This is a genomic window from Natronorubrum halophilum, assembly GCF_003670115.1.
Lineage (GTDB): Archaea > Halobacteriota > Halobacteria > Halobacteriales > Natrialbaceae > Natronorubrum > Natronorubrum halophilum.
Genome location: NZ_QQTY01000007.1, coordinates 57,672 through 112,635 on the forward strand (window position 1 = coordinate 57,672; position 54,964 = coordinate 112,635).

Here is a 54,964-nt window from a genome sequence, read left to right on the forward strand (position 1 = left end):
ATACAGCAAGACGCCGGACGGCGGATCGACCCCGAGTCGCTGGAACAGTTCGGGTTCCGAGAGCGGGAGTTCGATCATCTCCCGAACCAGCTCGAGTTCCTCGTCCAACCCGCCGATGTCCTCGTAGGTGACGCCGGAGGTGGGTTCGACATCAGCGCTGGCGGACGCCCGTGCGTCCGCTACGTCGTTCGCGTCGTCGCCGTCGCGGGACGCGCTCCCGTCTCGGCCGGCGCTCGAGGTGCTGACACGTCCCGTCTCCGCGCCGTTTCCGACGATCCGTATCGTGGTCGTACTCGTGATTCGGACGTCGCCTGCGGGGTCGGTATCGGTGACTTTGAACGGCTCCTGATCGAGGCCTTCTATCCGTATCTGCTCGCCGGCCCGTACCGGCCGATTTCGGAGCGTCTTGGCCGCCTCGCGCTCGCCCGTCCCCTGCTGGCTATCGGCGAACGTCGGTGGCGGTGCGAGCGTCACTCGCTTCGCCTCGGCGATCGTCGACGTGTCTTTCGTTCCGACGGCGACCGTATCGCCGACGTGGACGCCGGCGTTTGCGCGCGTGTCTCCGTCGATCTGGATAACGTTCTCCGGGACCGACGGATCCGCCGGCCACATCTTCGCGACGGTCGTCTTTTTGCCCTCGATAACGACGGTGTCGCCGCTTAAAACGCCGAGCTGGCGACGTGCCAACTCCGGGATCCGTGCGACACCCCGCCCTGCGTCCCGCTTTTCGGCGGCGCGAACCGTCAGCGAGACGCCGTCCGAATCCGACTGACTCATACCCGTTCCTTTCGCGCCCGCCGTCTTGAGAATTGTCCTCGAACGTCGGTTCCTCCTCGCGGTGTCCGCGGTACCCGCGGTGAGTACGGTCGCGATCAATGACCGAACCCGGACGGGGCCGGAGAAACGCCTTTTGTCGTTCGTGATGACAGTAGAGTATGGTCGTCCAGACTGAGCGAGACGACGCCACGTGGTGGGAGTGTGAGACCTGCGGGCTACTCTTCGACGAGAAATCGGACGCGGCGGAACACGAAAAACGGTGTGACGACACCGACCCGTCTTACATCCAGTAGAACGGCGGTAGTCGGTCGGCCGGTCGTCACTCGAGTCGCTCGCGGTGGTCCGCGGCGAGTTCGCGGGCCTGCTCGAGGGTGTGCGTCTCCGTCCAGCGAACCCGGTCGCCGTCGCCGTAGGCCAGCGCCGTTTTGAGGTCGTCGCGAAGGACTCCGTGGTCGACCGTGTGCACGTCTCCCGTTGTGCCGCCGAGTTCGTAGACGCCCGGACGATCCGGTGCGGTAGCGACCGTCTTCCGATCGAGGTCCCGCCACGGCTTCTGTAGCGGCACGGCTACTCCCCGCCGATGTCGCCGGTATCGTTCTCGTCGTCCGTGCCGTCGTCCTCCTCGACGAGTTCGTAGGCGTGTTCGCTCATCTCGTCTTCGGCGAAGACGAACAGTCGACCGTCGATCAGCGAGAGGTCGGCGTCGACGCGAATCGAGTACGCTTCCGTCGTGACGGTTACGCCCGGGAACAGTATCTCCTCGTCGTCGCCCTCGAGCATGACGCGACCGACGCCGGTCGACTCAAGGATGTCGTCGTGTGTGTTGCGGTCGTTGACGTACGTCATGACGCCCTCGACCCCGTCGGGGTCGGTGACGAGGACGTGGACCTCCTTTCCCGGTGGCGTCGTAATCGCGCCCTCGACGGGTTTCGGCGGGCCGTGATAGAAGACGTCCCGACCGTCGAGGTACTCGACGACGACGCCGCCGTCGATGAGGTCGACGCCGATCGTGCTCGGTGCGACGTTGTTGCGCGCGCTCATTGAGCGGGCATTCGGGCGGATCCGGGAAAAGCGGTCGGTTCCGACGCCAGTTGCTGTCGGTGGGCCGTTCGCCGGCGAACGTGACGACTGACCGATCGATCGTAACTGGTCAAACGGGTTTGTCGAGACCGTCAGCCGTAAATATACTGTCTGAGAGAGTGATCGTATGGACGGCCGCGCCGTCGCCCCGGCAGCCGGTACGGTTCTCAACGCGCTCGCGACCGGAACCGGCTCTGCCTTCGCGATCGACCTCGAGACGACAGCCACCGTCGAACTCACCAGTGACGGACGCGTCGACGCCGAGATTGTCGGCCAGCCCGACGCCGATACGACGCTCGTCGAGCGCTGTGCTACACTGACGATCGCCGAACACGCTTCACCCGCTGGGCTGAACGAGTCGACCGTCGGTGCTCGAGTCCGAACGGAGAGCGAGGTTCCGATGGCTTCGGGGCTGAAGAGTTCGAGCGCCGCCGCGAACGCGACCGTGCTCGCAACGCTCGACGCGCTCGAGATCGCCGACGCAGTTGATCGGATCGACGCCTGCCGACTGGGTGTGCGAGCCGCTCGCGACGCGGGCGTGACGGTTACGGGTGCGTTCGACGACGCCAGCGCGAGCATGCTCGGCGGTGTGACGGTGACGGATAACGCGACCGATGAACTGCTTGCCCGCGAGGAAATCGATTGGCACGCGCTCGTCTACACCCCGCCCGAGCAGTCGTTCAGCGCCGACGCCGACGTCTCCGCTTGCGAGCGGATCGCCCCCATGGCCGACCTCGTCGCTGAGCTGGCACTGGACGGCCGCTACGGCGAGGCCATGACCGTCAACGGCTTCGCGTTCTGCGGTGCCCTCGAGTTCTCGACCGGTCCGATGATCGACGCGTTGCCCGACGCCGCCGGCGTCTCCCTGTCGGGGACGGGACCGAGTTACGTCGCCGTCGGCGATCAATCGACGCTCGAGACGGTTCGAGACCGGTGGGACGAACGCGACGGAACGACACGATTACTGCGGACGCGAACGGACGGAACAGAACTAGCATGACTCGAGAAGCCGACACAGCCACGGACGGCGGCGAGGAGAACCGAACACCGGACGAGATGAGCCTCGACGAACTGCGCGAGGAGATCCAGACGATCGATCGCGAGATCGTCGAACTGATCGCCCAGCGAACCTACGTCGCGGACACGATCGCACAGGTCAAAGACGAGCAGGGGCTGCCGACAACCGACGAGAAACAGGAGCAACAGGTCATGGACCGGGCCGGAGCCAACGCAAAACAGTTCGACGTCGACGACAATCTCGTAAAAGCGATCTTTCGGCTGTTGATCGAACTGAACAAGGTGGAACAAAGGGAGAACCGGTAGTCGAAATCAGCGTTTTCAGGCATCGTCTCCGGTGATCGGCCACTGGAAATCTTCTGGTTGCCGTTCAGTCGGTTCGTCGCCAGTTTCGACATCCGGTCGGAAGCGCCCGATTTCTCTGGAAACAGTATGCACGAATCAGTCTAGTCCGAGACTCAGTTTCAACGCTTCGTCCACCGCCTCCATCGTCTCGGCGTCGAGACTTCCGACTACCGAGTGAATCCGCTTTTCGATGGACACGACACGAACTTGGTCGAGACGAACGGACGAATCCTTCTCGAACGGCGACTCCGCCGCTTCAACGAGTACCTCGAAGGGATAGCCTCGATATGTTCCCGTTGCGGGCGCGACGATGGTCGTACTAGAATTTTCGTTTCCGATATCGTTCTGTAAGACCACCGCTGGTCGTGTCTTCTTCATTTCGTGGCCCTTGGCGGGGTCCAGTCGGACGACAACGACGTCTCCGCGCCGAACTTCCGATTCCTCGCTCATTCATTCAGTCCGTCCCATACCTCATCCGACACTCCGTTCCATTCTTCGGCCAGTTCCTCTGCGCCCTCTGAAGCCTCGCGGTACGCAGCGGCGAGTTCGTCCTCGTCAGGGTGGTCGGATTCCACGTCGACGACGGCGACGGTCACACGCTTGTTCGCGTACTCCGTTCCGAGATAGATTCGACCTCGGTCATCGGTCTCGTTGGTCTGTAGGTCCCGAGCATCGACTTTCGTCATGTTGTCGACTTGGAGCTATTGCTGAATAAGTGTTACCCACTATTACCCACGATAAATCTGTTCCGTGACTTGTACCATGGGTTCCATCTACCTGAACACGGTCGATCTGCTCGAGAGCAGATATGCCCTAAAGCACACGTATTAGGCCTTCTACCCCCGAAGTAGTACTCTACAATTCGTTCTGAGTGATTCGTTGTCTTCGGTCGGAGCCGATGAGCAGCGTTTCAGTTGTTACTTTAGTGGTCAGTTCTTGCTGCTGTGCCCCCATCCAAAGACACAAGATTCTGTGTGTACATAGTTTTCTGTATGCCCAGTATCACCGTTAATGTCGATGACGACCTCAAAGACCGAATGGAGCAACATCCGGAGATCAACTGGAGCGAGGTCACCCGCCAGGCTATCCAGGAGAAGATCGAGACGCTCGACGTGATGGACGAACTCACGTCTGGAAGCCAACTCACTGAAAGCGACGTCACGGAGATCGCCAACAAGATCAACGAGAGCGCACACGACCGCGTCGAAGAGAAGTTGGAGTAGTCCAGACGATGAAGTTGGTCGTCGACGCTAACGTCGTCATCTCCGCGCTCATCGCCGACTCGAAAACCCGCGAACTCATCGTTACGCTCGAACCGGAGCTCCTGACACCCGAGTTCGTCCACGACGAAATCGAGAACTACACCGGTTTGATCGTCGAGAAATCCGGTATGAATCCGGAACGGGTCTTGCAGTTCGTCGACCTTCTGTTCCAGTATATCGAGACCGTTCCCGCCGAGGAGTTCTACCCACACATCGAGGAGGCCGAAGCAGCGATCGGTGAGACCGATCCCGACGACGTGCTGTACGTCGCGTGTGCGCTCGCCGGTGGCGCGAACATTTGGAGCGACGACACAGATTTCGATGAGCAAGATGTCGTCGAGACGCATTCGATGACCGACGTGATCGACTCGTTCGACACGCGCTAACTGACCGGTACTTTACTAACGTGTACGGGGTCGTGGTTGTCGTACCGTTGGTGTAGTCGGGTAACTATTCTGTTCCGATCTCTCACTCGAGGAAGGGGTGGATATGAAGGGGTATCCTGTGGAAGTCGTACTATCGGAAAGATTAACTAACGACGGACGTATCGGTTACGGTGAGAATAGACCTAAAGAACGTGACAGTACGCTATGAACGATCACATCTCACGCCGCCGGTTTCTTGGAGCCAGTGCAGCAGTTACAGGAATTTCTCTAACAAGTCTCGGGAGTTTTTATTCGGCGGCCGCCGCAAGCGATGAGGTCCACGGCTTCGAAGCGAGCGGGATAGCGGGCGAAACCGCGATACTTCCCTACCGACTATTCAAGCCCGACGACTATCGAGATGGCCGGCAGTTCCCGCTCGTACTTACTCTCCATGGAGCCGGGAAGCGCGGAACCAACAACAAAATCCAGGTCTATAACAACGCGCTGATCTACTCTGATAGCCGAGTTCAATCGTTCCAGCCGACGTTCGTCGTCTCGCCACAGTGTCCCGACGGGAAGTCGTGGGTCGACGTCACTGGTTGGAATGAAGGAGCTCGCCCGCTTCGAGAGATGACGGACCCGATGGCGACGGTAGTCGAATTGCTCGATGATCTCATCGAGACCTATCCGATTGACCCGGACCGGCAACATGTGGCTGGCTATTCGATGGGTGGGTACGGCACGTGGGATCTCATTTCGCGGTTCCCGGACCGGTTCGAGGCCGCAACGCCAATGTCGGGCGGTGGCGTCCCAGAACGCGCCGCAGAACTCGATGATGTCCGCGTGTGGGCGTTCCACGGCGAAGACGACCCGATAGTCCCCGTGAGAGGCACGCGAGAGAAGATCCGGGCCATGCAAGATGCCGGCCTCGAGCCCAAGTACACCGAGTTCACGGGTGTCGGACATACGGCGGATCCGGCACTCCGGACGGATGGACTCGCGGAATGGATGCTCCGAGATCCGGAAACGCCGCCAATCGCTCCACAGACGGGCATTGATAGCTAGCTTTCGCCGTGGTGACGTCTACAGCCGGCGCGACAGGTTCGTGCTTCACTGACGATGTACCGCGATCCGTGTTGGACGACTATACCAGCTACTGTCCTCCCTGGTACTGCTCTCTGGATATCGTATACCGGTGATGATCGACGACGTCTCCACCGAGACGAACTGTCGAGTTCCGAATGATCCCGTCGTATTGGCCGCCGTTCGTTTCGACGTACGTTTCGACGGCGCGCCGTGATTTCTCGTTCCCGTCTTCTACGGGTACCGCGACGAGATCGAGCGAGAGTCGCTCGAATGCGAGTCGACCATCGCGTGCGCGCTCCGCGGAGTATCCTCGGCCACAGAACTGTTTCCGTAGCCAGATCGCGGGTTTCCCGGTCATCGTCTCCTAATCGACGATGAGTCCTCCCGACCCAGCAATCTTGCCGCCCCCGTCCTCGCCTTCCTTCGGTCGAATTACGTATTCGGCTCTGGTTCCCGCTTCCCACTGTTCTTCGAGTGAGTCGATGTACTCTTTCGTTTCTGTTACCGTCTCGTGAGCGTCCCAGGGTAGATATCGCGTCACTTCGGCGATCGAGTCTTGGTGGTGTGAACAATGGTGGTAGTACTCGAGTGCGTCGACGTTTTCGTGGCATAGCTGTTCCAAGTCGAGACGGTCCGTCTCTATTGTTTCGGGAAAGAGTGGCATGAACGAACGCGTGTCGTTCGGGACTTAGTTTCAACGCTTCACCCCGCTTCCGTCCGTTCGTGTCGAGAGAACCGGCCACCGAACGAATCCGATCCGGATCGTTGTACGGGCGGCTGTGGGTTAGTTGGGCGTCAGCGACTCGAGTTCCGGTTCCGGAGTGGTCGCGTCGAACTGTTGGTGGAGTATGCTGACGATCCGTTGGCCGGCTGAGCCATCTCCGTAGGGATAGGGGTTAGAATTCGGCTCCTGATCGGTCTGTAGAGCGTTCCGAATGCGATCGGTGTTCGGGCCGACGAGTTCGTTCCAGCCGCAGTCGACGGTCTCCGTCCACTCGGTCTCCTCCCGAAGCGTAACACAGGGCGTCTCGAGGAAGAACGCCTCCTTTTGCACGCCGCCGGAATCCGTGACGACGCGTTCGGCGGTATCGAGTAGCCGAACGAAGTCGAGATATCCCTGCGGCTCGATGATCTCGAGGTCGTCGGCCGCCCGCTCCCAGAGTCCGTACTCCTCGAGTTTGGCAACGGTTCGTGGATGAGCGGGGAACACCACCGGAAGCGATGCGCTCGAAAGTCCGTCGAGAATCGCCTCGAGGTTCGCTCGCTGATCGGTGTTGCTCTGTCGGTGGACGGTGGCGAGGATGAACTCGTCCGCGGAAATCCCAAGATCCTCGAGGACCGTTGACTGCGTTGCGACCCGCTCTCGGACCGCCAGAATGTTGTCGTACATCACGTCGCCGGTCCAGTAAACGCCGTCCGTGATCCCCTCGCCTGCGAGGGTTTCGACCGCGCGCTCGCTCGGGGCGAAACAGAGATCCGACGCGTGATCCGTCAGCACGCGGTTGATCTCTTCCGGCATCTCGCGGTTGTAACTCCGGAGACCCGCCTCGACGTGTGCGACGCAGACGTCACACTTCGAGCCGACGATTGCCCCTGCCAGCGTCGAGTTCGTGTCGCCGTAGAGCAACAGCACGTCCGGGTCGGTGTCCTCGACGATGGGTTCGATCGCCGCGATCATCTTCGCCGTCTGGCGGCCGTGAGTGTCCGATTTGACGCCGAGATTGTGGTCGGGTTCGGGAATGCCGAGTTCCTCGAAGAAGACGTCCGACAGTTCCTCGTCGTAGTGTTGGCCGGTGTGGATCAGAATCTCTTCCCCGACCGATCTGAGCTCCCGCGAAACGACCGCAGCCTTGATGAACTGCGGTCGAGCGCCGACGATGGAACAGACCCGCATCAGCGCACCTCCGTGGCGGCACCGGCGACTGGTTTCGTCTGTGTTCCACCGCAGGAGACGGCGATGTTACAGAGCAGTTCCGTCAGGTTATCCATATCCTCGACGTACGCGTTGCGACGCTGTTCCCACGTTTCAGCGGTCGAATCGTCCGCGAGGAGCGTTTGGGATTGTTCGAGCACCTCGTCGAACGTTCGCAGATTCTTGATGAGCCCCTGTTCTTCGAGCTCCAGGAAGTTCCCCATATCCGACTCACCGACGAACGAGTTCGACCGAATCGCGGGCGTGCCAAGTAACGCGGCTTCCGTTACCATCGTCTGCGTATCCGCAACCAGCAACTTGGCCTCCGCCAGCGCGTCGTGCATTCTTGCGGGGTGGAGATCGAACGACCGTGCCGCCGTTTCGTCGAGTGATAGCTTTCCGCCTTCGTCGGAGACGAAGACGGTGGCATACTCCGACAGCGTCGAGAGGAGTTGACGACGCTCCTCGAGCGAGAAGCCCTTTCTCCCGACGTCGTGATGGCCGTTAAACGCGTTAAACCGGACGATGACGTACGGCTCGTCCTGATCGACACCGAGTGCGTCGCGAACTGACGGATCGGGTTCGAATATGTCCGGGTGAAGATACGCGGATTCCGTGACGCCGTCGAACCGGTAGTGTTTATCGCCGAGGTCTTTCCGAAAGGCGTTCGGCGTGAGAATCGCCCGAACGAACGGTCGAGCGATACGGTGGTCGAGCGAAGGCTCCGAATCCAGCACGGCGATCGCAGGCGTCTGCGAGAAGAGACCCGCAGCCGCTGCATACGGTCCTTTCCCGAAAATGACGTCGGGATCGAACTGCCGGGCTCGACGAGCGATTCTGTAGAGATGCGAGGGTAGCTCCCACGCCAGGGAGTGAAGCGACTCGCTGCGATCGCCATAGGTTTCGTAGGGCAGGCCGTAGTAAGAGAGGAGGGTTTCGGTGAACTCGTCGCTTCTGGCGAACACGAGAACCTCGTGGCCTTGCTCCTCGAGGTGATTGGCCGCATGCTTGTACAGATGGACGTGAGCGGGTGTATTATTGAATATTAAACATTTCATTGATAACACCTGATATGACGACTATTTTTTTACTGGTAGATCATATTGTTATAGCTGTCATAAAAAATGGATCTTCTGTTCGTCGGAGATACTGTACTCTGTACGTGAACATAACCGGGATGGACGGAAACGCTGCTACTTCAGCGGCCCCGACTACCGTCACCTGTGGAATAACGGGCAAAAATCGAAATAACATACCTATACCTGTAGAAAATCTGCAGAATGATTGAGGTACAGTCAAGTATCGTCGAAATATTGGACCCCTCGAGACGAAGCTTTTAACCGAAAATCGGTCCGCTTGCTCTCCGAAATCCGGATTTTCATTCCTCGTTATTCTACTGCACTATACACTCACGAACCAACTATTATCAGAAATAGTATAGGGATCTTCTAGGTAATTATCTATAGAAAGACAGTAATTGAATAGGGATAGTTGCTCGCAGACACCCAGTCAAAAGCCGTTTACTTCGTTTCGGGAGAGCGATATCGGTCGAGGAACCACTAACCGAGAGCGTCCGAAAACAGTCTACTGCTCGAATCGATTACGCATAGACGCTTCCGCCGATAGACCGACGCCGAGCCCGGATGGTAGCGAGAACGCGACGAGACCGCGTTCACCGGATACCTATTATCTCTCGTGGACCCTCGCTTACTCGATCGATTCGGGCAGTTCCCGACAAGAGGATTCGCCCCCAAATTTCGGGACGAACCGTCGAAAGTCGCCGACTACGACCCACACTCTCGAGAAGGGACTATCGTCCGGCGGTGGGTTTCGTTCGGTCGTCGAAATTCACGTCGTGGCTCGAGCAAAGATGTTCGTGGACTACACTCCGCCTGGGTGGAGTTTCTCTTGTGAGTGCTCGGGCGTCGTCTCGCACGTTTCGAGGACGGTAGTCGTGTTTTCGAAGCTCGGTGCCTGCTCGAGGGTCTCGTAGTTGTTGTACCTGGTTGCGGTGACGTCGCCGTAGCGATCGGATTCGAAGGCCTCTCGCAACTCGAGACAGTGGTCGCGAACCGTTCGTTCGGGTTCGAAGCCGAGCTCCGTTCGGATCTTCTCGAACTCGACGCGATAGCTCCGTTCGTCGGTGAGTTCGTCGCGGTACTCGATCGACGCCTCGGGAAAACAGTCAGCGACGATGGTTGCGAGTTCGTCGATTCGGTAGTTCTGCCGGTTCGAGCCGACGTTGAAGACGGTATCGGCGACGTCTTCTATCGGGGCGGTCAGACACTCGACGTACGCCCGGGCAGCGTCGGCGACGTGCACGTTCGGTCGGTACTGGTCGCCACCAAAGACCGGAATGACGTCTTTCGAGTGTGCTTTGACGGGGAGGATGTTGCCGACGAGATCGAACCGCATCCGCGGTGAATGACCATAGATCGTCGCCATTCGAAGGATCGTAGGCGAGAAGTGATCGTCGGCGAGGTCATGGAGCACGCGTTCGGATTGAATCTTCAGACGAGCGTACAGCGAAACGGGATTACGCTGGGCCTCCTCCGAAAGCCGCTTCGATTCGGCTACCGATCGGCCGTAGACACTACACGTCGAGGCGAAGACGAAGCGATTGATCTGGTGGTACTTGCAGATCGAAGCCAACAACCGTGTCGAATGAAGGTTGTACTCGAGGGTTTTCTCCGCGTCGATTTCGGAGGCCGGATCGCCGACGATTCCGCCGAGGTGAACCACGGCGTCGACGCCGTCGATCGCATGGAGGATTGTGCTGGCGGATCGGGCATCCCCCTCGATGAGCGTGAATCGATCGGTACTCGCGAGATCGGTGATTCCCGTCTCGCCATACAACAGCGGATCGAGAACACGGACATCGAAACCGTCGTCGAGGAGCTGACGGCACAACACCGAGCCGAGATATCCCGCACCGCCGACGACGAGAACCGTCTCGGCGCTGGCCGAATCCCGCTCGGTCCCGCGTGACGCGGTATCGGATAGGTCGACGCCCGTAACGTCGATGACACGGTTATCCTCGTCGATCACCGGTGCGACGATTGTCTCATCGTCTCGAGTGCTACTGTGGTCGTCTGCTGTCCCGTCGACCGTCCGAACGGCACCGTTCGCATCGACGATAATCGGATTCTCGTCGACGACGGCTGATACCGACGTATCGGGCGTGACACCGTCAAGCAACTTCCGTCTGAGTCGTTCGTCCGTTGTAGTTCCAACGAGTCGGTTCTCGTCGTCGACGATAACGATTCCACTCGACTCGGATCGATCGATCCGCGTTATCGCGTCACGAATCGTCATCCGCGAATCGGCTGTGGCTGGCCATCTCATGATTATCAATCGACGTCAACTGCAACACTGCTCTCAGAGTTGACGCTCGACGATCTATTCACCCAATCTGGACGGTCCCCCTTTGTTATGGGTCGGTTGGTGACAGTCGCCTGAATATTCACACGCTGCGGTGACCGTCACGAACGGGATCCGTGTTCGAATAACCCTCCGAACGAATCCGCAACACCGATCGACAGAAACTGTTACACCTCCGAGAGCTCCGAGTCGATCGCACTCCTCGGACGGCCGCGTTCGACGCCAGCACTGACGCCGGCTGTGATTCGATCGATCTCGTCCCCGGTCAGGTTCGGATGGATCGGAAGCGAGAGTACTCGACCCATGACCGCTTCCGTTACGGGGAACGCTCCGGGCTCGTAACCGTACTCCTCGCGGTAGGCGCGCGTAAGGTGCACGCACGGGTCCCAGTACACTTTCGATGCGATTCCCCGCTGCGATAGGGTGTCGATAACGGTCTCTCTGTCGACTGTTTCACTGAGAGTAACCGTATAGAGCTGGTACACGTGATTTCCGCGACCGGCTGCAGTATGCGGTGTGACCCCTTCGACGTCGGCGAATCCGTCGGAGAGTTGCGTTGCAACGCGTCGACGACGTTCGATATGGTCGTCGACCTTCGTTAGCTGAGCACAGCCGATGCTGGCGACGAGATCCGACATTCGGACGTTCGTCCCGAGGCCGACGTACTCTCCGCTGTCGCTCGAGACGAAGTACTCGGACGAGGTACGGCCGTGCGACCGAAACTGCTCGACCCGGCGTGCGATGTCGTCGTCGTCGGTAACGATCGCGCCGCCTTCGCCGGTCGGCAGGATCTTGTTCTGGCAGAAACTGAGCGCGGCAGCGTCGCCGAAGGTCCCCAGCGCCTGACCGCGATACTCTGCTCCAAAGGCCTCGGCAGCGTCCTCGATCAACGGGACACCAGCGTCGGCAGCGATCTCGACGAGCGCGTCGATCTGACACGCGCAGCCGTAAGGGTGGATCGGCAGGATCGCCGCCGTCTCGTCGCTTACCTTCGCTGTGACGCACTCGGGGTCGAGCCCGTACGTTTCGCGTTCGATATCCGCAAACACCGGTCGTGCCCCGACGAGTCGAACGGCGTTCGCTGTTGCGATGAACGTAAATGAGGGGACGATTACCTCGTCACCCTCACCGACGCCGTGGGCCGTCAACGCAGCGACCAGTGCGGTCGTACCCGAGTTGACGGTGATCGCGTGGTCGACGCCCAGGTACGACTCGAGCCCGCTCTCGAATCGGTCGATGTACGGCCCGTTTGCCCAGTAGGAACCCCGCGTGATCGAATCGACGGCGTTCGCGACGTCGTCTTCATCCCACGGAATCTCGAACAATGGGATCTCAGTACTCATCGAGAAGGGGGTTTGCGGGGCAGCCGATTAAGTAGCCGTCTGTTACCTTCAAGAAGGGGGTGATTTCCTCGATGACTGTACTTCAGTATGATTGACGTCTCGACCGCGACGAACGGTACTCGACGACGGATAACTCCGGAGCCCAGCGCGATCAGCCGGTCTCATCGTCGTTTCGACTGGAATCGCCTCTCCACCGCGAACTGCGATCACAGGTCGGGACCCGGAACGACGACGACCGGCAGCGGTGCGTTCTCGAGCAGTTTTCGTGCGGTGGAACCGACAGTTTTCGGTGTGTTGGAGGTGCCGCTGTACGGGGTGATAACGATTTCGTCGGCATCGACCGCGCTTGCGGCCTCGAGGAGTTCCGCGGCCGGATCACCGGCGTCCGTTCGACGTTCCGTGTCCACGGTGCCGACGGTCGTGAGTCTGACGGGGGCGACGTTTAGCGCCTCCTGTGCATCCCGCCGTGCGGTGGCATCCGCGGTCGGCGTGACGGCCACGACGGTTACGGTATCGTCGCTCGTCGCTCGTTCGTCGAGATAGTCACAGATTGCCGCCGTCGTGTGAACGGATACCGTACCTACAAGATAGTGCATATCGGCCCCTCGAACGGCGTCACGAAGAAGCTGTGGGTGCTTACTGAGGTCGGTGGTGCGCGAATTCGTCGACCCCGAACCGATCGCCGCCGGTGGCAGCTAAATCAGTGGCTCTCACGTGGATTTTCCGAACCAGAAAACACGCTCGCAACACTATTAGGTACGGGTCAGAACCAACGGCGTGGGGAGGACCACTCCAATCCGTACGGCGTGTCCTGCCGGATTCGATTCCCCCACCGATCTCCGTTGCACGCACCTTCCGACTCGGAACGCGGCCGCGATTTCCCACCCGCGGCTGTTTCGCTCGGATCCCGTGTCAGTAGTCCCCGTAACTCCGCTTCGGCCCTCAAGAAGTCGATTTCAGGTACCAGAATTTGTCGGTCAGTTCTCGAACGAAAGCTAGTGGCGGCCGTACAGTGAGTACATTATCGCAACTAACCCGAGTAGCCGGCTCACGTTCTCGAGAAATACCGTGACGATCTGTCTGAAGTCGAGGAACGTTGTGATCGTCACGTTGATCAGGAACGGACAGAGCGTGAGCAAGAGCAAGCCAACTGCCAGGTAGAGCATCGATGACGCATCGTTTCGGCGATACCCTCGGTAGGCCTGGTACGCGATAATCGTCCCGATCAGTGCGACCAGAAAGAGACTCGCGACTGTCAGGAGTTCGAACAGGGGCGCTTCGTCGATTCGGACGACATCGCTCATCGCATCCCCTCCCAAATGCGAGTGAACTTGTCGGCGACGTCTTCGTCGCGATACGTCAACTCGAGGGCGAACGAGCCGTCCTCGAGGGATAGCTCGAGCCGGTCGAGGTTCGCGCTGTAGACGCTGAAATGGTTTCCGTCGGGTGCGAGCTCCGTTTCTTCGGTGACCAGATGGCACTCCTTGAGACGATCGAGCCGTCGATAAATCGTGGGGAGGGAGGCATCACACCGATCACTCAGGGTACTGGCAGACATGGGTTCGACGCTCGTATGGGTGAGGATCTCGCGTGCGTACTCGTCGTCGAGTACTGCGAGCACAGTCGATAGATCAGTATCCTCACTCACTGGTACGTGTTCGTTCTGGCATTGCTATGAAAAACGGTCCGGTTTTTCTGAACGAGATAATTCGGTTCGGACGTAGCCGCGTCCGCCAGCCATATTGTTCAGTTGATACATAGAGGAAAACTCAAAGTTCCGAATAGATGTGCGTTCTAACGTCCTCGTTCAGCATGTCGCTGGAATGGTTCGTCTCGAACAGTGCGTACGCCTGTGCATCCTCCTTATTTGAGTTAGAATAGTCGAGATGTACGAAATCGTCATTCAAACTGTACAGGGTCTGGAAGTGACCGTAACTCCGGCATCGTCCCTGATTTCTCGATTGACTGAATTTCTGTATCGTTCACGTAGACCAATAGTGTCTCCCAACCATTAGGTACGTCTGCTCCACCGACAAGATGGGTCACAGAATCACACGTTGATTCACCAGTTGAGTCATCAGATAAGGATTTTCCACTGAGTTCAGCACTAACAGTGAATCTCAGACTATATTCGTTTCCGATAGAATTGTTCAGTTCGGGTTCAACATTTCCTAATGAACTACATAACCGGACATCAAACGTAAGGTCGGCTGACTCCCCGTCACCAACGATATGAACCCATCCACTATGAGACACCTCCTCACTTGGAAATGACGAATCTGGGCTTTTTGAGTAGGCAATCCCGGGAGTCTCGTTATTTTTTCCTTCTTTCTCTTGTGGGTCCGCTGCATCTCGGCTAAAAGGCGCGGTTAGACTTTGGCACCCAACAAGAAAACCGATGCTTGTAGTAGAAACGAGAGCAAGCATCTTGCGGCGGGAGAGCAGAGGCCTCATTAGGTTATTATCTGGTTTAGTTCCTTATAGTATGTCGGCCATTTAGAATGTGTTGCTCAACGAGATATATTCCCCGTCTCCACATGGTAACTACTGGATTTCTAACCTTCGCTTTCAAGCAATTATTCTTGACGTGCCTGCCTTCTGGCCCTCAATATCATATAGCCACATAGAGTTTACTGAGGTCACGTCCTTGCGATTGCCGTCATCTCGAGCCCCAGATGTCATCACTTGCACACCGCTTAACCACGATCGCCGATACTACTCCGGTATGAGCCGTACGACCTACCGGTGTACCTGCGGCGCGCTCCTCGAATTCAAACAGGACCTCGAGAAGGAGTCGAAGGTCACGACGCCGAGTTGGAAATGCACGGACTGCGGGACGCCAGTTCCCGGGAAAATCGCCGAGAAGGTCAGACACCAGCATCCGTCCCGAGCGCGACGTCCCCGGTAGAACGTTAGTCTCGGTCACTCGTTTTCGAACACTACGGATGTCTCCTCGGCCAGTTCGCTGGCTTCGATGTGCGCGTACATCTGCGAGGTCGTCCGCGGGTCGGCGTGTCGGAGCACCCGTTGTGCTGCCGCCGCACCGTGCTCGCGGTAGACGGCTTCACCGACGCCGCGCCTCGCACCGTGGGGCTTCAGGTACGCTCCGTCGACGTCGATCTCCGCGTCTTCGCACAGCCGCTTCAGGACAGATCGACCGCCGTTCGTCGAGAGAGACGGTGGAACCACACCGTGTTGCCGGTGTAACTCAAGGGGTTCACCCGCCGATGGGTCGGCTTCGTCCGGCAGGTTGCTGTACAGCGACGGTGCGTGACTCGTCGCGAACACCGGCCACTCTGAGGACGGCGGCTTCAGTGCGTGCTCGAGGCGCTCGAGTGGCGGGTGTGCCTGTCTCGGAAGCTGGACCTCTTCGTCCTCCTGTTGACTCTTCCCCAGGACGTGTAGCTGGTTGTTTTCAAGGTCGACGTCGCCCCATCGCAGGCCGTTCCTGCGGTCGTCTCGTGGATCGCTCAGGATTTCCCCACCTCGAACTCCGGAGTACGCGAGGACGTACACGAGCGCGCGATCGCGCAGTTCCTCGAATGCGTCGAGTCCGTCCTCGTCGACGGCCCGGTGTGCCCGCCGATCGACGTACCGAACCAGCGCCTTCCGATCCTTCGGCGACCAGAACTGCTGGTCGCCGCTCGTCTTCGTCGGTCGCGGCGGCAGCTCGTCGAGCGCGATTCCTTTCTGTGCAGGGTTCTCCTCGAGCCATTCCCAACGTACGCAGTACGAGAGGAACGCAGAGACGTAGTCGTAGTATGTCCACGCGGTCGAGGCTGAGATGTCATCCTCGTCACCCGGTTTCTTCCCGGCGTCGACGCGGCGGGAGAGGTACTTCGCGTACCGGGCCGTGTTCCGCTTGCTGATCTGCTCAACAGTCTCGACGTCGCGACCTTCGAGGTGCTGTCGCCAATGTGTCAGTACGCGCTCGAGGGCGTCACGATAGTTCCCGGATTTGCTTCCCGACTCGAGGAAATCGCCGATGGCGGTCTCGAGGGCGTGTCCCTCGGGATTAGGTCCTGGATCAGTGGGCACCATTCGTTCGGATTACCGTACAGTGTCGACCCGCATAAATTCACTGTGCGTTACTACACTAATGCACAGTGAATTTCTCGATCGTTTAGAATGGTCGATTTCAGACCCTCGAGTGCTGTACCGCAGTAATAGAGGAAAATCCCCACATTGATAAATCGCATATCGGTATACGAAATCGGGGCGGTCCTCGAGACCGTCAGAATCGACGAACGCGTTTTGGCGACCGGTTTTTCGACGGTTTCTTTCCGGAATCGAAATACCGAAACACAGATTTAGGGTGGTAGAGCAGTACCGTACGAGTAGATGATTCGCGGCGTCGACCACACCGACCGTTCTCGTCGTTCCATCGCCGACCGCGAGTGGACAGCGCGCATCAGAATTGGAGCGGGACAACGAGCCCGTGGCGTCAATCTGAATCCGATTGACACGGTGATCGAGCCGTGACCGAATCCGACACGGATGTCGCCGTTGTCGACGCCGTCGACGCCTATCTTCAGCGGAAAGCTGTCGGCGATCCCGACGGGGCGGGAGCGGGCACCTACGCATCGAACGCCGAGTCGATCCTCCGGCGCTGGGCCGACTGGCTCGAGCGCGAACACGGGATCAGTTCGCTGTTTTCGCTTCGCGTCGAGCACATGCGCGCCTACGCCACCGAACTACGAGCACGGTCCGACCGCGGCGAGTACACGGCCTCGACCGCTGGGACGTACTACGCGGTTGTCCGAGCGTTTTGCTCGTGGTGCGTCCGCGGCGGCATTCTCGAGTCGAACCCGGCCGCGACCGACGAAGCCGAATCGGCGCTTCCGGCCGCCGAGAAACGCCCCGAAAGCGAGTTCTGGACGGCGACCCAGCGGCGACGCCTCGAGACGGCCGTTCGCGAGCATGCACTCGAAGCCGCGACCGACCTTCGCGACCGCGACGAACGGTGTAATCGCCTGCGGGAGTACGCCATGGTCGCGTTGCTCGCCCACTCGAGCGTTCGGGGCTCCGAACTGTTTCGGGTCCCTGACGACGAGCGACGGGCGGGAGCGACGTGGGAGGACGTCGACTTTTACACGGGAACGATCCGCGTCCTGGGGAAATCCCAGCGCCTCGAGGACGTACCGCTTCCGGCCCCGGCCCGGACGCCGCTGCGACGCTACCGGGTCGTTCTCGATCCGCCGTCGAACGACTGGCCGCTGTTTCCGACGCGACACGCCCCCTCGATCGCACGCCGCGTAAAGACCGTGCTGGCGGATCGCGGTCACACTGATAGGGAGATCGACGCGCTGTTCGCGGATGCGACGGCGAGCCAACTCGCCCGCGAACGATCGATCGCCCCGCCGACGATCACCACCGAAGGGGCCCGGTCGGTACTGAAACGACTCTGTAAGGAAGCGGACATCGACGTCGACGGCGACTACCTGACGCCGCGTGGCGTCCGCGGTGACCACGACGAGACGGATCGCTACCGGCGCGAAGCGACGGCCTCGAAACCGGTACTCCGCGCATCGGTGCTCGAGCAGGCGCTCGCGGTTCGAGAACCCCATCCGTCGATTATCGACGTCGGCTCGAGCGGATCCGACGACGGGTCGGAGGACGGCTGAGGCTGTCTCGGTTCTTGTCGGCGGTAGCTATCGCGACCTCACTCGAGTGCTAGCGAAAGGGAGCGAAAGAACGAGCCGAGCCCGCTCAGTTGATGAGCACCCAGAGGACGATCGTTAGCAGGATCGTCAACAGGAGGACGCTGGTGCCGATCCCCGTTCTGAGGTGGATCGTCGACGGACGACCGCCGTCCGCGGGACGGCGTTCCTCGACTTCGACCAGCGGAAGTCGGCGGGCGGCGGCGTCGACGGCCAGCACGGGGTTGTTACCGATCCAGTAGCAGCCTTTGACGAAGCCGACGGCGGCGGCGTCGACGGCGGCGAAGATCCCGGTGACCGCCAGCATCGACCAGCGGCCGAGATAGTAGCCCGCCGGGAAGACGATCGTCGCCGGATCGGAGAGGTCGAGCTTCGAGAGGGGTTTGCGGACGACGACGAAGGTAACGAGCCCGATCGCCGTCAGGATCCCCGCGGTCTCGAGGTGGCTCGTACTGTAGGGATGCAGTTCGCTCTCGCCGCCGGGATAGGTGAATCCGAAATGGCCTCCTTGGGCGTCAATGGTCGGCGCGAGGTCGGCCAATCCCTGCCACCAGACGCCGAAGAGGAGACAGGCTCCGCCGAGTCCGAGCATGGCGACCAGCTGACCGGGCCTGGCGTCGGGGACCGAGATGTCGCTCTCGCCGTGGAAGAAGACGTAATAGCCGAGTTTGATGAACGAGAGGAGCGTCCCGATCGCGCCGAGCCAGAGGAGGTAGTACAGCGCCTCGAACTCCGCGACGCCGTAGTAGTGGGGGTCCGGATTAGCCGCGTCGAAGAGCATTCCCTTGCTGACGTACCCGTTGAAGCCCGGAATCGCGGTGATCGAGAGCGCGCCGAGACCGAAGGCGATGGCGGTCAAGGGCATCTCGCGCCAGAGTCCGCCCAGCTTGTAGAGGTCGTTCTCGCCCGTTCGGAAGATGACGACGCCGACGGCCATGAACAACAGGCTCTTGAACAGGATATTATTGAACAGATGGGTCACCGCACCTGCGACGGCAATTTCGCTGGTCACCGTCCAGGCGCCCATCCCGATTCCGGCGACGATGTAGCCCAGTTGGGCCTGGATGTGGTAGGAGAGCAACGCCCGCATGTCGTGTTGCAGCAGGGCGAACGTCGCCCCGTAGACGGCCATCACGCCGCCCATGTACGCAATGTAAATTCCCAGATCGCTCTGAGCCTCGATGGGGAACGCCCGGTAGAGGACGAACGCGCTCGTCTTCGTCGTGTAGACCGAGAGGAACACCGACGCCACGAAGTGCGGTCGGGGGTAGGTGTCGGGCAGCCAGGTGTGGAGACCGATGAAGCCGACGTTGACGCCCATTCCCAGCACGGCGAGGGCGGCCGGGAGCCCGGCACCGATTCCGGTCCCGTCGTAGACGAACGTGCCGGCCTGAACGTAGTGAGCGACGACGGCCAGCAACACGATCACGCCGCCGGTGCCGTGGAAAAGCGCGTAGCGGAAGCCGGCCCGAACGGCGTCGCCACCGTAGTGCCAGACGACCAGCGTGCTCGTCACCGCCATCAGCTCCCACATGAACACGAGCACGAGCCAGTCGCCCGCGAAGGCCGCCCCCAGCGAGGAGGCGACGTACGCCAGCGCGATCGCGACCAGTTCGCGACTCGCCCCGCTCGAGTACGCGTAGATGACCGTACAGACCCCGAGGAAGCCGAGGCCGATGCCGATCAGCTGCGAGAAGCCGTCGACGTAGAACGGGACGACGTCGAATCCGAGGAAGGTTCCGGCGAGGTAGCTGCCCTCGGGGGCGACAAGCGAGATCGCCAGGACGGCCGCGAGGCTGAGCGCCCCCGCGGCGAAGCCGACGATCCGGGGCAGGACGAGCACGAGCAGCGCCGCCGCGAAGACCAGAAGCGGCGGGTAGGCCATCGTCAGGAGTTCAGCGTCGATCATTCGTCGACCACCTCCAGGGCCTCCTCGAGCGAGAGCCCCTGTAGTTGATCGAACGAGTCGACCCCGAAGACGCCTTCGACGATGGTCGTCGCCAGATCGAGGAAGACGGCGTAGTCGGGGACGATACCGAGGACGACCGCACCCGTGACGATGATGGTGATCGGCACCAGCATGAGCCAGGTGCTCTCGTCGAACGGGGAGTGCCGCTGCCAGCCACCCGTCGGCGGACCACCGGTGAGGTGGTCGTCGTGATCGCCGTGGTGGTCGACGGCTCTGACGGAATCGCCGGTGTCGCTACGTCCGGGCTCGACGCCGTCTGGAACCGTGTGATCGCTCGGATACCTATCGACCGCGTACTCGTGGTCGTCGGACCCGTTATCCGTCGACCCGCCGTCGGGTCGCTCACCACCATCGGCGGCGACGGATTCTCCACTCGTGACGCCGTAGGACTCGAGGATCCCGCCCCGCGGGAACTCGAGGACCGGTTTGGCGTCGTGGCGGTCCTCGCTCTCGAAGAAGGCGGTGTAGACGACCGGCCAGAAGTACGCGATGTTGAGCACGCCCGAGAGGAGGAGCACGGCGGCGAACAGCCAGTACTCGCCGCCGACGTAGCCGGAGCCGATCAGCATGTAGAACTTGCTGACGAAGCCGGCGACCGGTGGCAGTCCGGCCATTCCGGCCGCACCGACGGTAAAGGCGGCCATGGTTAACGGCATCCGTTTCCCGATGCCGGCCATGTCGCTGATGTAGTCGGTGTGGGTCTCGACGTGGATCGAGCCCGCACAGAAGAACAGGGTGAGTTTCGCGAACGCGTGTGCGGGAATGTGAAAGAGGGCACCGATTATCGCGTAGGGATGGAGTATCGACAGCCCGAGCACGATGTAGGACAGCTGTGCGGTCGTCGAGTACGCGAGCCGCCGCTTGAGGTGGTCTTTTCGCATCGCGATGATGCTCGCGGCGGTGAGCGTGAACGCGGCGACGACGGCGACCGGAATATTGAGCCCGACCTCGCCGATCCCCGGGACCTCGAGCGGCAAGTCGTGAATCAGACCGGGGCCGTAGACGTCGAGGATGACGCGTGCGACGCCGAAGGCACCGGACTTGACGACCGCGACCGCGTGCAACAGCCCGGAGACCGGCGTCGGCGCGACCATCGCGTCGGCCAGCCAGGAGTGAACCGGCATCAGAGCCGCCTTGACGCCGAAGCCGGCGATGAGCAGGAAGAAGGCCGCCTGCGCGTAGACCGGTTCCGCCTGGGCTGCCGTCGCGAGCGCCTCTATGCCACCCGACTCGAACGCCATCGTCGGATTCCCACCGTTGACGGTGGCGGTGAGCCAGTAGATCAGGACGGTGCCCGCGAGCAGGAGGACTCCGCCGCCGAAGAAGGTGTAGGCGAGGTACTTCCGGCCGGCGATGCGCGCCTCGCTATCCTCGTTGTGTGCGACCAGCGGATAGGTGACCAGCGACAGCAACTCGTAGAAGATGAAGATGGTCACCAGGTTCGCGGCGAAGGCGATCCCGACCGCAGTCGAGAGGCTGGCCGCGAACGAGGCGAAAAATCGGGTCTGGTTGTGCTCGTCGAGTCCGCGCATGTAGCCGATCGCGTAAAACGACGTGAAGATCCAGAGGAAGCTCGCGAGCAGCGCGAAAAAGATACCCAGCGGGTCCGCGCGCAGGGCGAAGTCGATCCCCATGAGGAACTCGACGCCGAGGGAGTCGCTCAGGCTCCACGTGTAGACGGTCCCGGACAGCACCGCGGGGAGCATACTGACGACGATGCCGAACTTGGCGAGGGCGGCCAGAACGGACCACCCGTCCCGCACGTTCGGACGGCGGCGCGACGCGACGATCAGAACGATCGCGAGCGCCGAGACCAACACGGCGACCAGCGGACGGACGCTCTCGACCATCAGCCGAGCACCTCCGTGAGGAACGGCTCGAGCAACTCGGCGAACGCACCGCCCGCGAAGCCGAGTACGACCACGACGACGGTGACGACGACGACTATCGCAACCATTCCGAACGAAACGTCGTCAGGGGATCCCCTTCCGACGCGATTTCGAGCGGGAGAGCCCGACGGATCACCGTTGCGCTCGAGGGCACCCTCGAGCGCCGTGTCGTCGGCGACGCCGTCCGGGACATCGTCGCCGCCGTCGGCGACGATCGCTCCCGACCGGTGGGGCGACTCGAGCGACGATGCGGGCGTGAAGTACATTTTCTCGAGCAGGCGGGCGACGTAGGCGAGTGTAAGCATGGTACTGAGGAAGATCACGGCTGCAACGGGCCACAGCTGGGATTGGACGGCACCGAGGGCGATGTACCACTTGCCGACGAAGCCGACGCTGGGCGGGACGCCGACCAGCGAGATGAGCAGGACGGCCATCGCCCCCGCGAGAACGGGACGGTTGTCGGCGAGGCCGGCGTACTCGTCGACGGTACGAGCGCCGTAGCTGATGGCGATAGCGCCGACCGCGAGGAAGAGGCCGACCTTCATCAGTCCGTGACCGATCAGGTGGACCGTCGCGCCGACCAGGGCGGTCTCCGTCGCGTCGTGGATGACGATACCGTAGGCGGCGATGACCAGCCCGAACTGCGAGACCGACGAGTACGCGAGCATGCGCTTTACGTCCCGCTGGATGACCGCGAGGGTCGTTCCCGCGAGAACGCTCACGCAGCCGACGGCGACGACGATTTCCGCGGCGTAGGGCATCGAGACGAGGTAGTCGACGCCGAAGACGGAAACCAGCAGACGGCCGAAGGCGTAGGCGGAGGCCGTCGACACCAGCGCCGCGATCAACGGCGTCGCGCCGTCGGGGGCCTGCTGGTAGGCGTCGGGCTGCCAGGTGTGCAACGGCCACTGGGCGACCTTGACCGCAAAGCCGATGAAGATGAACGCGAAGGCGGCCCGAACCAGCGTGGGGCGTTCGGCCGCCGGAATCGCGTCCGCGAGTGCGACCATGTTGAGCGTCCCGGTCGCCATGAAGAGGAACCCGACGCCGATCAGGTACATCGAGGCGGCGACGGTTCCCAAAATGAGATACTTCAACCCGGCGACCGCCGACTCCGGGCCGTCACCGCTCGCGACGAGCGCGTAGGTGGCGAGGCTCGTGATCTCGAGGAAGACGAACAGGTTGAAGACGTCGCCGGTCAGCGAGATGCCGAGCAGGCCGCCGACGAGCAGCAGGTAGGCGGTGTAGAAGGTGTTCCCGCGCGGCCCTCCCCGCCGCGTGTACGCGAGAACGCCGGCGGCGACGGCCGCCACGAGCACGACGACGAGCATAGAGAACTGATCGGCGACGAGTTCGATACCGTACCGGCTGTCGTAGTTGCCGAGGGCGTGAACGACCTGCCCGTCGGTGTAGACGACGCTCGCGAGGTAGACGGCTGCGGCGAACAGGCCGGTCATCGTGATCGCGGCGACCGACCAGCCGGTTCGGTCGTATCGCAGTCCGAGAGCGATCGGGAGCACGGCTGCGAGGATGGGCGCAACGACGAGCAAGACGGGAATCAGGTCGGCGCTACTCATCGGCACGCACCTCCCTGAGGGTGTCCTCCCGGAGCGTCCCGTACTCCGAATAGATGCGGATGATCAGCGAGAGGCCGACCGCCGTCATCGCGATGCCGACGACGATGGCGGTCAACACGATGACCTGGGGCAGCGGACTCGCGACCTCGCTCCCCTCGTTGGGGACGATCGGCGCGGCACCGCCGTCGACGTAGGCCATCGCGATGAAGAACAGAAAGATGGCCGTCTGAAAGAGGTTGACGCCGATCAGCTTCTTGACGAGGTTCTCGTTGGCGATGATCATGTACATTCCGATGCCGAGCAGGACGAACAACAACAGGTAGGCGTAGCGGTTCGCGAGCAGTTCAATCACCGTCGTTCACCTCCCGTTCGGCGGCATCGGACGCGCGTTCGCTCGTCGCCTCGAGCGCCTCGGCACGGCCGCCGCGGCGCTCGGGCGTGAATCCCGCCGCCATCGCGAAGAAGAGGGTGATGACGACCCCGGAGACGATCAGCGCGATGCCGCCGATCTCGATGGCCTCCATTCCCCACTTGCCCTTGATACCGAGGGCCGGGTAGATCCGATCGTACTCGAGGAATGCACCGCCCAGCAGGATCGTCCCGAGGCCGATCCCGGCGAAGATGGCGACGCCGCCGGTGACGAGGCCGACGAGGAACGAGTTGCGCAGCCACTGGCGGGTCGGATCGATCCCGAAGGCGAACGCGATCATGAGGACGGTGACGCCGACGATGGCGCCGCCCTGAAAGCTCCCGCCGGGGGTGTCGGCCCCGTGGAGGACCATGAATAGTCCGTACGTGAGCGTGAACGGGGCGATGACCTTCACGGTGGTCATGATGACCTGGCTTTCGGTGTAGGTATCGTCGAACGAGTCGGGCATTAGACGAACACCTCGCGTTTCAACACGAGCAACGTCGAGACGCCGGCGGCGAAGACGACGACCGCCTCGCCGAAGGTATCGAACCCACGGTAGGCCGCGAGAACAGCGGTTACGGCGTTGTGAACGCCGGTATCCTCGTAGGCGTTCTCGATGTAGTACTGCGTGACGTCCGGGTTCGACCAGACGGGCGCGGACGGATCGCCGACCGCGTACATCTCGGGGAGGACCGCCGTGCAGAGAACGACGACGAGCGCACCGACGACGGCGACCGCAGGCGCGTCGATCCGCTCGAGCAGCTGATCGGTCGCCGGGCGGGCCGTCCGCGCGATCGTGAGCAACAGCAGAATCGTCGTCACGCCCGCACCGATCGCGGCCTCGGTCATCGCCACGTCGGGAGCGAGCAAGAACGTGTAGAGGATCGCCATCCCGAGGCTGTAGGCACCGAAGACGATGATCGTCGACAGCACGTCGCGAAACAGCGCCGTCGCGACCGCGGTCGCGAGGATGAAGACGGCGAGAACGTACGCGAACGCACTCACCGGCGCTCACCTCCGTCGGTCTCCGCGTCCCCAGCGGCCGCGTCGCCGGGCTCTTCCTCGAGCAGCGGCTCGACACCCGTCTCGGCGGCCGAACGAGCGATCGCGTGGGCCGCGGTCGGGTTCGTGATGAACACGAAAAACAGCAGGAGGACGGTGTACACCGTCGCGTGCTGCCAGCCCAGCGCGAGCGCGACGCCGGCGAGGGCGAAGCCCGCGCCGAGCGTGTCCGTCTGGGACGCCGTATGCGCCCGCGTGTAGATATCCGGCAAGCGAATGACGCCCACCGCCGAAACGAGCGTAAAGAGCACGCCCAACCCGACGAGCACGATAGCCGCCCAGAAGCGGATCGTCTCGATCACAGGACACCACCTCGCTCGACGGTGAACTTCGAGATGGCGATCGCCATCAGGAAGTTCAACAGCGCGTAGATCAGGGCCACGTCGAGAAACCACGGTTCGTCGAGCGCCACCGTCAGCAAGGCGAGAATAACGACCGTGTTCGTCCCGAGGACGTTCACCGCCAGTAGCCGGTCCTGGGTCGTCGGTCCCACGACCGCACGATAGAACATCACGATCGCGAGGCCGACGAACAGCGTCGCCGCTGTGAGAAAGACGTCCGACAGCGCCACCGGCGTCACAGTTCGTCACCCCCCACGATCTCGGCGTCGTCGCGCTCTCGAGGCGAGGCGATGGCGGCCGACTCGCGGCCGTAGAAGACGAACCGGATGGCTCGCTCGAGACCCCCGTCGAAGAGGTCCTCGCGCGCCGACGGGATCAGCGTGTGGACGAGCAACTGCTGGTCGTTGGCCCGAACCGTCAACGTCCCCGGCGTGAGCGTGATGCTGTTGGCCAGCGCGAGCAACGGGATGCCGCTACGGACCCGCGTGTTGACCCGCGTCAGCGACGGTTTGATCGGCATGGACGGTCGCAAGATGACGGCCGACACCGCGAGATTAGCCTTGACGATTTCCCAGAGCAGGTACGGGATGTAGCAGACGAAGCGAACGGTCCGGAGCGGTGACTGCACTCGATCCAGCGGGATCGTAAACGTGACGTGAGCGAGCGACACCGAGACGATACCGGCGACCGCCGCACCGGTCGCGAGATCGAACCAGTAGGTCGGATCGCCGAGGACGAGAAAGAAGCCGTAGGAGATACAGAACATCGCGAACAGTCGATCGAAGCTCTCGGTGTGGGAGCGAAGTCGCTGGTGGCGGGCCGGCCGGTCGACCGGCGCCTCGTCGTAGGCGACTCCGACGCGCTCGAGTTCGCGCTCCAGAGGCTGGAGCATCGGGGCGGTGACGCCCGGACTGTACTCCGGATCGAGCACGACGCGGTCGATCGCGTGGTCGTCGACGTAGGTCCGAAAGATCTCGGCGTAATCCCGGGGACCGAAGAGATACTCGTCAGCACCGAGGATGGTAGTCTCGATCGTCACGTCGGCCGCCCCCATATCCTCCTCGACCCAGTTTTCCGCCCGCGTGAGCAACGCCTCCGCCTCGTCGTACTGGCGCTGCCCCTCGGGCATATCCCCGTCGTACGGGAGCGCAACCACCAGGTGGCACTCGAGCGAGTCGCCGCTCTCGAGGCCGGAGCGGGCCGCGTAGCCGACCGTCTGCCGAACGGTAACCGTGTCAGACAGCGGTACGAGTACTCGTTCAGCCGCCACGGCACGTCCCTCCTGGGGACCGTCGTTGGATATTCATGACACTGGTTGGTAGTCGAGTCAAGCGTTACCTGTAGGAAAACGATTTCGTTATCCGCCAGACTGATCGTCGATTCGGCAACCGGTCTCGAGGTGATCGCGACGATTCCGGTCGGCTCTCGTCACACCGGAATTCCAGCGCGACGCTTCGGCGGAACGGCCGATCGCAACGGTACAGATCACGTTTCAGTACGGTGGGCGGTCCTCACCGAGAGACACTCGAGTCCGCTGTTCGGACCCGCTGTGTACGGTACCTTCGGAATCGTCAAAACTCAAGTATTGAATAGTCTCCAATCAAAAAGATACGACACAATACGATGTCCTCCACTCCACTCGCGATCGAGGCGAAGGGTCTGACGAAGCGGTTCGGTACCACGACCGCCGTCAACGGCGTCGATCTCGCCGTCGAACGCGGGACGGTCTACGGCTTCCTCGGCCCGAACGGCGCGGGGAAGACGACGACGATGCGGATGCTGACGACGCTCACCAGGCCGACGTCGGGCGACGCGAGGATCATGGGACGGTCCGTGAGCGATCGAGACGCCGTCCGCTCCTCGATCGGATATCTCCCCGAAGAGCCACCGCTCTTCGACGAACTCACCGGTCGCGAGCAACTCGAGTACTTCGCGCGGCTCCGCGACATCCCCGCCGAGGAGGCGAGTCGGCGGATCGACGTGTGGCTCGAGCGCTTCGGGCTGGAGTCCGACGCGAACAAGCGGGTCGACGACTACTCGAAGGGAATGCGCCAGAAGGTCGGCCTCATTCAGGCGCTGTTGCACGAACCCGACGTCGTCTTTCTCGACGAGCCCACGAGCGGACTCGACCCGCGGGCTGCGCGGACGGTCATGGACGCCATCGCGGAGTTAGCCGCCGAAGGACATACGATCTTTCTGTCGACGCACATCCTGCCCGTCGTCGAGGAGCTCGCCGACGTCGTCGGCGTGCTGTACAACGGCCGGATCGTCACCGAAGGCGCGCCGGACGAGCTGACCAGGCAGGTCGAGAGCGGAGCCGAGGCCGGCTCGACGCTCGAGGACGTCTTCCTCACCGTTACGACCGACCACGCCGCGCCGACGGAGTGGCAATGAGCCAGTGGATCCACATCGCTACGATCGGCCGCGTCGAACTCCGGCGACGGTGGCGAGTGCTGGAGGAGAACACGGCCCAGCTGGTCGCGATCGCGTTGAGCGGCCTCCTCTTCGTTCCGTTCTCGCTGGCGGGGCTCGCCGGCCTCTACTTTTTCGGAGCGGGGATCGCCGCGGGCGACATCGAAACGCCGCTCGAGTGGGTCCGGATGGGGCTCATCTACCTGTGGCTGTTCACCGCGGGCTTTGGCGGCTTTCGCGCGTACTCGACGGCGCTTCGACCGGACCGTCTCGACGGCCTCCTGACGACCGTTTCCCACCGCGAGCTACTGGGCGGACTCATGTTCGCCGAATTCGTCCTATGGGGTGGGATCGCGGTTCTGGCGGGCAGCGCCGCAGCGCTCGCGTTCGCTGCGGGGGCAGGATCAGTGGTGCTCGCTCCGCTCGCGTTCCTCGCCGCCTGTACGGCGGTGATAACGGCACTGACGACGGGGTTCGTGGGAGCCCTGTTCGTCAGGAACACCGGCGTCCGATCAAAGCTGCTGACGCGACTCCGGACCGTCCTGTTCGTCGCGCTCGGAGTCGGGTACTTCTGGGTCCTCATCACGCAGAACTTCGCCAGCGTACTCGATCCGCTGTTCCGGGTACTCGAGCCGACGCCGATCGGCTGGTACGGCGATCTGGTCCTGCTCGGGACCGACGGCGAGGCGTCGATCGGTCGGGGGATCGGGGTTGCGCTCTCGAGTGCCGCGTTCATCGTCGCGAGCGGGGTTCTCCTCCCGCGACTCGCCGAGTGGCTCTGGTACGCAGACGGCGTCCACATCGAGCACGAGGCGGCGGCGACGTCGTCGGCGGGCGAGCCCCGGCTCTCGAGAGTTCTCCCGCAGCCGGTGGTCGGCGTCGTGGTCGCGGACTGGAAACGAGCCCGCCGATCGCCGGTTTCGCTGTCGTTCGTCCTCTACCCGCTTAGCGTGCTGGTGTTCCCGATCACGACGGTCGTACAGACCGGAACCGTGGGCAGTTCGTTCCCGCTGGTGATCGCCTTCTGTGGCGCGTGGATCACCGGATCGCTGTTTACGCTCAACGTCGTCGGCAACGAAGGGGCCGTTCTCCCGACGACGCTTCTGGGTGCAGTGCCCGGGCGAACGCTCGTCAGCGGCCACGCCGTCGCCGGGACGCTTCTCGTGGCCCCGGTGACCGTCGTCGCGACCGTCGTCCTCGGTCTCTCGAGTCCCCACGCGGTGACCGCCGTCGGGACGCTGGCGCTGAGCGCGCTCGTCCTGTCGCTCTGTGCCGGACCGATCGCGACCGGGATCGGGGCGGCGTTCCCCCGGTTCGAGGCCGTCAGCGTCTCCCGAAGTCGAAAGGCGATCGTCCCGAGCCTGCTCGCGTTCACGGTCTACTCCGTGGTGCTCGGCGTCGTCGCCCTCCCCGCACTGCTCGGGCACAGTTCGTTCGTCGCCGATGCGTTCGCGTCGCTGCTCGGAACCTCGACGGTCGTAATCGGGCTCGCCGGGGTGGCGGTAACGGCCCTCATCGCGGGCCTTCTCGGCGTGCTCTCGGCGTACTACGCGATACGGTCCGTCGAATCGTTTCACCTCGAGTGACGTCGAAGACGAGTATCGCCTCCGCGAACCCGTAGCAGTTCCGCCGATGGGGGTTAAATCGAGAGAAAACTGTAAGAGAAAATTCGATCGACGTCTTGTCGATTGGTTTTTTGAGAGACACCGAGAATGGCACCGATATGTATGAACGGGAATCCGCCTGGGACGTCTATCGGCAAGCGCTTCCGGTGATCATCGTCAGTCTCGTCGCCGGTCTGTTTGCCGGTACGATACTGGGAAGCGAAGCGATGCGCGATGGCATCGAAAGCGTCCCCGGCATCCTCATTCTCTTGCCCGCGTTCCTGGCGACCCGGGGCGGCGTCTACGGCTCGCTCGGGGCACGACTCTCGAGCGGACTTCACCAGGGGATCATCGAACCGCGATTTACTCTCGATCGACGCCTCTTCAACGCCGTCATCGCATCGTTCATCAACGGAATGGTCGTCTCCGTGTTCATTGCGATCGTCGCCTTCCTCGTTCTCTGGATCGGCGCTGGAGGTGGAAACCTGCTCCAACTGATCGGCATTATGGTCGTTTCGGGCCTACTGTCGGCAATTCTCATGCTCTCCGCCCTCGTCACAGTCGTCTTCGTCGGCTATCGGCGGGGGCTCGATCCGGACAATATCGTCGGGCCGCTCGTCACGACGCTCGGCGACGTGTTCGGCGTCGCCTTCTTGCTCGTCGCGATCTATCTGGTGGGGTTGGTCCTATGAGCGACGACTACGCGGGCGACGACCTGACCGGTCTGAGTGACTCGCTGGGCGATCTCTACGACGAGTTGGGCGGGGCGGGCGACTCCGCCGGCGATCGACTCGGTTCGGACACCCTCGAGGAGGACTGGCAGATCAGATCGATGGTGATGACGATGGTCCCGCTTTTGGCCGCGCTTTCTATCCTGCAGATGGTATCGGGATCCGTTCTCGAAGCGTTCGAGCAGGTCCTGCTGACGAATCCGGCCCTTCTCATCTTGGTCCCGGTACAGATCGGGACGGCCGGCAATCTCGGATCGATTATGTGTTCTCGGCTTTCGACGCAGCTGCATCTCGGCACGTTCGAGCTCGCGCTCGACAACCCGGAAGTCCGATCGAACTCCGGTGCGGTGCTCGGACTCGGAATCACCGTCTTCGCGCTGGTCGGAATCGCCGCGTGGGCTATCGGACGGGCGCTCGGCGGCACGCTCAGCCTAGTGGAAGTGCTGACGATCTCGCTGGTTAGCGGGACGCTCCTGGCCGTGTTCGTCATCGTCGTTAGTCTGGTGGCCGTCTCGACGTCCTATCGGCTGGGCTACAATCCGGACGATACGACGATCCCGGTCGTGACGAACGTGTGCGATATCACCGGCGTGCTCATCCTCTTTGCCGTCATCAGCGTCGTCCTCTGACCGGTTCGCTCGAGCACTAACTGTCACAACGACGATCGTCCCCGAAAGTACGGTAGCGGAGGCGACGCTCGAGGAACTCGAAGAGCGAACCGGAACGTCGATCATGGCGATCCGCCGAAACGCCCGATCGATCACGGCTTCGAGACGTTTACTTGGAAGCCGTCCTCATCCCTAGAAAATGACGCTGTACTCTCGGATACGCCCCCTCGCGTTCACACTCCCCGCCGAGACGGCCCACGATCTCGGGAAGCGGACGCTCCGGGCGGCCCAGTCGACGTGGCCGACGCGAACGGCGCTTTCGTCCGGCTATCAGTACGAGCATCCGGCGCTCGAGGTCGACCTGTTCGATTCGACGTTTCCGAACCCGGTGGGCGTTGCGGCCGGCTTCGACAAGAACGCCGAAGTGACTCACGCGCTCGAGGCGCTCGGGTTCGGCTTCGTGGAGATCGGAACCGTGACCCCCTATCCGCAGTCGGGAAACGATCGGCCTCGGCTGTTCCGCCTGCTGGAAGACGAGGCGATGGTCAACCGGATGGGATTCAACGGCCAGGGGATGGAACGGGTCAAAGCGCGTCTCGAGGCCGACGGCACGCCCGGTTTCCCGCTCGGCGTGAACGTCGGGAAGATGAACTCCTCGAGCGAGGGAGAGGCGATCGAGGACTACCGCCGCGTCTTCGATCGGCTCTCGCCGTTCGCCGACTACGTCGTGGTGAACGTGTCCTGTCCGAACACGCCGGAGGAGTTCGACGAGGGGTCACCGGACCACCTCCGCGCGATCTTCGAGACCCTCGAAGCCGAGAACGACGCGGACGTGCCGATTCTCGTCAAGATCGGCCCCGACGAACCCGACGACTCGATCCTTGACCTCGTCGACATCGTCCAGGAGTTCGATCTCGACGGCATCGTCGCGACGAACACCTCCACGAGCCGCGAGGACCTCGAGTCGCCAAATCGGGAGGAGTGGGGCGGCCTGAGCGGAAAACCCGTCGAGAGCCGATCGACCGAAGTCATTCGAACGATCGCCGAGCACACCGACGGCGAGTTGCCGATCGTCGGCGTCGGCGGCGTCGACTCGCCGGTCAGCGCCTACCGGAAGATCCGCGCCGGCGCGTCGCTCGTACAACTCTACACCGGTTTCGTCTACGAGGGACCCTCGACGGCGAAACGGATTAATAAGGGGCTGGTGACGCTGCTCGAGCGGGACGGGTTCTCGTCGGTCGAAGACACGGTGGGTGCGGACCTCGAATAAGCGGAGAGCGTATCCTCGCGATCAGTCGGCCGGTTCGGGTCGTCGATCACATCGTCGAGTCCGTGGTGCTCCGCTGGGCCGATGACTTCGTCGGTCTGTTCCTCGCGAATCTCCCAGGAGTGGGAGTCCTCCCGCTGGGATTCGACCATCGGTTCCGCCTCAGCGTCGATGACGGAGAGGAACACCGACCGCAACCGCTCGGTCTTGTTCGTCTCGGCCGTCCCGTCCGATTCGTCGCTCTTGTCCGCCGTGGCGTCTGTTTCGGTCATGGCGAGCGGTCCTCATCGAGGCCCGACGAACGGGCAGTGAATATAAATCGATCGCGACTTTCACGGACTGAGAATAATCACGGGAACCGACTGACCGAGGCTCAACGATCGTCGATGGAGAGACGACGGACGTCCGCCATCAGTCTCCCGGCCATTCGAACGGAAGACGATCATACCCGAGAGAGACGTAGATCCCGACGTTCCCGCGGCGGCGGTCGCGACGGCACATCGACGACTGTCGAGTCGAGGAACAGTTCGGGTCGATTACTCCGTTGTGTATTCGACGTCGTTGTTCGTTCCTTCGTCGACGAAGTAGGGGCACTCGTCGTCGGAGAGGAGGTTCCCCGTTCCCGTGGTATTGGACGACTCCTCGTCGAGGAACAGCTCCGCTTCGCCGTTACGGGTCGAGACGTTTTCGTTCAGCGCGTATTCGCTACCGCTAACCCGAATTCCGGCGAGGTCGTTCTCCGAAGTCGTGTTTTCCTCGATGCGACCGCGCTCGCCATCGAGATTGAGTCCATCAGCGGCGCTACCGGTAATTTCGTTCTCTCTGACCAGGTTCTCGGCTCCGGAAACGATGAAACCGTACCCTCGAGTGTCGCGTACCGCGTTCCGTTTGAACTCGTTGCCGGTGCCCGTCACGCTGATTCCGACCCACCCGGCGCCTGTGACGGTGTTCTCGAGAATCGCGTTGGTATTCGATTCCCGCAGCACGACGTTCTCGTGTTCGTTGTCGCGGAAGGTGTTTTCCTCGAGTCTGTTTCCGTGCGAGTTCCCGAGTTCGACACCGGTGAAATTGTTCGAAGCCGTATTTTTCTCGATCGTGTTCTGATTCGAATTCAGCAGTTCGAGCCCGCGGCTGAGGTCGTGGTCCCCGTTATTGCTCGTGTTTTTGGTAACCACGTTGTCGTCCGAATCGAACAGTGCGATTCCGCGCCACCCCGTACGATCCACGGTGCTTTCGGCGACCGTGATCGCGGTCGAATTCTCGAGATAGATACCGACGTTGTTTTCCCGCACCGTCGTTTCTCCGATAGACCCGTCCCGCACGTCGTCGAAATGAATTCCGGCCCCGAAGTTCGAGACCGTCACGTTCGTCACGGTGATATCGGAGAGGGGTTCTGAATCGGGAGCATCCGTACCGATACCGGCCGTGTCCGGGTCCGGACGGTCCGGGTCCGGAAGGGCGCGGTCACCGGTTCGAACGATCTCGTGTCCCCGTCCATCGAGCGTGACGTCGCTCGCCCGAATCGTGAGACAGGACTCGTCGTCGACCTCCAGATCGTCGCCGAGCACGTACTCCCCCGGTTCGGTGATCGTCGTCCGCTCCGTGATGACGGTCGGTTCGTCCGTTTCGTCGCTCTGCGCGCTGGCACCCGCGCCGAGCGCGACGAGGCCAGTCGTAGCGACCGCACCTCGGCGAAGAAGCGTTCGTCGGTTCAGGTTCGACTCCACAGCGTTCTCGTCTCGCATGGTCGTACCCTATCGAGAGGTTTGTATTCCTATGGACCACTTATTCGTCCATCGGAACGTTGAGCGAACCAAAATAGAATGGATTTATAAATTCGCTGACGAAATTACCGTGGAACGGGCGTTCCGACGGGGGACTGTCGGCCCAGTCCGAGAGGATTCGAGCGGCGGGCTACGCGACGTCAACACGCGTTCCGTGTCCCGCCTCGCCAACCACGTCGCCGTCCTCGTAGACGACCTCCCCGCGAACCACGGTCGCAACCGCTCGCCCGGTAAAGGACTCTCCCACGAACGGCGTCACGCAGTTCTTCGAGTGCAGTTCGTCGCTCTCCTCGAGCGTCCACTCGCGGTCGGGATCGACGATGGTGAAGTCGGCGTCGGTGCCGACCTGCAGCGAGCCCTTCTGCGGGTACATCCCCCAGATCTGCGCCGGGCGGACCGAATGGCGGCGGACCCACTCCTCGAGCGTGAGCCGTCCGTGATCGACGAACGTGAGCATCGCCGGAACCTCGGTCTCGAGGCCGACGAATCCCGAAATCGCCTCCCACGTGTTCCCGAACGGCTCGTCGACTTTCTTCTCGGCCGGCGTGTGTGGCGCGTGGTCGGTCGCGATGGAGTCGATCGCGCCGTCGTCGATACCGACCGCCCAGAGCTTCTCGCGCTCCTCGGCAGTGCGGATCGGCGGCTGTATCCGCGCCGGATTCCCCTTCTCGCGCATCACCTCCTCGGTAAACCAGAGGTAGTGGGGCGTCGTCTCGGCGGTCACGTCCACTCCCCGGTCTTTTCCGCGGGCGACGGCTTCCGCCGCAGAGCCGGAGGAGACGTGGAACATGTGGATCTTCGCGTCGGTTTTCTCGGCGAAGGTGATCATCCGCTCGACGGCCTCCCGCTCGGCGATCACGGGCCGCGAGTGGGAGTGGTCGATCGGGTCGTTTCGCCCCTCCGCCTTGAATTTCTCCGTGTAGTAGTCGATGATCTCGCCGTTTTCCTCGTGGAAGCCCAGTCGCTTGCCGGTCTCGCGGATCGCCTTCATCGCCTCGAGGATCTCGCCGTCGTTCGGCGGCGGGACGTCCCCCACCGTCGAGCCGAGGAAGATCTTGTAGCCGAGCGCGCCGGCCTCGTCGAGTGCAGGGATGAGGTCGAGGTTTTCGGAGGTGACGACGACGTAGCTCTGGAAGTCGACGTGAGCCGACGCCTCGCCGCGGTCGAACTTGAGTTCGAGGTGTTCGGGGCGGTCGATGACCGGGTCCGTGTTGGGCATCCCGACGACGGTCGTCACGCCGCCGGCGGCGGCCGCCCGAGTCGCGGACTCCCAGTCTTCCTTGTACTCGAGGCCGGGTTCGCGGTTGTGGATGTGGGCGTCGACGATGCCGGGAACGAGCACGTTCCCCTCGCCGTCGACGACGCGATCCGCATCGGGGAGACGATCACTTCGGCCGACGGCGACGATCTCACCGTCCTCGACAGCGACGCCTGCATCGGGCGTCCGCCCGGCAGGGGTGACGACGGTACAGTTACGCACGACGAGGGCGACTGACATTGCCGGAAATTGCCGAGGGGCGGGCATATAGCTTCTGTTGGGCGGTCAGACCGGAAGCGACCGGCTCGAGTCGATCTGTCGGATCGAGCCGACGCCGTCTCGCGAACGCATCGATCGAGTCGGAGCGGTAATCCAGTGCTGCCTCACGTAGGCGGGAGATACGGCGGGGTACGAATGCTATACTAAACGGAGAGGGGGTGGGAAAGCGAGTAATGGACCCGCCAGCGCTTCGTGACAGGACGGTGCTCGTGACCGGTGGCGCGGGCTTTATCGGCAGTCACCTCGTCGAGGCCCTCGCGCCGCACAACGAGGTCCGAGTACTCGATAATCAGTTTCCGCGCGGCGGGCGACCGCCTCGTACTCCTCGTCGATGCGTCTCGAGAAACCAGACCGGCCACGAGGTCAGCCGCCCTGGAAACCCCGTCGTCACCATCCGACGGAAATTCCAGTCGCCGGGAACGATTCCTCGCACCGGTCCCATCGACTCCATTTCGAGCACCCGAGGGGAAAATCACGGTCGATGAACGGACTGCACGTCGATTTACTCGAGTGAATTGACCTAAAACGTGACGGCCGATCGGAGGACGGAGCGATCGATGGGTACTGCCTAAAGATCCGTCGCAGCCGGTATCGCACCGGTTTTCGGCGGCGAAGACACCGCCGTTTCGTCCGTAATACGCCGTATATGTGATCGGACTGAACACAAGTATAGCCGAGGCTTTATATTCCGCCTCCTTGCGAACGGCTAATGACCCGCCCTCCACCCGCCCACGACGAGCGTTCGCCAGTGCGTCGGAAATCGACCCTGTTCTGCTGGGGCTGTGGCCACGAGAGCCCGGTGGACGACGACTGGAATCGTCGAGTACAGGATCGCCACGTCGAGTACGTCTGTCCCGTCTGTGAGACGACGATCACGAAACGCCCGCTCCCGGACGGGAACGACCGCGAACGGACGATACCGGTTGCGTGGCAACGGACGCTTCGAACCACGATGCGCGTCTGGCGTGCGAGCATCAGCGTTGGAGTCTCGAGTGCGACGGCGGTAGCCGACTCCAGTTCGACCGCGGACAGACGGCGATAACGCGCTCGACCCCCTGTTCACCGGAGCGGCCTCTACAGCACCTCTCGTGACGGTCTCGAGCCGTCCCTGTGAGATCATCCAATTTTGTCGTCGTTTTCCAGTCGTTGTCAGCCCTCGTTCCTCATACACCCTATATTAAATCCCATACGTCCAATTTTTTCACCAGGTAGACATATTCGCCCACAACAATAGAGCTTTAGTAGTGGAATCCGATGGATTACTCGAATATAAGATGACAAGCGGAAACCTGACGACCGCGGAAGAAGACGTACTGAACGAAATCGAAGACGGGGACATCGACTTCCTTCGACTGCAGTTCACCGACATACTGGGGACGGTGAAGAACGTCTCAGTCCCGGCTCGACAGGCCGAGAAGGCGTTTTCCGACGGGATCTACTTCGACGGCTCCTCGATCGAAGGCTTCGTTCGCATTCAGGAGTCGGACATGCGCCTCGTCCCCGATCCGGAGACGTTCGCCGTCCTCCCCTGGAGACAGCGCGAGGAGGGTTCGTCCGCCCGAATGATCTGTGACGTATACAACACTTCGACCGGCGAACCCTTCGAGGGCGATCCACGGTACGTGCTCAAGACCGCGCTCGAGCGCGCCCACGAGATGGGGTACGATGTCAACTTCGCGCCCGAACCGGAGTTCTTCATGTTCGAGGAGGATGAGGACGGTCGTGCGACGACCGACACCGCCGACTACGGCGGCTACTTCGATCTCGCACCCAAAGATCTCGCCAGCGACGTCCGCCGTGACATCATCTACGGCCTCGAGGGTATGGGATTCGAGATCGAAGCCAGTCACCACGAGGTCGCTCGCGGCCAGTACGAGATCAACTTCGAGTACGACGACGCGCTCGCGACCGCCGACAACGTCGGAACGTTCCGTACCGTCGTTCGGGCGATCGCCGCACAACACGGACTCCACGCGACGTTCATGCCGAAGCCGATCCCGAAGATCAACGGCTCGGGGATGCACACGCACATGTCGCTGATGACCGAGGACGGCGAGAACGCCTTCCACGACGAGGACGACGAGTTCAACCTGAGCGAGACGGCACACTCGTTCCTTGCCGGCATCCTAGAGCACGCACCCGCGATTACGGCCGTCGCGAACCCGACGGTCAACAGCTACAAGCGTCTCGTCCCGGGCTACGAGGCCCCGGTCTACGTCGCCTGGTCCGACCGCAACCGCTCGGCGCTCGTCCGCAAACCCGCGGCCCGCGTGCCGGCCGCCTCGCGCGTCGAACTGCGCTCGCCCGACCCGTCCTGTAATCCGTACCTCGCCTTTGCGGCCATGATCCACGCCGGACTCGACGGCGTCGAGCGGGATCTCGAGGCCCCCGACCCGGTTCGGGAGAACATCTATGAGTTCGACGAAGCCAAGCGCGAGGAGTACGGCATCGAGACCCTGCCGTCCAACCTCGGCGAGGCCATAGACGCGCTCGAGGAGGACGAAGTCGTCTACAACGCACTCGGCGACCACATCGGTCCGAAGTTCGTCGAAGCCAAAGCACGGGAGTTCGAAGAGTACCTCGTCGACGTCTCCGACTGGGAACTCGATCGGTACCTCGAAACGTTCTGAGGCGTTCGCTGCGACTGCTCGCTCTCGCCGCTCGTTTCGCCTAGCCGCTCGACGCGATCTGTCTTTAGTGCGCGAAAGGATCATCCCGTGAACAGATTCCGCGACATCGCGGTCGAATGCGCAACGGAACGTCGTTCGGAAATCGCAACCGCATCCTAATCCCTGCTTACCAGACGGGTGCGCCGATCTAGACGGGATTGTACGTGCTTTAGCGCGCTCTGGCTCGCATCCAGTTCGCGACCTTTACCCACTGAATAGCGTACCCTCGGACGAAACAGAACTGTCTCCACAGCGTTCGCAGTCACGTCTCACGCTCGGAATCACGCGCGAGAGGCGTCAACTGTTGTCATTCAGTCTTTCCACCGGTGTACTCCCGATTTCCACTCCCTCGAGGTCTATGATAGTATTAGAAAAGGTACCGCCGCGGCTACTATCGTGCTATGGTCCACGGTACAACCGGACAGCGCTTCGAGTACGCGGACGGAGAATCGATGACGATGGCGATAATCGATGCGGTCGCCACTGTTCGAGATGCCGATCCGCTGGAACTTTCGCCGTTATACGGAGCGATTTCGGCTGATGCGCTCGATACGCTCGTCACGAGAGGCGACGACCTCGAGGTGACGTTCTCGTATGAGGGACTGCGGATCACCGTTTATAGTGACGGAGAGATCGTCGTTTGCGATCCGACGTAGCTCGATCGAACACTCGCCAGGCGGCGAACACGTCGGAGTACACACCGTTCGAAAACGGCTTCGATGCCGCCTCCGCCGTCGACGCTCGAAGCGTCCAGTTACGGGATCCATCTCACCACCGACGTCACCAATCAGTTCACAACGACGTACTCCTCATCCCGCTGTGTGCTGAGTCCACAGCACTCGGTGTGCCTGAATGTGTACGCAGGGTTTCGGGTGTTCTATATCGTCGGCTCGAAATCACGGGTCGACGGAAGGTTTATCGTCGGCTCACATCCTTCAATTCACACCTGATGACGACACGTGACCGACCCGCGCCACCGACCGCACTCGACCAGGACGCTCTCGAGGAACTGGCACCGCTCGCAGATCGAGACGCCGACCAACTCCGCGCCATCGGGACCTACCTCGAGGCGCTCGCGGCGTGGAAAGAGGGCGAAGCCGACGAGCGACCGGATTCGGCCGCCGACAGCGATGCGGACGGCGGGGAGAGCGACCGTGACGGTATCGACGGCGAGTATCCGGAGGACGTTCCGGAGCGAGCGAGCGTCACGACCAAAGAGATCGCCGGGACGGCCTACACCTATTACCAGTGGCGCGACGGCGATCGGATCGAGTCGAAGACGGTCCGCCGGGAGTGACGGGAACCGCGTCAGTTCGCGGACTCGCCGGACGTAGCGGTCTCGCTCGAGGTCGTATCGATACCGAACAGGGCGTTACAGCCACAGAACTGCGTCGCCCAGTTGAACAGCAACCCGATCCCGGCGACGATCGCGGTGAACGCTTTGATGCGTTGCCGATCGAGCAACGCCGCGATGCCGACGACGACGAGCCAGATGCCGAGGACGCCTCTGACGGTCCGGTCGAGACCACCGACGTTTCGCGGAATGTTCATGTGATTACTCTACGGACAGGTTCGGGATATGTATTCTGATCGAAACGAGGAGCGAATACGGTCTCTCAAACTGACCGGTACGGCCCGAGTCGCGTCCCGTCCAGCAGGTAGGCCTCGCCGGCGGCGAGCCCCGCGGGCAAGAACGGAGAGAGAAACGACTGGTTCGGAACGTTCACCCACGTCCCGCCGACGAGGTCGTTGAACGCCGGCATCACGACGGCCCGCGGGGGACCCTCGTCCCCACCCTCGAGCCACGAAAGGCCCTCGTATTCGGATCGGTCACGAAACGGCGTCGGATCGAGTCGGCCGCGCAGCCACGCCCGTTCGACGCGACTCCCGCCGACTTCGTCCTCGAGTCGGACGCAGGGATGTTCGTGCCCGAAACAGAGCACGTCGCACTCGAGCGCGGCCGTCGCAGGCCAGGTGTGGCCGTGACAGACGCCGATATCACCGTCTCCGAGCGCGATTCCGTCGCCGGGAACGATCGTCACGGATCCGGTCTCGAGGTCGTCCCCGGTCCCGGAATCGTCGGCGAGCCAGGTCTCGATCAACCCGTCGTGGTTTCCCTTGACAACCGTCACGTCCAGCGTCGGTGCAAACGATTCGAACAGCACCTCGAGTTCGCCGCGTTCGGCACCGCCGGGATCGCCGATCGAGTGCATGAGGTCGCCGAGAACGACGAGTCGGTCGGGGCTCGTTCGCTCGAGGAGCGCGAGCAGTCGCTCCCGTCGCTCGGGGGCGCGACTCGGCACGTCGACGCCGCGTTCGTACCGCAGACCGGCCTCGTAGCCGGCGTGGTAGTCCGCGACGAGCAGGGCGCGCTCGCTCCCGACCGTCGCAGTCGCGGCCGGTTCGCCGGGAACGGGCTCGAGGCGTGCCACGGCGCGGCGGCGGGACTCGTCGGACATCGCCGAACCTAGATCGGTTTCAGCGTCTCGTCGTTCGGCTCGTAACACTGACCGCCCATGAGCGCGTCCTGAATGGCGTCTTCGACATCGTCCTCGGACGCGCCGGTATCCGCGGCGACCGTCTCGACGAGTTCCGTCCGATCGGCACCGTCGCCGTCGTCGAGATCTGCCATCGTCTCGACGACGTACTCCTCCAGATCGACGTCTTCGGCGGGTTCTTCGTCCGCGTCGGTATCGGACTCGTCGTCCGATTCGGACTCCGCCTCCGACTCGGCTTCGAGACCCGACTCCGGCGGAGCACCGAGATCGTCGTCCCCGGCCGTCTCACCATCATCGGGCGACGCGTCCTCGGCAGTCGAATCGGCCGGTGCTTCGGAATCGTCGGCTTCGGGTTCGGTTTCCGGCTCCGGCACGTCGATATCGGCTTCGCCCGGCTCATCGACTTCGCTGCCGGTCGTGAACTCGGCGCCGAACTCCTCCTCGAGCTGTTCGCGCTCGTCGTCGTCCATCTCGTACATCCCGCCCTCGTCGGGGTCGAAATCGTCGAGTTCCTCCTCGCCGTCGGCATCGTCGTCAGTTTCGTCGGCGGAGGTGTCCTCGACGTCCGTCTCCTCGTCGAACTCCGCGGTCGGCTCGTCGATTTCGGAGTCGTTGCCGTCGCCTGCGACGGCGTCTTCCGGCCCGGTTTCGGGTTCGGACGCACCCGTCTCGTCCGTCTCGTCGCCGCTCTCGACGGCGGCGTCCGCCGCCGGACTCGAGTCGGCATCGAGCGAAACGTCGGACGCGGCTTCGGATTCGGCGTCGGACGCATCGTTACGATCCGTCCCCGTCGCCGTCCCGGCGGCCGAACCGGTGGTAATCGACTCAGCGCCGGCATCGACGTCCGCTCCCGATTCCGTCTCGCTCCCGCCGGCCGCTGGTGCGACCGCTTCCGTCGGTTGCGAGTCGGCCGTGGTCTCAGCCACTTCTGCGGGATCGGCGACGGACTCGAGGGCATCGAGATCGACGTCCCCGAAGTCCGCGAGCGATTCGAACGTCGCGGACTCGTACTCGGGGCTCGAGCCGCCGGGTTGAAGCGAGAGCCCGCTCACCTGGTCGCGCTCGCCCGCGACGACCTCGACGGCCTCGAGGGCGCACTCACGCAGGGCCGCGAGATAGGCGGGCGTCGTTCCGTAGTGGTCCTGTGCGAGCGGGATCCCCGCCGCGAGGCCGGACTCGATCCCCGCCTCGCGTAGCGCATCGGTCAGGGCGTCGCCGCCGACTCCGAGATCGGCGGCTGCGGCGTACGTACTGACGCGATCGAGGGTCTGTTCGGCCGCGCTGACGACCCAGCGGTCGCGGGTGTCTGCGTCAACCGTCGCGATGCTTTCAGGTCGGATCGAGGTGTAGACCTGGTCCGAGTCGTCCGGCTGAAACGTTCGGGCCTTGCCCGTTACCGCGACGAATGCGGGTGCCTCAAGTTGCTCCAGGGTGGCCAGTGCGTCGGGCTGGTATTGCCCGGCGTAGACGACGAACGCGCCCGTCGGGTCGACGATTCGGGCCCGGACCATCTCCTCGTTGACCGACGTCACTTCGGTGAGGGTCCCGACGGCGAACAGGCGGTTGAGCCGCGCACCGGTCGGCGAGATGACGTAGTTGGGCGCGCGTTCCTCGTCGCTTTCGGCGTAGGACATGGAGGCATCGTCGTACTCGGCGGCAAAGAGCCGGTAGGCGATTTCGCGGCCGGGAATCTCCTCGCCGTCGTCGTTCCCGTTGGCGCTCATGACCGCACCTCCTCGAGATCCGCGACCGAATCAAGGAACGCACTCGCCCTCGTTTCGGGGTCGTCATCGCTCTCCTCGAAGGATTCGGCATCGAGGTTCGCGCCGTACTCGTCGACCGAGAGGTGGCCGCGAACGCGGTACTCGCGACCGACGACGTGCTCGCGGATCGTGTCGGCGACGACCTCCTGGTCCATGGCCTCGCGGGCTTGCTCGAGGGCGTCCTCGAGCGTGCCGTCGTAGACCTCCTCGGTGAGTTCGTCGTCCAAGACGACGGTGACGCTCCCGGTGCCGTCGTCGAGAATCGCCTTCACGCGAAGGTCGTCGATCCCGTCGACGTCGCCGTGCGTTCGACACTGCCCCTTCTGAATGACGCGGTAACACTCCGGACAGCGCTGAATGAGTCCGGAGCCGTCGCGAACCGCGATCAGGTTTCCGACGACCTCGAGGTCGTAGATCCCGCCGGTCGCGACGGCCTCGCCGAGGGTCATGGTCGTGGCGTCGGCCCCGACGTCGATCTCGCGCTCGAGAGCGGTGACGGTCGAAAACTCCGAGACGTTGACTTCGGGGACGCCGCGGAACTCTTGGACGTAGGCGTTCTCGATCCGGACCGTACCGCCCTCCTCGATTTCCGGGGCCGGGTCCCAGTTCGTAAACGGCAACCGGCCGCTCTCGTCACCCAGGACGCCGCTCAAGATCTCGGTTTCGCCGTCGCGACCGTCGATCGTCCGGCGTTCGCACTCGACGACGGTGACTTCGATGGTGACCGCACGGTCACCGGTCTGGAGATCCGCCAGTTGGGCGTCGCCGCCGGCCTCGTAGGGAACCTCAAGGGAGTCCGACTCGAACGAGAGCGACGTGCTCTCGCCGAGGTTGAGTTCGGGCTTGCCGTCCCACTCGCGGACGCCCGCGTTGCCCGCGGTGATCGTGTCGCCGGGCGAGAGTCCGAAATCTTCCCAGGCGGTGTAGTCGATGACGCCGGTTTCGTCGGCGAGTCGCCCCTCGACGATGACGTGATCGTCGCCCTGGTAGCGGATCGATCGCTTGCCGGTCGTCAGAACGACGCCCGTGACGGTGACGTTGCTATCGTCGGGCATGATCTCGCCGATATCCTTGGCGGACGGCGTTCCACCGCCGCCGCTGCTCCCGTCGCCGTACTTCCGGCGAAGGCTCTGTTTGGCTTCGTCGACGGGAACGCTGTACTCCACGAGATTCTGCAGGTCGGCTTTGACCTCCTCTTTGTCAATACCGAGATCGGAGGCGAGATCCTCGGCATGGTTGTCGAGTTCCATCAACGGCTATTCGAGTCGGGAATTTAAAAGCGTTCCCGCAACGAGGTGAAAGTGAACAGATCGGAGCAGGAGGCCCGGTCGGGGGGTCCGAGTAGGAGGTCCAATCGGGGATCCGAGTAGAAAACCCAATCGGGGTCGGCACAGTAGTTCATTTCGCTGCGGCGAACGCGAGCGTACGGAACGGTCGGTGTAGTTTTGGGTGAGTTGGGTTCGTCGTCGCGATCCTCGGCGGACTCGTGGTCGTCGGGATCCGCACTCGAGCGCCGTCCGCCGCCCTCCGGTTCGCCGAAACCGTCGCCACGTTCGCGCTGATGGGCTATCCCGTCTATCGGATCCTACTGAGTTCGAGCGACGACCCACGGCGACTCGAGTACTGGGCACCGCCAGAAATTCGGGTACTGAGAGCCACCAGAAGGGTTTACGCGCGCGAAAACGGTGTTAGTAGTTGTGGCCTCGCTCAGTGACGTCGTCGTCGTCGCGTTTCTCGCGGGCGCAGCGACCGGACTCGGCGCGCTGCCGGTGTTCGTTACGGACCGCATCAGCCACCGATTTTACGATGCCGCGCTCGGGCTCGCGGCCGGCATCATGTTCGGAGCGGCCGTTTTCGCCCTCGTCGTTCCGGGACTCGAACTCGGCTCGCTGTGGGAGGTCGTGCTGGGGATCTTGCTGGGTAGCGTGTTTCTACTCGTTGCGAACCGGCTCGTCCCTCACGTACACCTGCTCATTTCGGACGAAGCCGACCGTTCTTATCCACAGTCGACGTCGGCGGAGGCCGTCGTCGGCGCTCGCAAAGTCAGATCGGCACTCGAGCACAGCGGCGAAAACGGCGGCGACGGTGGCGACAGCGGCGGGAGCAGCGAAAACAGCCGTCAGGCGATGCTCGTCGGAAGCGCGATCACCATCCACAACGTTCCGGAGGGGCTGGCGATCGGTATCGCGTTCGCGGGTGGTCTCGAGGGCGTCGGCATCGCCCTCGCAATCGCCATCGCGATCCAGAACGTTCCGGACGGGTTCGCCATGGCGATTCCGGCGAGCCGAACGGGACTCTCCAAGGCGAAGACGGTGCTGTACACGACGCTCTCCGGTGCGATTCCGGAACCGATCGCTGCGGCGTTCGGCTTCGCGCTCGTCGCCGTCGTCACCGGGCTCTTTCCCCTGGCCGCAGGGTTCGCCGCCGGGACGATGATCGCCGTCATCTTCCGGGAGCTGATTCCGGCCAGCCACGGCCACGGTTACGCCGACATCGCCACGCTCACGTTCGTCGCCGGCTTCATCATCATGGTCGTGGTCGATGTCGGACTCGCCGTTTGAGAGCGGCGCAACGGATCGACCGGAGTACAGGGCGGCGGTAGCCCGCGGTCGAGCCGTACGGCACTCGCGAGGGTGACCTCGCAGCAAAAAGGGACGCGTGCATAGATACTTGCGCCGCTCGCGCGAATCGACGGTATGGGATTTCACACGTTCCCGGTTGATCGCGCCGACGCGCTCGAGGATCCGTCGCGCTATCGCTTTTGCTCCCGAGAGGAACTCCTCGAGCAACTCGATCCGGAGCCGGGTGCGGTCGTCGCTGATCTGGGCTCCGGAACCGGGTTTTACGCGGCGGACGTCGCCCCGTTCGTCGAGACGCTGTACGCCGTCGACGTGCAACCGGAGATGCACGAGTTACACCGGGAGAAGGGCGTTCCCGAAACCGTCGAACTGGTGACGGCGAACGTTTCCTCGCTCCCGTTCGACGACGATCGTCTCGACGGGGCGTTCTCGGTGATGACCCACCACGAATACGCCGACGACGAGGCGCTGGCGGAGCTCGCTCGAGTCCTCCGGCCGGACGGCCGACTCGTCACGGTCGACTGGTCCGCCGGCGGCTCCGGCGATGACGGGCCGCCGTTGGACGAACGGTTCGGCACCGAGACCGTCGTTTCGCAACTCGAGACGGCGGGGTTTTCGATCGCCGAGGTTCGGGCCCGGCCCGAGACGTTCGCGGTCGTTGCACGGCGCTGACGGCACACAGTCGGGCCACGTTTCGAGAGCCATCGTTCGAGATCCGAACGAGCACCGACGACGATTCGGACGATTCCTTCTCCGTGGGTTCACGGCGAGCGTCGCAGCGAGCCATCTAGAATTTGATGTTGATGTGCCCAACTATGTTGGTTGTAGCTGAATATCGATTTTTTCGGCCATGAGAGTGCCAGGATGCAGGTTATGCAAGCTGGACCGATATGACCACTACGCAACATGCCACTGGACAATTCACAGAGCCGACGGCGAATCCTCAAGTTAACCGGTGCCGCAGCCCTCCCGGCAGTTCTAGCCGGTTGTGGCGACGGCGGATCGGGAGGAAACGGTGGAGACGAGAGCGGAAATGAAAGCGGGAATGAAAGTGGGAACGAAAGCAGCGGAGGCGGCGAAGCGCTCGAGCCTGGCGAGATCGAACTCGGCGGGGAAGTACAAGCCTGGCAGGGTGTCGCGCCGGATCAGATCGCCGACCAGGAAAACCCGACGCTCACCCTTCAGGAAGGAGAGTCGTACGAGATTACGTGGGAGAACCTCGACGGGGAAGGTCACAACATCCAAATTCTAGACGACAACGACGAAGTCGTCGACGACTACGAGACCGAGATCATGGACCAGGAAGGGGAGACGCAGACGCTCGAGATCGACGAAGTGACGAGCGAGATGTCGACGTATATCTGTGAACCCCATCAAGGAACGATGAGCGGCAGCATCGAAGTGCAGTAATCGGTACACGGAGTCTTCTTTAGGGTCGGCCACGCAGCCACGGGTATGCACATCGTCGTCAACGCCGCCATGAGCGCGGACGGCAAACTCTCCTCGCGCCGTCGCGAGCAGATCGCGATCAGCGGCGAGGCGGATTTCGCTCGCGTCGACCGGCTCCGAGCCGACAGCGACGCCGTCGTCGTCGGCGTCGGTACCGTTCTCGCGGACGATCCTCGCCTCACCGTCAAGGACGAAACGTTGTGCGAACGGCGCCTCGAGCGGGGTGAGTCGAAACAACCCGCCCGCGTCGTCGTCGATTCGAACGCACGAACGCCGGAAGACGCCGCGATTCTCGACGACGCGGCGACGACGTACGTCTGTCTGAGCGACGGTGCCCCGGTCGATCGACGAATGGATCTCGCCGCCCACGCGGAACTCCTCACAGCGGGCGACGAGCGGGTCGATCTGTTACGGGCGTTCGCCGCATTACAACAGCAGGGGCTCGAACGGATCATGGTCGAGGGCGGCGGGGAGCTCATCTTCTCGCTGTTCGAGGCCGGGTTGGTCGACGAACTCAGCGTGTACGTCGGTGCGAAAATAATCGGCGGCCGCGACGCGCCCACGCTAGCCGACGGCGACGGGTTCGTCGCGGATTTTCCGCTGTTGAGCCTCGAGAGCGTCGAGCGACTCGACGACGGCGTCCTGTTGGTCTGGAGCGTCGACGACCGCTAGAATCGGTTTCGGTGTGAGTACTGTATCTGCGAGCGGGTTCAGTTCGAACGATGACCCGGGCAGCGGCGTGTACGAACACGCGTACGAGACGAAAAGGTGACACTGATACGGCTTTTCAAATATGGAAGGATGATTATTAGATTTTGTAGATCTTCGTAAGCTATTTTTATCGATTGCGTTGGGAATTTGTACGAAGGTTCCGACGATGACACGACAATCCGATCCGAAGGCAACCGAAAAACGATCCGTTCGCCGCAGTGAGACGTCACGACTCGAGCGCCGAGCGTTCCTGGGCGCGCTCGGGGCGACCGCCGGAGCGTTCGGCATCGGCGCGACTGCCGGCACGGGAGCAGGCGCACCGGACGACATTCAGAAGGCCACCGGCATCCCCGGATTCAGCTGTGACAAGCGCCAGTTTACGTGTGGCCAACAGGTAACCGCGGCTGACGGAATGGTCTCGAGCGTCGACCCGATCGCCTCCGGCGTCGCCGCGACCGTCCTGCGCGAGGGCGGGAACGCCGTCGACGCCGCCATCGCGCTCCAGTACGTGCTGACGGTGACCCAGCCACACGGGTCGGGCATCGGCGGCGGCGGCTTCATGGTCATTTACGACGCGGACGCGGACGAGGTCTCCGTCGTCAACAGCCGGGAGCGCGCCCCCCACGGTGCGACCGAGGACATGTTCCTCGACGAAGATGGCGATCCGATTCCCTTCAGCGAGCGAATTCAAATGGGCGAGGCCGTCGGCGTTCCCGGTACCGTGATGGGATTAGAGACGGCCCGAGACCTGCACGGATCGCGGCCGCGCCAGCGGTTGATACGACCCGCGATCGACCTCGCTCGAGACGGGTTTCCCGTGGACAGGGTCTTCGCGGAACAGATCGCGGAGAACTGGGAGAAGTTCAACGAGGCGGCGAAAGAGGCGTACTCGGACGAGGACGGAAATCCGCTCACCGAAGGCGATACACACGTCAATACCGATCTGGCCGACACGCTCGAGTGGATCAAGTGGTGGGGCGCCGACGCCTTCTACGAGGGTCCCATCGCAGACGACCTCGTGGCGACGGTCCAAGCCGCTGGCGGCAGCATGACCGCCGACGACCTCTCCGACTACGACGTTACGCTGGACGAACCGGTCCGCGCCGAGTGGAACGACCTCGAGATCGTCGGCCAACCGCTGCCGAGTTCGGGGCCGAGTACCGTGATCTACATCCTCAAGCTGCTCGAGTCCCTCGATATCGGACAGTACGACCTCCGATCGCCGGAGAAGTACCATCTAATCGCCGAGGCGACGAGTCTGGCCTGGGCCGACCGGAACGAGTACATGGGCGATCCCGAGTTCGCGGACGTTCCGATCGACGGTCTCCTCGACGACGAGTATCTCGCGGCACGCGCCGAACGGATACAGGTCGGAGAGACGCTCGCGGACTACGAGGGCGGCGAGTGCGTCGAAGCCGGCGTGCCTCCGGGTGTCGACGCGCCGCAGGCGACCACCTCACCCGACACGAAGTACGGGTCGACGTCGCACTTCTCCGTCGTCGACGGTGACGGCAACGCCGTCTCATACACCTCGACGATCGAGCAGTTCATGGGTTCGGGGATGATGGTGCCCGGCCGGGGATTCATGCTCAACAACGAACTGACGGACTTTAACGCCGTTCCCGACGGACCGAACAAAGTCGAACCGTGGAAACGGCCGCTGAGTAGCATGAGTCCGACCATCGTCATGCGCGACGGCGTCCCCGAGTTCACCGTCGGATCGCCCGGCGGCTGGACGATCATCACTTCGGTCGCCCAGACGATCCTCCACCGCTACGTCTACGGGCTCGACCCCCTTGAGGCGCTCACTGAACCGATCGTCTTCACCACCGAATGCCCGCCGATCACGTGGGAAGACGGCGTGCCGGCGAGCGCCCGCGAGGCGACCGAGGCGTTCGGACAGGTCTGGAGGGACGAATCCGACGGCGACATCGGAAACGTGCAGGTGATCGACATCGACGACGAACTGACCGGCGCAGCCGATCCGACGCGCGACGGGCAAGCCGTCGGATTCGACCGTAGCGGCTGGCACTGGCCCACTGGAAAGCGTGGCCACGGCAAAACGGACTGACCGCTCCCCGTGGGTGTAGCTGAACGCCGATCGGTCGCGCTCGCGCCGATTACTCACTCGAACTCCGGTTCGCGGCCCTCGACGAACGCCGACATTCCCTCCCGCTGATCCGGCGTGCCGAACAGGCTCGCGAACGCGCGCTGTTCGTATGCGAGACCGCTCGTCTGCGAGCCCTCGGAGCGCTGGTTAAGCGCCTGCTTGGCGGCCCGCATCGCGACGGCCGGTTTCTCCGCGATCCGTGACGCCAGTTCGGAAACGGCGTCCTCGAGGTCTTCGTCCGAAACGACCTCCCCGAACAGCCCCGCCTGAGCGGCCGACTCGGCATCGAGGCGTTCGCCGAGGAAGATCATCCGTCGGGCGGTTTCGTCGCCGACGAGTTCCGGCAGGCGCTGGGTGGCCCCCCAGCCGGGGATGATTCCCAGATCGATCTCCGTGTTGCCGATGACGGCCGACTCGGCGGCGACGCGCAGGTCGCAGGCGATCGCCATCTCGCAGCCCCCGCCGAACGCGTAGCCGTTGACCGCGGCAATCGTCGGCGCGGGGAACGCCTCGAGCGCGTCGGCGACGTCGTGCCCGAGTTCGCCCCACTCCTGGCCCTCCGTCGTCGAGAGGTCCTGCATGTACGCGATGTCCGCGCCAGCGATGAACGCGTCGTCGCCGGCACCCGTCACGACGAGCGCGCGGGCGTCCTCGTCCGCGGCTTCGGTGATCGCCTCGCCCATCGCCTCAAGCGTCGCCACGTTCAAGGCGTTGAGCGCGTCCGGGCGATCGACCGTCAGCGTTGCAACGTCTTCGTCCCAGTCGAGTCGTACGGTTTTCCACGACATGGGCCGGGGTTCATCGGCCGGCATGAAATCCTTTCGCACATCCAGAGCGGACGAGCACCCGTCACACCTTTCCTCGAGCGAACCCTACACGCGACTATGAAACGAGCGACGTTCGGCGGCGGCTGTTTCTGGTGCGTCGAGGCGGCGATGGAGCAACTCGAGGGCGTCGAATCGGTGACCTCCGGCTACGCCGGTGGCCACACCGAGAACCCGACGTATCGGGAGGTCTGTTCCGGTCGGACCGGCCACGCGGAGGTCGTCCAGATCGAGTACGATCCGGACGAAATCGCCTACGAAGATCTGCTCGAGGTGTTCTTTACGATCCACGACCCGACGACCCTGAACCGCGAAGGACCGGACGTGGGTTCCCAGTACCGCTCGGCGATCTACGCCCACGACGACGACCAACTCGAGACCGCCGAGGCGTTCGCCGCGGCGCTCGAGGACGAAGGCCTCTACGAGGGGATCGTCACCGAGATCGAACCGCTCGAGACGTTCTACGAGGCCGAAGAGAAACACCAGAACTACTTCGAGAAGAATCCCAACGACGCCTACTGTTCGATGCACGCAGCGCCGAAAGTCGAGAAAGTCCGCGAGAAGTTCACGACGACCGCAGGAAGCGAGACGACATCGCCGTAAGCGAGCAGGGTATCGCAACCGTTCGTCTCGGGCGACGGCGGCGAATCCGACCGGAGCGATACTTACGGGGAGTACGTTCGCCGAACCCGACCGTCCCCTCCCTGCCGGTCGATACGCAGACCGCTGAGAACGGCCGTTCCCGCGTTCTTGAACCCGTTTCCGGTCAAACTCGTACGTTTCGGCCAGATCCGTATCGGAGAAGGCCCGAATACTACGAGAGCAAGGTTTCTCGAGAGAGACCCGAACGGCAACGGAATCGCGAAACGGAAAACGATCACGAAAACAGCCCGGCAAGGCCAGGTATTGGCCGTTTAACCCTATATTCAATATATTTTAGAGCGTTTGAACACTTATCTCCACCATGCATGGTTATTGACTGCTCGATAAGCTTTATTATTGGACAGAGAGTACTCGTGCATGAGGTGGTAATGATATTCGAACCGACCCTGATGAACCCATCCGTAAGGTAACCATTGTGTCCTGTGACACCATATCCCTGTGTGGATCCGCAACGACGACACAATGAATACGTCAACCTCAGATTCTATATCCGATCTTCGGCTTTCGCTCTTCTTCGAATAAGTCGCCTCCGAAATTACTCGAGGACCCGTGCGTTCCGACCGCCGTTTGCGGCCCGGGTTCGACAGCGCAGCGTCCATCGCCGAATCGCACAGTGAAAGGTACGTCCGTTCGTGGTCCGTTATCCGAGTATGGATCGTCGAACTGATGTCCTCGTTATCGGCGGCGGCGCGACCGGGACGGGAATCGCGAGGGACCTCGCACTACGGGGCGTGGACGTAACGCTGGTCGAACGCGACGGACTCTCGTCCGGCGCATCCGGCCGCTCACACGGCCTGCTCCACAGCGGTGCCCGCTACGCCGAGAGCGATGCGGAGGGCGCGCTCGAGTGCCTCGAGGAGAATCGAATCCTCCGCGATATCGCCGGCGAGTGCGTCCGGGAGACCCGCGGCCTGTTCGTCCAGTTGAGCGCGGACGATCCGGCGTACTTCGCGGAGAAACGCGCGGCCTGCGAGGAGATAGGGATTCCGGTCGAGGTACTCGACGGCGACGCGGCTCGGGCTGCGGTTCCCGGTCTCGCGGACGCCGTCGAGCGAGCCATGTGGGTTCCCGACGGCGTCGTGCTTCCGTCGCGGCTGGTCGCAGCGAACGCAGCGGACGCTCGCGACCACGGCGCTCGAATCCGTCCGCACGCGCCGGTCACGTCGATGACGCTCGAGAACGGCCGGATCACGGACGTCGCGCTCGGCGGCGACGCTGACGAAACGATCGCGCCCTCGTACGTCGTGAACGCGGCCGGCGCTCACGCCGGCCAGGTCGCCGCGATAGCGGGCGTCACCGTCGAAATGCGGCCGACTCGAGGCGTCATGATTTCGGTCGAGTACGGCGATCTCGAGCCGGTACTCAACCGGTGTCGCGACCCCGCCGACGGCGACATTATCGTGCCACACGACGACGAGGTCGTCCTCGGTACCACGAGCGTTCCGGTCGACGATCCCGACGAGTACGAGCGAAGCGACTGGGAGATCGAGCGGACGGCGGCCGAGTGTGCGACGGTGTTGCCGTCGGTCGAAGACGCCGAGCAGGTCCGAACGTGGTGGGGCGTTCGACCGCTGTACGCGCCCGAGGAAGCGGATCGCGGCGGTCGCGGGATCTCTCGCGGGTTCCACCTGCTCGATCACGCGGACCCCTCGTCGGCGCACGACTCCGACGGCGTCGAGAACGTCGTCAGTATCGTCGGTGGCAAACTGACGACCTACCGAGCGATGGCCGAGGCGACGGCCGATCTCGTTTGCGACCGGCTCGGCGTAAACGCCGAGTCAGTCACCGCTGAGACCGAATTACCGAACGCAGCAGATCCGGCGAGACTCGACGCGTTGGTCCGCGAGTTCGACGGACAGGGTCCGACGGATGTGGATCTCGTCAGTCGTAACGGATCGACCTAAGAGCGGTTGGGAGATCCCTCCCAGCCCTCACTACGCGATCAGCGTGAACGTCCGATAGTCCGTACAGAGCGGTTATTCCGTATGCAGACGTAGGGGTTCCATGGAAGAAACGCGAACCGAGCGAAAGATGTCGCCACACCTGTACGAATGTATGGTCTGCGGTCACCGAGAAAAAGGGATCCACCCGATGGTCTGCCCGGACTGCGCGGGCGAGATGCAGAACCTCGACAACCCTCGAGAACAGTAATCGAGGGGGCGACGGTTCGCTCCGCGAGTTCGCGGCCAAATCGCGGTCGCTCCGAGAAGGTGTGCAGCGAGTTCGCGTACCCGGGACGACCGTCGATCTCGCCGCCGAGGACCGCGACCGATGCCGTTGGCGGGAAGCGCCCGACACGGACGCGGCTCTCGTCGGCCGAGGGTGAACATGAGTACCAATGCCAAGCGTTATTCCGTCAGCCCCCTTTGATTGGGCAATGAACGTGTTGGCACTCGGACCGCTGCAAGTCGGCGACCCGCTACTGACCGCCGGGGTGGTCGTCCTCGTCCTCGTCGCCATCACCGTCTGGCAGATGGTCGAGATCGTCGACGCCTACAACAGGGGTGCACTGACCATCTTCGGCGAGTACCGCAAACTGCTCGAGCCGGGGCTCAACATCGTCCCGCCGTTCGTCTCGCGGGTCTACACCTTCGACATGCGGACGCAGACCCTGGACGTTCCCCGACAGGAAGCGATCACGCGGGACAACTCGCCGGTGACGGCCGACGCCGTCGTCTACATCAGGGTGATGGACGCCAAGCGAGCGTTCCTCGAGGTCGAAAACTACCAGCGGGCGGTCTCGAACCTCGCCCAGACGACGCTGCGTGCCGTCATCGGTGACATGGAACTCGACGACACGCTGAGCCGGCGCGAGATGATCAACGAGCGCATTCGAACCGAACTCGACGAACCCACCGACGAGTGGGGGATCCGCGTCGAGAGCGTCGAGGTTCGCGAGGTGACGCCGTCGAAGGGCGTCACGGGAGCGATGGAACAACAGACCTCCGCCGAACGAAAACGCCGCGCCATGATCCTCGAGGCGCAGGGGGAACGCCGGAGCGCCGTCGAGCGGGCGGAAGGCAACAAGCAAAGCGAGATCATCCGCGCACAGGGTGAAAAGCAGAGCCAGATCCTGGAGGCGCAAGGTGACTCGATCTCGACGGTCCTGCGCGCAAAATCCGCCGAGTCGATGGGCGAACGGGCGGTCATCGACAAGGGGATGGAGACCCTCGCCGAGATCGGCCGGAGCGACTCGACGACGTTCGTCCTCCCACAAGAGCTCACCTCGATGGTCGGTCGCTACGGCAAGCACCTCTCGGGCAGCGATGTCAGCGTCGACGGCCAGCAACTCGACAGTCTCGAGTTCGACGAGGAGACGCGCGAACTGATCGGTCTCGACGACATCGCCGAGATCATCGGCGAGATCGAGCAGACGGAGATGGACGTCGAGGCGATGGAACAGGAAGCCCAGGCGATCAAAGAGGGCCAGGACATCGGCATGCAGACGGAGTCGTCGACGACGACGACAAACGTCACGCCGAACTCCGACTCCGGCGACCAGTCTGGCTCGGAGCAGTAAGCCACCTAACCGCGGATTTTCGACCGTTCGAAACGGTAACTGCCTCTCGTTGTTGGCGAGTGTGTGAATCGATCGGCTCGAGACCAGTTTCAACTCGGACCGCGCGAGCGGTCACGAGAGCGGCTCAGAACTCCCGTGTCGCGTTCGACCAGATACCGAGAGATTGGTTCGTCGAGCGGTCGATATCGACGCGGAACTCGCGGTCGTCGTCGAGGCTGATCGCGATCCGGTCGAAATCCGCAACGTAACGCGATTTGTGGTGACTGCCCTGGCGAACGCCGACGGTTTCGTTAGCGAGTTCGGCCTCGGTTAGCAGGTCGAGTTTTCGGTAGGTCGTCGAGAGCGGGAGGTCCGCCTCATCTGCGATCTCTGGAACGGTCTTTGGCTCCTCGAGAATCGAGATGATCCCCCGGCAGTCAGCATCGTCCAGCACGGTAATAACGCGCTCGAGGTCGGCCCTGTCGCCGGACGATGAGAACTCGAGTGGCATATGGATGGGACCACGTTAGGAGCGAAGCGTAAAGACATGTTTGGTCGGCGCTACCGTCTCGAAGAGACGGCTCCGTCGCCGGACGATGAGAGCGGAGTGTGCCTAACTACATGTAGGGCCGGGCCGAGGCTTCCCGTATGAGCGACGATCAGCCGTCGGAATCGACGATCGAAAACACGCCAGGACAGGGACGAACGCCCGAAGCCGAACGGATCGAGCCGTCCGCTCCCGAGGAGTTCGGTCTCGTACAGGTCTGGTGGGGCGACG

The 54,964-nt window shown here is 62.6% G+C and carries 59 protein-coding genes and 2 pseudogenes (2 of these 61 only partly in view); 28 read left to right on the plus strand and 33 right to left on the minus strand.

Going from position 1 to position 54,964, the window contains the following annotated elements; translation table 11 throughout:
• Positions 1-777 carry the 5' end (the start) of an AAA family ATPase gene (locus DWB23_RS22235; protein WP_121744964.1) on the minus strand. 1,449 nt of this gene lie to the left of the window's left edge, so only the first 777 of its 2,226 coding nucleotides appear in the window; its start codon is at positions 775-777; its stop codon lies off the left edge, out of view.
• Between the two features lie 158 nt (positions 778-935).
• Between DWB23_RS22235 and DWB23_RS23810 the strand changes: the two genes are divergently transcribed.
• Positions 936-1,070 carry a DUF7128 family protein gene (locus DWB23_RS23810; protein WP_275086335.1) on the plus strand — a complete coding sequence of 45 codons (135 nt, stop codon included), beginning with the start codon at positions 936-938 and terminating at the stop codon, positions 1,068-1,070.
• A gap of 26 nt (positions 1,071-1,096) precedes the next feature.
• Here DWB23_RS23810 and DWB23_RS22240 read toward each other — a convergent pair whose 3' ends face one another.
• Together DWB23_RS22240 and DWB23_RS22245 are read right to left on the minus strand one after the other, a co-directional pair.
• Positions 1,097-1,342, minus strand: a complete 246-nt coding sequence (locus tag DWB23_RS22240) for a DUF7508 domain-containing protein (RefSeq protein ID WP_121744965.1) — start codon at positions 1,340-1,342, stop codon at positions 1,097-1,099.
• 2 nt (positions 1,343-1,344) lie between these two features.
• Positions 1,345-1,818: a DUF5796 family protein gene (locus DWB23_RS22245; RefSeq protein ID WP_121744966.1), complete on the minus strand. Its 474-nt coding sequence runs from the start codon at positions 1,816-1,818 to the stop codon at positions 1,345-1,347.
• A 166-nt stretch (positions 1,819-1,984) separates the two neighbouring features.
• On the opposite strand from DWB23_RS22245, the gene DWB23_RS22250 reads away from it, so the two are divergent.
• Complete coding sequence (locus tag DWB23_RS22250; protein WP_121744967.1) at positions 1,985-2,857, plus strand: shikimate kinase; 873 nt, start codon at positions 1,985-1,987, stop codon at positions 2,855-2,857.
• A complete protein-coding gene (locus DWB23_RS22255; RefSeq protein WP_121744968.1) occupies positions 2,854-3,180 on the plus strand; it encodes a chorismate mutase in 327 nt (108 codons plus the stop codon). Before DWB23_RS22250 ends, DWB23_RS22255 begins: the two co-directional genes overlap by 4 nt.
• A 135-nt stretch (positions 3,181-3,315) precedes the next feature.
• Here the strand turns inward: DWB23_RS22255 and DWB23_RS22260 are convergent, their stop codons facing one another.
• Together DWB23_RS22260 and DWB23_RS22265 are read right to left on the minus strand one after the other, a co-directional pair.
• On the minus strand, positions 3,316-3,669 hold the full coding sequence (locus DWB23_RS22260; protein WP_121744969.1) for a type II toxin-antitoxin system PemK/MazF family toxin: 354 nt from the start codon (positions 3,667-3,669) through the stop codon (positions 3,316-3,318).
• Complete coding sequence (locus DWB23_RS22265; protein WP_121744970.1) at positions 3,666-3,905, minus strand: hypothetical protein; 240 nt, start codon at positions 3,903-3,905, stop codon at positions 3,666-3,668. Before DWB23_RS22265 ends, DWB23_RS22260 begins: the two co-directional genes overlap by 4 nt.
• Positions 3,906-4,211: 306 nt before the next feature.
• Here DWB23_RS22265 and DWB23_RS22270 point away from each other — a divergent pair, with 306 nt between their 5' ends.
• The 3 genes from DWB23_RS22270 to DWB23_RS22280 all read left to right on the plus strand — a co-directional run bounded on the left by DWB23_RS22270 (position 4,212) and on the right by DWB23_RS22280 (position 5,911).
• Complete coding sequence (locus tag DWB23_RS22270; RefSeq protein ID WP_121744971.1) at positions 4,212-4,442, plus strand: hypothetical protein; 231 nt, start codon at positions 4,212-4,214, stop codon at positions 4,440-4,442.
• 8 nt (positions 4,443-4,450) lie between these two features.
• Positions 4,451-4,867 carry a PIN domain-containing protein gene (locus DWB23_RS22275; RefSeq protein ID WP_121744972.1) on the plus strand — a complete coding sequence of 139 codons (417 nt, stop codon included), beginning with the start codon at positions 4,451-4,453 and terminating at the stop codon, positions 4,865-4,867.
• A 204-nt stretch (positions 4,868-5,071) separates the two neighbouring features.
• Entirely contained in the window at positions 5,072-5,911 is an 840-nt protein-coding gene (locus DWB23_RS22280; RefSeq protein WP_121744973.1) for a carboxylesterase family protein, read from the plus strand.
• Between the two features lie 88 nt (positions 5,912-5,999).
• On the opposite strand, the gene DWB23_RS23640 is transcribed toward DWB23_RS22280, so the two are convergent.
• The 9 genes from DWB23_RS23640 to DWB23_RS22320 all read right to left on the minus strand — a co-directional run bounded on the left by DWB23_RS23640 (position 6,000) and on the right by DWB23_RS22320 (position 14,216).
• The gene (locus tag DWB23_RS23640) at positions 6,000-6,290 is read right to left on the minus strand and encodes a GNAT family N-acetyltransferase (protein WP_238717555.1); all 291 of its coding nucleotides are present in this window, start codon (positions 6,288-6,290) and stop codon (positions 6,000-6,002) included.
• 6 nt (positions 6,291-6,296) lie between these two features.
• Entirely contained in the window at positions 6,297-6,596 is a 300-nt protein-coding gene (locus DWB23_RS23645) for a GNAT family N-acetyltransferase (RefSeq protein ID WP_238717556.1), read from the minus strand.
• Between the two features lie 120 nt (positions 6,597-6,716).
• On the minus strand, positions 6,717-7,826 hold the full coding sequence (wecB, locus tag DWB23_RS22290; RefSeq protein ID WP_121744974.1) for a non-hydrolyzing UDP-N-acetylglucosamine 2-epimerase: 1,110 nt from the start codon (positions 7,824-7,826) through the stop codon (positions 6,717-6,719).
• On the minus strand, positions 7,826-8,902 hold the full coding sequence (locus DWB23_RS22295; protein WP_121744975.1) for a DUF354 domain-containing protein: 1,077 nt from the start codon (positions 8,900-8,902) through the stop codon (positions 7,826-7,828). The genes wecB and DWB23_RS22295 overlap by 1 nt, the downstream gene beginning before the upstream one ends.
• 823 nt (positions 8,903-9,725) lie before the next feature.
• The gene (locus DWB23_RS22300; protein ID WP_238717557.1) at positions 9,726-11,189 is read right to left on the minus strand and encodes an NAD-dependent epimerase/dehydratase family protein; all 1,464 of its coding nucleotides are present in this window, start codon (positions 11,187-11,189) and stop codon (positions 9,726-9,728) included.
• 203 nt (positions 11,190-11,392) lie between these two features.
• A complete protein-coding gene (locus DWB23_RS22305; protein ID WP_121744977.1) occupies positions 11,393-12,568 on the minus strand; it encodes a DegT/DnrJ/EryC1/StrS family aminotransferase in 1,176 nt (391 codons plus the stop codon).
• A 206-nt stretch (positions 12,569-12,774) separates the two neighbouring features.
• Positions 12,775-13,164, minus strand: coding sequence for a universal stress protein (locus tag DWB23_RS22310; protein WP_121744978.1), 390 nt, complete (start codon positions 13,162-13,164; stop codon positions 12,775-12,777).
• 399 nt (positions 13,165-13,563) lie between these two features.
• On the minus strand, positions 13,564-13,872 hold the full coding sequence (locus tag DWB23_RS22315) for a DUF7521 family protein (RefSeq protein WP_121744979.1): 309 nt from the start codon (positions 13,870-13,872) through the stop codon (positions 13,564-13,566).
• Positions 13,869-14,216 (minus strand): winged helix-turn-helix domain-containing protein, encoded by a 348-nt coding sequence (locus DWB23_RS22320; protein WP_121744980.1) that lies wholly within the window; start codon positions 14,214-14,216, stop codon positions 13,869-13,871. Before DWB23_RS22320 ends, DWB23_RS22315 begins: the two co-directional genes overlap by 4 nt.
• 1,077 nt (positions 14,217-15,293) lie before the next feature.
• On the opposite strand from DWB23_RS22320, the gene DWB23_RS22325 reads away from it, so the two are divergent.
• Complete coding sequence (locus DWB23_RS22325) at positions 15,294-15,476, plus strand: hypothetical protein (protein WP_121744981.1); 183 nt, start codon at positions 15,294-15,296, stop codon at positions 15,474-15,476.
• Between the two features lie 14 nt (positions 15,477-15,490).
• Here DWB23_RS22325 and DWB23_RS22330 read toward each other — a convergent pair whose 3' ends face one another.
• Positions 15,491-16,609 (minus strand): tyrosine-type recombinase/integrase, encoded by a 1,119-nt coding sequence (locus DWB23_RS22330; RefSeq protein WP_121744982.1) that lies wholly within the window; start codon positions 16,607-16,609, stop codon positions 15,491-15,493.
• 437 nt (positions 16,610-17,046) lie between these two features.
• Here DWB23_RS22330 and DWB23_RS22335 point away from each other — a divergent pair, with 437 nt between their 5' ends.
• Entirely contained in the window at positions 17,047-18,192 is a 1,146-nt protein-coding gene (locus tag DWB23_RS22335) for a tyrosine-type recombinase/integrase (RefSeq protein WP_121744983.1), read from the plus strand.
• Positions 18,193-18,277: 85 nt separating this feature from the next.
• Here the strand turns inward: DWB23_RS22335 and DWB23_RS22340 are convergent, their stop codons facing one another.
• From DWB23_RS22340 to DWB23_RS22380, 9 genes are read right to left on the minus strand one after another with little or no spacing between them, the layout of a single operon-like run.
• Positions 18,278-20,137 (minus strand): Na(+)/H(+) antiporter subunit D, encoded by a 1,860-nt coding sequence (locus DWB23_RS22340; RefSeq protein WP_121744984.1) that lies wholly within the window; start codon positions 20,135-20,137, stop codon positions 18,278-18,280.
• Complete coding sequence (locus tag DWB23_RS22345) at positions 20,134-22,047, minus strand: proton-conducting transporter transmembrane domain-containing protein (protein WP_121744985.1); 1,914 nt, start codon at positions 22,045-22,047, stop codon at positions 20,134-20,136. Before DWB23_RS22345 ends, DWB23_RS22340 begins: the two co-directional genes overlap by 4 nt.
• Positions 22,047-23,663: a proton-conducting transporter transmembrane domain-containing protein gene (locus DWB23_RS22350; RefSeq protein ID WP_121744986.1), complete on the minus strand. Its 1,617-nt coding sequence runs from the start codon at positions 23,661-23,663 to the stop codon at positions 22,047-22,049. Before DWB23_RS22350 ends, DWB23_RS22345 begins: the two co-directional genes overlap by 1 nt.
• Positions 23,656-24,015 (minus strand): cation:proton antiporter subunit C, encoded by a 360-nt coding sequence (locus DWB23_RS22355; RefSeq protein ID WP_121744987.1) that lies wholly within the window; start codon positions 24,013-24,015, stop codon positions 23,656-23,658. Before DWB23_RS22355 ends, DWB23_RS22350 begins: the two co-directional genes overlap by 8 nt.
• Positions 24,008-24,541, minus strand: a complete 534-nt coding sequence (locus DWB23_RS22360) for an MnhB domain-containing protein (protein ID WP_121744988.1) — start codon at positions 24,539-24,541, stop codon at positions 24,008-24,010. Before DWB23_RS22360 ends, DWB23_RS22355 begins: the two co-directional genes overlap by 8 nt.
• Entirely contained in the window at positions 24,541-25,080 is a 540-nt protein-coding gene (locus tag DWB23_RS22365) for a DUF4040 domain-containing protein (protein ID WP_121744989.1), read from the minus strand. Before DWB23_RS22365 ends, DWB23_RS22360 begins: the two co-directional genes overlap by 1 nt.
• The gene (mnhG, locus tag DWB23_RS22370) at positions 25,077-25,439 is read right to left on the minus strand and encodes a monovalent cation/H(+) antiporter subunit G (protein ID WP_121744990.1); all 363 of its coding nucleotides are present in this window, start codon (positions 25,437-25,439) and stop codon (positions 25,077-25,079) included. The genes DWB23_RS22365 and mnhG overlap by 4 nt, the downstream gene beginning before the upstream one ends.
• Positions 25,436-25,717 (minus strand): cation:proton antiporter, encoded by a 282-nt coding sequence (locus tag DWB23_RS22375; RefSeq protein ID WP_121744991.1) that lies wholly within the window; start codon positions 25,715-25,717, stop codon positions 25,436-25,438. Before DWB23_RS22375 ends, mnhG begins: the two co-directional genes overlap by 4 nt.
• Positions 25,714-26,748, minus strand: a complete 1,035-nt coding sequence (locus tag DWB23_RS22380; RefSeq protein WP_121744992.1) for a monovalent cation/H+ antiporter subunit E — start codon at positions 26,746-26,748, stop codon at positions 25,714-25,716. Before DWB23_RS22380 ends, DWB23_RS22375 begins: the two co-directional genes overlap by 4 nt.
• Positions 26,749-27,101: 353 nt before the next feature.
• On the opposite strand from DWB23_RS22380, the gene DWB23_RS22385 reads away from it, so the two are divergent.
• The 5 genes from DWB23_RS22385 (at position 27,102) to DWB23_RS22405 (ending at position 32,103) form a co-directional block, all read left to right on the plus strand.
• Positions 27,102-27,872, plus strand: a complete 771-nt coding sequence (locus DWB23_RS22385) for an ABC transporter ATP-binding protein (RefSeq protein WP_121744993.1) — start codon at positions 27,102-27,104, stop codon at positions 27,870-27,872.
• Positions 27,869-29,476, plus strand: coding sequence for a hypothetical protein (locus DWB23_RS22390; protein ID WP_121744994.1), 1,608 nt, complete (start codon positions 27,869-27,871; stop codon positions 29,474-29,476). Before DWB23_RS22385 ends, DWB23_RS22390 begins: the two co-directional genes overlap by 4 nt.
• 137 nt (positions 29,477-29,613) lie before the next feature.
• Positions 29,614-30,186, plus strand: a complete 573-nt coding sequence (locus DWB23_RS22395; RefSeq protein WP_121744995.1) for a magnesium transporter — start codon at positions 29,614-29,616, stop codon at positions 30,184-30,186.
• A 140-nt stretch (positions 30,187-30,326) separates the two neighbouring features.
• On the plus strand, positions 30,327-30,854 hold the full coding sequence (locus DWB23_RS22400) for a magnesium transporter (protein WP_238717562.1): 528 nt from the start codon (positions 30,327-30,329) through the stop codon (positions 30,852-30,854).
• A gap of 178 nt (positions 30,855-31,032) precedes the next feature.
• The gene (locus DWB23_RS22405; protein WP_121744997.1) at positions 31,033-32,103 is read left to right on the plus strand and encodes a quinone-dependent dihydroorotate dehydrogenase; all 1,071 of its coding nucleotides are present in this window, start codon (positions 31,033-31,035) and stop codon (positions 32,101-32,103) included.
• Positions 32,104-32,138: 35 nt separating this feature from the next.
• On the opposite strand, the pseudogene DWB23_RS22410 reads toward DWB23_RS22405, so the two are convergent.
• The 3 genes and pseudogenes from DWB23_RS22410 to allB form a co-directional block, all read right to left on the minus strand.
• Positions 32,139-32,372 (minus strand): annotated as a pseudogene (locus DWB23_RS22410) (hypothetical protein); the annotation flags it as partial.
• Between the two features lie 264 nt (positions 32,373-32,636).
• On the minus strand, positions 32,637-33,845 hold the full coding sequence (locus tag DWB23_RS22415) for a NosD domain-containing protein (RefSeq protein ID WP_121744998.1): 1,209 nt from the start codon (positions 33,843-33,845) through the stop codon (positions 32,637-32,639).
• A gap of 169 nt (positions 33,846-34,014) precedes the next feature.
• Positions 34,015-35,382, minus strand: a complete 1,368-nt coding sequence (gene allB, locus DWB23_RS22420) for an allantoinase AllB (protein ID WP_121744999.1) — start codon at positions 35,380-35,382, stop codon at positions 34,015-34,017.
• A 212-nt stretch (positions 35,383-35,594) separates the two neighbouring features.
• On the opposite strand from allB, the pseudogene DWB23_RS22425 reads away from it, so the two are divergent.
• The 5 genes and pseudogenes from DWB23_RS22425 to DWB23_RS22445 all read left to right on the plus strand — a co-directional run.
• Positions 35,595-35,732 (plus strand): annotated as a pseudogene (locus DWB23_RS22425) (NAD-dependent epimerase/dehydratase family protein); the annotation flags it as partial.
• Between the two features lie 398 nt (positions 35,733-36,130).
• The gene (locus DWB23_RS22430) at positions 36,131-36,463 is read left to right on the plus strand and encodes a hypothetical protein (protein WP_121745000.1); all 333 of its coding nucleotides are present in this window, start codon (positions 36,131-36,133) and stop codon (positions 36,461-36,463) included.
• 232 nt (positions 36,464-36,695) lie between these two features.
• Positions 36,696-38,051 carry a type I glutamate--ammonia ligase gene (gene glnA / locus DWB23_RS22435; protein ID WP_121745001.1) on the plus strand — a complete coding sequence of 452 codons (1,356 nt, stop codon included), beginning with the start codon at positions 36,696-36,698 and terminating at the stop codon, positions 38,049-38,051.
• Between the two features lie 440 nt (positions 38,052-38,491).
• The gene (locus tag DWB23_RS22440; protein WP_121745002.1) at positions 38,492-38,746 is read left to right on the plus strand and encodes a HalOD1 output domain-containing protein; all 255 of its coding nucleotides are present in this window, start codon (positions 38,492-38,494) and stop codon (positions 38,744-38,746) included.
• Positions 38,747-39,039: 293 nt separating this feature from the next.
• Positions 39,040-39,387: a hypothetical protein gene (locus DWB23_RS22445; RefSeq protein ID WP_121745003.1), complete on the plus strand. Its 348-nt coding sequence runs from the start codon at positions 39,040-39,042 to the stop codon at positions 39,385-39,387.
• Between the two features lie 11 nt (positions 39,388-39,398).
• On the opposite strand, the gene DWB23_RS22450 is transcribed toward DWB23_RS22445, so the two are convergent.
• The 4 genes from DWB23_RS22450 to DWB23_RS22465 all read right to left on the minus strand — a co-directional run bounded on the left by DWB23_RS22450 (position 39,399) and on the right by DWB23_RS22465 (position 43,601).
• Positions 39,399-39,641, minus strand: coding sequence for a YgaP family membrane protein (locus DWB23_RS22450; protein ID WP_394341768.1), 243 nt, complete (start codon positions 39,639-39,641; stop codon positions 39,399-39,401).
• Between the two features lie 65 nt (positions 39,642-39,706).
• Positions 39,707-40,549: a metallophosphoesterase gene (locus DWB23_RS22455; RefSeq protein ID WP_121745004.1), complete on the minus strand. Its 843-nt coding sequence runs from the start codon at positions 40,547-40,549 to the stop codon at positions 39,707-39,709.
• An 8-nt stretch (positions 40,550-40,557) separates the two neighbouring features.
• Entirely contained in the window at positions 40,558-42,312 is a 1,755-nt protein-coding gene (locus DWB23_RS22460) for a hypothetical protein (protein ID WP_121745005.1), read from the minus strand.
• A complete protein-coding gene (locus DWB23_RS22465; RefSeq protein ID WP_121745006.1) occupies positions 42,309-43,601 on the minus strand; it encodes a Single-stranded DNA binding protein in 1,293 nt (430 codons plus the stop codon). Before DWB23_RS22465 ends, DWB23_RS22460 begins: the two co-directional genes overlap by 4 nt.
• Before the next feature lie 447 nt (positions 43,602-44,048).
• Between DWB23_RS22465 and DWB23_RS22475 the strand changes: the two genes are divergently transcribed.
• From DWB23_RS22475 to ggt, 5 genes are all read left to right on the plus strand, one after another.
• Positions 44,049-44,912 (plus strand): ZIP family metal transporter, encoded by an 864-nt coding sequence (locus tag DWB23_RS22475; RefSeq protein ID WP_121745008.1) that lies wholly within the window; start codon positions 44,049-44,051, stop codon positions 44,910-44,912.
• Positions 44,913-45,047: 135 nt separating this feature from the next.
• Complete coding sequence (locus DWB23_RS22480; RefSeq protein ID WP_121745009.1) at positions 45,048-45,602, plus strand: class I SAM-dependent methyltransferase; 555 nt, start codon at positions 45,048-45,050, stop codon at positions 45,600-45,602.
• Between the two features lie 234 nt (positions 45,603-45,836).
• Positions 45,837-46,340, plus strand: coding sequence for a cupredoxin domain-containing protein (locus tag DWB23_RS22485; protein ID WP_121745010.1), 504 nt, complete (start codon positions 45,837-45,839; stop codon positions 46,338-46,340).
• A 45-nt stretch (positions 46,341-46,385) separates the two neighbouring features.
• The gene (locus DWB23_RS22490; RefSeq protein ID WP_121745011.1) at positions 46,386-47,051 is read left to right on the plus strand and encodes a 2,5-diamino-6-(ribosylamino)-4(3H)-pyrimidinone 5'-phosphate reductase; all 666 of its coding nucleotides are present in this window, start codon (positions 46,386-46,388) and stop codon (positions 47,049-47,051) included.
• Positions 47,052-47,256: 205 nt separating this feature from the next.
• Positions 47,257-49,161, plus strand: coding sequence for a gamma-glutamyltransferase (gene ggt / locus DWB23_RS22495; RefSeq protein ID WP_121745012.1), 1,905 nt, complete (start codon positions 47,257-47,259; stop codon positions 49,159-49,161).
• Between the two features lie 53 nt (positions 49,162-49,214).
• On the opposite strand, the gene DWB23_RS22500 is transcribed toward ggt, so the two are convergent.
• Positions 49,215-49,988 (minus strand): enoyl-CoA hydratase/isomerase family protein, encoded by a 774-nt coding sequence (locus DWB23_RS22500; RefSeq protein WP_121745013.1) that lies wholly within the window; start codon positions 49,986-49,988, stop codon positions 49,215-49,217.
• A gap of 96 nt (positions 49,989-50,084) precedes the next feature.
• On the opposite strand from DWB23_RS22500, the gene msrA reads away from it, so the two are divergent.
• The 4 genes from msrA (at position 50,085) to DWB23_RS22520 (ending at position 54,207) form a co-directional block, all read left to right on the plus strand.
• A complete protein-coding gene (msrA, locus tag DWB23_RS22505; protein WP_121745014.1) occupies positions 50,085-50,627 on the plus strand; it encodes a peptide-methionine (S)-S-oxide reductase MsrA in 543 nt (180 codons plus the stop codon).
• A 710-nt stretch (positions 50,628-51,337) separates the two neighbouring features.
• On the plus strand, positions 51,338-52,591 hold the full coding sequence (locus DWB23_RS22510; RefSeq protein ID WP_121745015.1) for an FAD-dependent oxidoreductase: 1,254 nt from the start codon (positions 51,338-51,340) through the stop codon (positions 52,589-52,591).
• Between the two features lie 100 nt (positions 52,592-52,691).
• Positions 52,692-52,838, plus strand: coding sequence for a rubrerythrin-like domain-containing protein (locus tag DWB23_RS22515; protein WP_121745016.1), 147 nt, complete (start codon positions 52,692-52,694; stop codon positions 52,836-52,838).
• Positions 52,839-53,064: 226 nt separating this feature from the next.
• The gene (locus DWB23_RS22520; protein WP_121745017.1) at positions 53,065-54,207 is read left to right on the plus strand and encodes an SPFH domain-containing protein; all 1,143 of its coding nucleotides are present in this window, start codon (positions 53,065-53,067) and stop codon (positions 54,205-54,207) included.
• Between the two features lie 124 nt (positions 54,208-54,331).
• Here the strand turns inward: DWB23_RS22520 and DWB23_RS22525 are convergent, their stop codons facing one another.
• Positions 54,332-54,697 carry a winged helix-turn-helix domain-containing protein gene (locus DWB23_RS22525; RefSeq protein WP_121745018.1) on the minus strand — a complete coding sequence of 122 codons (366 nt, stop codon included), beginning with the start codon at positions 54,695-54,697 and terminating at the stop codon, positions 54,332-54,334.
• 137 nt (positions 54,698-54,834) lie between these two features.
• Between DWB23_RS22525 and DWB23_RS22530 the strand changes: the two genes are divergently transcribed.
• Positions 54,835-54,964, plus strand: the 5' portion of a protein-coding gene (locus DWB23_RS22530; protein ID WP_121745019.1) for a cob(I)yrinic acid a,c-diamide adenosyltransferase. The gene runs 560 nt beyond the window's last position; 130 of the gene's 690 nt are visible here — the first part of the coding sequence; the start codon lies at positions 54,835-54,837; the stop codon falls past the right edge of the window.

What these genes read in the sequence shown, in the direction of transcription:
- DWB23_RS22345 (WP_121744985.1), bottom strand. Translation starts at nt 22,047, where the DNA reads ATGGTCGAGAGCGTCCGTCCGCTGGTCGCCGTGTTGGTCTCGGCGCTC.
- DWB23_RS22485 (WP_121745010.1), top strand. Translation starts at nt 45,837, where the DNA reads ATGCCACTGGACAATTCACAGAGCCGACGGCGAATCCTCAAGTTAACC.
- DWB23_RS22390 (WP_121744994.1), top strand. Translation starts at nt 27,869, where the DNA reads ATGAGCCAGTGGATCCACATCGCTACGATCGGCCGCGTCGAACTCCGG.
- DWB23_RS22305 (WP_121744977.1), bottom strand. Translation starts at nt 12,568, where the DNA reads ATGAGTACTGAGATCCCATTGTTCGAGATTCCGTGGGATGAAGACGAC.
- DWB23_RS22400 (WP_238717562.1), top strand. Translation starts at nt 30,327, where the DNA reads ATGGTGATGACGATGGTCCCGCTTTTGGCCGCGCTTTCTATCCTGCAG.
- DWB23_RS22520 (WP_121745017.1), top strand. Translation starts at nt 53,065, where the DNA reads ATGAACGTGTTGGCACTCGGACCGCTGCAAGTCGGCGACCCGCTACTG.
- DWB23_RS22460 (WP_121745005.1), bottom strand. Translation starts at nt 42,312, where the DNA reads ATGAGCGCCAACGGGAACGACGACGGCGAGGAGATTCCCGGCCGCGAA.
- DWB23_RS23640 (WP_238717555.1), bottom strand. Translation starts at nt 6,290, where the DNA reads ATGACCGGGAAACCCGCGATCTGGCTACGGAAACAGTTCTGTGGCCGA.
- allB (WP_121744999.1), bottom strand. Translation starts at nt 35,382, where the DNA reads ATGTCAGTCGCCCTCGTCGTGCGTAACTGTACCGTCGTCACCCCTGCC.
- DWB23_RS22450 (WP_394341768.1), bottom strand. Translation starts at nt 39,641, where the DNA reads ATGAACATTCCGCGAAACGTCGGTGGTCTCGACCGGACCGTCAGAGGC.
- DWB23_RS22500 (WP_121745013.1), bottom strand. Translation starts at nt 49,988, where the DNA reads ATGTCGTGGAAAACCGTACGACTCGACTGGGACGAAGACGTTGCAACG.
- DWB23_RS22245 (WP_121744966.1), bottom strand. Translation starts at nt 1,818, where the DNA reads ATGAGCGCGCGCAACAACGTCGCACCGAGCACGATCGGCGTCGACCTC.
- DWB23_RS22360 (WP_121744988.1), bottom strand. Translation starts at nt 24,541, where the DNA reads ATGCCCGACTCGTTCGACGATACCTACACCGAAAGCCAGGTCATCATG.
- DWB23_RS22490 (WP_121745011.1), top strand. Translation starts at nt 46,386, where the DNA reads ATGCACATCGTCGTCAACGCCGCCATGAGCGCGGACGGCAAACTCTCC.
- DWB23_RS22255 (WP_121744968.1), top strand. Translation starts at nt 2,854, where the DNA reads ATGACTCGAGAAGCCGACACAGCCACGGACGGCGGCGAGGAGAACCGA.
- DWB23_RS22315 (WP_121744979.1), bottom strand. Translation starts at nt 13,872, where the DNA reads ATGAGCGATGTCGTCCGAATCGACGAAGCGCCCCTGTTCGAACTCCTG.
- DWB23_RS22395 (WP_121744995.1), top strand. Translation starts at nt 29,614, where the DNA reads ATGTATGAACGGGAATCCGCCTGGGACGTCTATCGGCAAGCGCTTCCG.
- DWB23_RS22300 (WP_238717557.1), bottom strand. Translation starts at nt 11,189, where the DNA reads ATGAGATGGCCAGCCACAGCCGATTCGCGGATGACGATTCGTGACGCG.
- DWB23_RS22510 (WP_121745015.1), top strand. Translation starts at nt 51,338, where the DNA reads ATGGATCGTCGAACTGATGTCCTCGTTATCGGCGGCGGCGCGACCGGG.
- DWB23_RS22445 (WP_121745003.1), top strand. Translation starts at nt 39,040, where the DNA reads ATGACGACACGTGACCGACCCGCGCCACCGACCGCACTCGACCAGGAC.
- DWB23_RS22455 (WP_121745004.1), bottom strand. Translation starts at nt 40,549, where the DNA reads ATGTCCGACGAGTCCCGCCGCCGCGCCGTGGCACGCCTCGAGCCCGTT.
- ggt (WP_121745012.1), top strand. Translation starts at nt 47,257, where the DNA reads ATGACACGACAATCCGATCCGAAGGCAACCGAAAAACGATCCGTTCGC.
- DWB23_RS22385 (WP_121744993.1), top strand. Translation starts at nt 27,102, where the DNA reads ATGTCCTCCACTCCACTCGCGATCGAGGCGAAGGGTCTGACGAAGCGG.
- DWB23_RS23810 (WP_275086335.1), top strand. Translation starts at nt 936, where the DNA reads ATGGTCGTCCAGACTGAGCGAGACGACGCCACGTGGTGGGAGTGTGAG.
- DWB23_RS22465 (WP_121745006.1), bottom strand. Translation starts at nt 43,601, where the DNA reads ATGGAACTCGACAACCATGCCGAGGATCTCGCCTCCGATCTCGGTATT.
- DWB23_RS22480 (WP_121745009.1), top strand. Translation starts at nt 45,048, where the DNA reads ATGGGATTTCACACGTTCCCGGTTGATCGCGCCGACGCGCTCGAGGAT.
- DWB23_RS22430 (WP_121745000.1), top strand. Translation starts at nt 36,131, where the DNA reads ATGACCCGCCCTCCACCCGCCCACGACGAGCGTTCGCCAGTGCGTCGG.
- DWB23_RS23645 (WP_238717556.1), bottom strand. Translation starts at nt 6,596, where the DNA reads ATGCCACTCTTTCCCGAAACAATAGAGACGGACCGTCTCGACTTGGAA.
- wecB (WP_121744974.1), bottom strand. Translation starts at nt 7,826, where the DNA reads ATGCGGGTCTGTTCCATCGTCGGCGCTCGACCGCAGTTCATCAAGGCT.
- DWB23_RS22275 (WP_121744972.1), top strand. Translation starts at nt 4,451, where the DNA reads ATGAAGTTGGTCGTCGACGCTAACGTCGTCATCTCCGCGCTCATCGCC.
- DWB23_RS22340 (WP_121744984.1), bottom strand. Translation starts at nt 20,137, where the DNA reads ATGATCGACGCTGAACTCCTGACGATGGCCTACCCGCCGCTTCTGGTC.
- DWB23_RS22525 (WP_121745018.1), bottom strand. Translation starts at nt 54,697, where the DNA reads ATGCCACTCGAGTTCTCATCGTCCGGCGACAGGGCCGACCTCGAGCGC.
- DWB23_RS22265 (WP_121744970.1), bottom strand. Translation starts at nt 3,905, where the DNA reads ATGACGAAAGTCGATGCTCGGGACCTACAGACCAACGAGACCGATGAC.
- DWB23_RS22260 (WP_121744969.1), bottom strand. Translation starts at nt 3,669, where the DNA reads ATGAGCGAGGAATCGGAAGTTCGGCGCGGAGACGTCGTTGTCGTCCGA.
- DWB23_RS22295 (WP_121744975.1), bottom strand. Translation starts at nt 8,902, where the DNA reads ATGAAATGTTTAATATTCAATAATACACCCGCTCACGTCCATCTGTAC.
- DWB23_RS22350 (WP_121744986.1), bottom strand. Translation starts at nt 23,663, where the DNA reads ATGAGTAGCGCCGACCTGATTCCCGTCTTGCTCGTCGTTGCGCCCATC.
- DWB23_RS22280 (WP_121744973.1), top strand. Translation starts at nt 5,072, where the DNA reads ATGAACGATCACATCTCACGCCGCCGGTTTCTTGGAGCCAGTGCAGCA.
- DWB23_RS22515 (WP_121745016.1), top strand. Translation starts at nt 52,692, where the DNA reads ATGGAAGAAACGCGAACCGAGCGAAAGATGTCGCCACACCTGTACGAA.
- DWB23_RS22440 (WP_121745002.1), top strand. Translation starts at nt 38,492, where the DNA reads ATGGTCCACGGTACAACCGGACAGCGCTTCGAGTACGCGGACGGAGAA.
- DWB23_RS22330 (WP_121744982.1), bottom strand. Translation starts at nt 16,609, where the DNA reads ATGGTGCCCACTGATCCAGGACCTAATCCCGAGGGACACGCCCTCGAG.
- DWB23_RS22325 (WP_121744981.1), top strand. Translation starts at nt 15,294, where the DNA reads ATGAGCCGTACGACCTACCGGTGTACCTGCGGCGCGCTCCTCGAATTC.
- DWB23_RS22250 (WP_121744967.1), top strand. Translation starts at nt 1,985, where the DNA reads ATGGACGGCCGCGCCGTCGCCCCGGCAGCCGGTACGGTTCTCAACGCG.
- DWB23_RS22405 (WP_121744997.1), top strand. Translation starts at nt 31,033, where the DNA reads ATGACGCTGTACTCTCGGATACGCCCCCTCGCGTTCACACTCCCCGCC.
- DWB23_RS22415 (WP_121744998.1), bottom strand. Translation starts at nt 33,845, where the DNA reads ATGCGAGACGAGAACGCTGTGGAGTCGAACCTGAACCGACGAACGCTT.
- msrA (WP_121745014.1), top strand. Translation starts at nt 50,085, where the DNA reads ATGAAACGAGCGACGTTCGGCGGCGGCTGTTTCTGGTGCGTCGAGGCG.
- glnA (WP_121745001.1), top strand. Translation starts at nt 36,696, where the DNA reads ATGACAAGCGGAAACCTGACGACCGCGGAAGAAGACGTACTGAACGAA.
- DWB23_RS22270 (WP_121744971.1), top strand. Translation starts at nt 4,212, where the DNA reads ATGCCCAGTATCACCGTTAATGTCGATGACGACCTCAAAGACCGAATG.
- DWB23_RS22310 (WP_121744978.1), bottom strand. Translation starts at nt 13,164, where the DNA reads ATGCACTATCTTGTAGGTACGGTATCCGTTCACACGACGGCGGCAATC.